This is a genomic window from Burkholderia sp. GW821-FHT14F03, assembly GCF_058803765.1.
Genome location: NZ_JBXAPG010000050.1, coordinates 1 through 52199, shown reverse-complemented (window position 1 = coordinate 52199; position 52199 = coordinate 1). Strand labels below are relative to the sequence as shown.

Genomic DNA, 52199 nt, shown 5'->3' with positions numbered 1-52199 from the left:
CCCCTGCGCGACGCGCCGCCCGCGCGCCAGGCAGGCGCGCCGCCGCGCCTGCCGACGCCGCCCGCGCCTGCGCGCGCCGACCGCTGGTTCGAGGGCATTCCGCACGTCGAGGCGAACGCGGTCGCGCCGCCGCCGCCCCCGCAGCCGGTCGCGTTCCAGGTGCCGGCCGCGCCGCGTCAGCCCGGGCAGGCGTTCGAACGCGGCGAACCGGGATTCACGCCGCTGGAACTGAACGGCATCCGTCCCGAGGGCCCGCTGTTGAACGCCGTCGCCACGGCGCAACACGGCGCGATGGCCACCCACCTCGGCATCGGCGCGCTCGCGGCGGGGCTCGCGCACGAAGGCGCGGGCGCGAGCCTGAACAGCCATGCGCTGTTCGCCTCCTGGCGCAAGCACAAGCGCTATGACAAGCAGTTGAACGCGATGCTCGACGCCGACGTCCGCGCCTTCCGGGCGGCCGCGCGAGGCCCTGGGCCCGGGCCGCGCCTCGACACGCTGATCCTGACCCGCGACGGCGACGGCGCGTTCCGCTACGACCCGGACAAGCTCGCGAAACTCGCGGCCGGCGCTGATCCGGAGCGGGCCGCCGAGCGCGCGCATGCGAAAGACGTGCTGCTGACGCTCTACATCCGCGATGAAGTCGCCGGCAAGCGGATGAGCCGCGCCGGCTACGAACTCAGCCGCAACGTGATCGGGATCGCCTCGGGCGCGGCGCTGATCGCCGGCACGCACGGGCTCGCCGCCGCGCCGGCCGGGGCCGCGGCGCTCGGCGCGAAGCAGGCGGGCTTCGCGCTCGGGCTCGTGAACGCGCTCGATGTCGGCAAGGGCATGCGCGGCGTGAAGCAGCAATGGCGCAACGACAAGGCGCGCGAGATCGAGCGCGGCGCGCTGTCGCGACGCCTCGCGCTCGATCCGGCGACGGTGCCCGTCGACACGCCGGCCGCCGCGCGCGACGCGATGCACGCGATGTTCAAGGAGCACAGCCGGCTCGATGCGGATCGCCAGTTGTTCGGACGGATTTTCCCGGGGCGGCTGATCGACGAGCGCAAGGCGACGGCGCGCAAGGAAGAACGCGCGGACCTCGTGGCCGCGCATGCGCTCACGCTGATCGATCGCGACCTCGACCGTTATGCGGGAGACGGCGCGGCGACGCTGCATGCGTTTCATCGCGCGGTGCATGCGCCGGGACAGTCCATCACGCAGCAGCGGCGCGTGCTGTGCGAGCGGATCGAACAGGACCCGCATCTCGGCAATGCGTACCGGCTGATGCGCGATCTCGGCATGCGCGGGCGCGAGGCGCGCTATGCGATCGAAAGCCTGATCGTGCGGCGCATCGAGATCGGGCTTGCGAACGATCCGGCGAGCGCGCACGCGCGCGCGACCGAAGCGGGCCGCGCGCAGGCCGAACGCGCGGCGAACGGCGAACGCACGGAAGGCGAGATCGTGGCGATGCGGGACGTATTGCGGCGACGGTGAATCGTGTCGACCGTGCGGGGCCGGGCGACCCCGCGCCGGCCCCGCCCGGGCTTATCGTGCGAACCGCGTGCCCGGGTCCGCATCCCGTTTCGGCATCGTCGGCGCGACGCAGCCGCCGATCGCCTGCTGCAGCGACACGTGGCCGCGCAGTGCGCCGACCGTCTTCCGGAGCACCCCGGCCATGAGCGCATGCGCGCTCGCGTCGTCCACGCTCTGATTGTGCCCGGCTCGCGCCTCCCGGTGCGCCGCCATCGCATCGACGAGCGTCTTCTCGCCACCGCCCTGCACGTAGGCCTGCAGCATGCCGCGCTTGCCCCCCTCGCTTGCATCGGCCAGGCCCAGCAGCATCCCGGCCGCCGCGCGATACGCGTGGGGGTGGGCGTTCGGGACGTCCACGCCCCGCTCCCGCTCGATCAAACGCGTCACCGCTTCCGCCAGCGCTTCATCGAGGTCCGCGTCGTTGTTTTCCCTCTCGATCTCCGTCCGCCCCTCGTGCGCCGACAGCAGGCGCAGCACCTCGCGACGCGCGAAGTGGCTGCCGTCGGCTCCGGCCAGCACGTGGATCGGCGCGCCGTCCAGATGCCGCGCGGCGAATCCCGACGCGAGGCTCGTGTCGATGTATGCACGCGCAGCGGCCAGACCTTGACCGTGCGCCGCCGCCTGATCGCCTGCCTCCATGTCCCGCGCGACGTGTTCGATCAGTTCGTCACGACCGACGATCCGGAGCGTCCCTTGTTCATGCAGGAACGTCGTGCATGCCTCGACGAGGTTGCCAAGCTCGGCGATCCGCTGCTGCAACGGCGGCATCGAGAACGCGATGCCGCGGACCTGCGCGCGGAAGGCGTCGATAGGCGAAGGCGACGACGTGTGCGTGGTCGCCGCCTCCGGCTCGTTCCGCACCTCGGTTGTCGTGACCACGGCGGCGGCCGTGACGGACGCGGCCGGCGTGGCATGCGCGACCGCGGCCTCGGTCTGGGTGCGCGTGCTCTGGTTCGCGGAAAACGATTGAAACCGGTTGAGCGGCCCGCCCGAACGGCTGCGCGGCGGCGCGGGCGGTCGCGGCGGCGCCGGGCTCGCGGAGACATTGGTCGAGCCTGGCGCGGGCGTGACGTGCGGCTGGAGCGATGCGCGCCCGATGGCCGAAATCGACGAGGAACTCATGACAGTGGTCTTTCCGCTTGGATTCAAGGACGCGCCGTGCGCGCCTGAACGCACGGCGCGCACGACGGGGCATGCGCGTCGCGCACCTGCGGCAGAGATATAGCGCAATCGCGGGCGTCGAGCGGCGCGGCGGACGAAGCGGCGTCGAAGCGGGCGAAGCGGCGAAGCGGCGAAGCCGACGCCGACGCCGATGGATCAACCGGTTTCGAAGGCGCGCCTGCGCGCGGGCAAGCAGGTGCTTCGCCGCGCAGGCTCATCGACCGTCCGCGCCGCGTCGGCCGTCCCGCCGCCCCCGCCGGCCTTCCGCCGTCGCTGCGCCAGGTCTCCCCTTCCACCTCTCAACGATGAAGGCATGCAACATGAATCTCTATCAAGGCGTAGCACAATGGCCGTCGCACCGCGTGGGCGAGAGTCTCGTGATGATGTTTCCGGACGGGATCGAAGTCGGGAAACCTGTGATCACCCAATGGCACGGACACGCAGACAGCACCGAGCCCGCCTCCGCCCGGAAACTGGCCGGCAGGATCATCTCGACGGAAATCGCCGCGGCCGGCCCCTGGTTCCGTATCGAGCACGACGACAATTGCTCGTTCGACGTCGCCATCGGCGAACACGGCGCGCTGCTGAGCGTGGCGGTCAACGACCCTGAGCATCCGGCGACGCCCGCCTTCACGCTTCGCATCCACTATCCCGACCTGCCCGCCGCGAGGGGATTCATCTCGACCACCACCACGGTCTACAACGACGTCACGGGCAACGGCGGCACGGCGGCGGTCTACAACTGCATGCTGTCCGATTCGAGCGACAACGTCGAACTCCGGGATACGTTTCTTTCCGCCCTCGGGGAAATCTACGGCGTGGTGGGCCTCATCGTCTCCAAGACCGGCATCGTCCAGGAAGCGGGGATCGCGCTGGCCGCGGCCTCGATCGTGCAATCGAAGGTGCTCTCCTGGATCTACGGCGACACGACCCAGGGACGGGTGCAGGACATACTCGGCTATGGCGGCAGCATCACGCGCACGTCGAGAACGGGCTTCTTCCCCACCAACACGCTGACCATCACGGCCGTGACGATCGTGCGGAACGGGCGCGGAGAGCCTGAGCAACTGGTGATTCGGCAGGCCGTGAAGGACAAGCTCGGCGACGGCATCACCAGGCTGAGCACCCTCAAAGACCTCGTCGACAACGGCGAGCCGATCCTGCAGCTCACGCTCGACGACGGAAGCTGGGCCTTCGAGAGCAAGGCGCTGCTCTACTTCAAGGGCTGGAGGATCCGCGAGCCGGGGCGGCTCACGGCATTCGAATCCGGCGTGAACATGGTGCGCTGGCCGACCGGCCGATTGATCAACATCGTCCCCGGCGCGACCCCGCCCAATGGGCATTGGGATCACGCGCTGTCCTCGATCAAGGGCCTGGATCGCGATGAAGCGGCCACTTTCGGCTACATCTACTCACTGGACGCCGGCCGCGACGCGCGCTTCGGCATACTCGACGTGTTTACCGAGCCCACCCGGCATTTCGGGAAATTCGGGGGATTCGGCGCGACGGGCAAGATCGACGACACGGTCATCCTCGGCACCGCCGGCAACGAGGACGATGTCCGGGCCCAGATCAAGCGCTACCTCGAATCCTATCCGGACAAGACGTTTCCAGGCTTTACGTGGCGTCAGGCCAGCGGCGGGCCCGTCCATCCGTATCAATCGATCAGCAGCGTGACACCCGTGCGCGATCCGCAGCAGTTTGTCTTCCTGCCGGCCGGTTCGCTGTTTCCTTATCAACGGCTGGTGCGGAAATAATGCTCGCGGGCGGTGGGACGCGGCGTCACGGCTTCGCCTCCGGTGTATCGTCGTCGCGCCCGTTCGGCGGCGGCGTCGAACCGGCCGCGCGGCCCGATTCGGCGACGCGCTGCGCAACGGCGGCACAACGCGGCTGCGCCTCCATGCGCGACGCGCCGTCCCGCACGGATGCGCCGGCCGCGCCCGCGCCCGGCCGGGTCTCCTCATCCGTCCGGCCTGCCTCGGGCTCCCGCGCGCCGCGTGTCGACGGCGGGCGCGTCGCGCGTTCGCCGTCTTCCTCCTCGTCGTCGCGCAGCCAGCGCGCCACCAGCCAGTCGCCCACGACGATCACCACGACCCAAGCAAGCCCGACCAGCGTATACGCGTCCATCAAGCGCACTCGCTCACCCGCCGCCGCCCTTCGCGACACGCCGCTCCACGACGCCGTTCACACATCAATACCCCTGGGCCCAGCGGCCATGCACCCAGCCCCAATGGTTGCCTTCCCAACGGTAGTGACCCTTGACCCAGTGATAGGCCGGCCCCGGCGCGACAGGCATCACCTCCACGATCGGCTCGGGCTGCGGCGGCCGCGCCGGCTCCACCACGCACGCCGACAACACGACAGCCACCCCCGCCGCCCACACCAGACTCCGCACCGGCACATTCCTCTTCATCGACACACCTGTTCGCCTTGTTTTAAAACACACGTTGACTGCAAAAAACCCTTCCCCGCTCGTCCGACCGCATCGCGTTCAGGTTCGCACCAGGCCGCTCATCGGACGCGGCGACGCACCCGCCTGCGAGAACAGCGTCGCGGCCGTGCGCTGCGGATCGAGCCCGAGGCTCTCGGCCGCCGCGCCCGCGATCAGCGCATCGAGCGCCGCCGTGGGGCGAAGGTCGCGGGCCTCGTACAGATCGCCCGGGCGCAATCCCGGCCAGTCCGCGATCACGCGGCCGCCCGTCACCGCGCCGCCGACCAGCAGCGCCGCCGACGCGGTGCCGTGATCGGTGCCGCCCGTGCCGTTCACGGCCGCCGTGCGGCCGAACTCGGTCGCCACCAGCACCGTGGTGCGGTCCCACACCGGCCCGAGCCCGTCGCGCAACGCCGCGAGCAGCGTGTCGAGCCCCTTCAGCTGCGTGGCGAGGCGCGGGTTCTGCGCGCTGTGCGTATCCCAGCCGCCCGTCTCGATCATCGCGAGCCGCGGCCCGTCGTCGCGCGCGAGGAACGTCGCCGCGAACTTGCCGAGCCCCGCCGGGTCCTGCCGCGCCTTGGCATCGCCCGCGAGCCCGCGCGCGGCCATCGCTTCGTCCCACAACGGGCGCAGCTGCGCGTCGCGGCCATACAGGTCGGTCACGCGCGCGAGCAGATCGTCCGGCGCGGGCGGCAGGCCCGACGGCGCGTACGACGCCACCTCGACGCGCCCGCGCAGCGCGGCCGGCACGGTCGGCGCGAACGCGATCGCCGGCGTGCGCGCGGGCGGCAAGAGGCCCGCGAGCCGGTTGAGCCAGCCGTCCTTCACCTGGTACGGCGCGCGGCCGCCCGTTTCCAGCACGTTCTGGCCGTCGAAATGGGAACGGTCGCGGTACGGAGAGGCGATCGCATGCACGAACAACGCCTGCCGCGCCGCGTACAGCTTCGCGGTCTCGACCAGCGACGGATGCAGGGCGAAAGTGCCGTCGAGCTTGGTCGCGGCGGCCGGGTCCACGGCGAGCGGACCGCGCAAGGTCGCATAGGCGGGCTCGGCGTACGGCACGACGATGTTGAGCCCGTCGGCGGCGCCGCGCTGGATCACGAACACGAAACGCTGCTCGGTGCCGGCGCGCGCGAACGCGATGCGCGGCGCGACGAGCAGCGCGCCCGCGCCGGCGGCGGCGACGCGGATGAAATGGCGGCGGGACATCATCGTGCTATCTCCTCAGGAAATCCGGCGACACCATCAACAGCGCGAGCGCGGTCGAGGTGCTTTCGGCGCGCGCGATCGCCTGCGCGGTCGGCGCGCCCAGCGTGCCCGGCAACAGCTGCGCGCCGAGCGCGCGCGGATCGAACGCATCGCCCGCGCGCGCCGCGAAGCGCTGCGCGACCTCGACGCGCCGCACCAGCGCGTCGGGCGCGGCCCAACTCGCGGCCAGATCGTCATAGCCCGCCGGCGAGCCGGGCCGCCAGACGGGCTGGCCGAGCTGGGTCAGCAGCGGCGCGGCGCGCAGGTTGCCCACCTCGCGCCAGCCGAGGCCGCGCATCGCGGACAGGGTCCAGTCCCACGGCGTCTTGAACTTCGCGGGCGCGGGCGACCAGGCCTCCGGGGCGTCGATCAGCGTGCGGTATAGCGTCGGGAGATCGCCGCCGCTTTCGGTGAAGCGCGCGGCGAGGCGTTCGACCAGCGCGGGCGGCGGCTGGTCGCCGACGACATGCCGGGCCAGTTGGGTGGCGACGTGCTTCGCGGTGGCGGGTGCGACGGCGAGGTCGTGCAGCACCGCGCGGGCCTGGCCTTCGCCGTTGTCGTCATAGCGCCGGCCGAGCACCGTGCGCGAGCCCGGCTCGTGCAGCGCCGGCCGGAACACGAAGGTGCCCGGGGTCGCGCCCAGGCGCGTCGCGTCCTGGAGATTCGCGACGCTCCAGCCGGTCAAGGCGCGCGCGAATTCCGTCACGTCCTGCTGGGTGTAGCCGCTGCGCACGCCGAGCGTGTGCAGTTCCATGATTTCGCGCGCGAGGTTCTCGTTGAGGCCGCGGGGGCGAGCCGGATTGCGCTGCGCGGCGCGCATCGCGGCCGGGCTGTCGGGGCCGACCGAGACACTCTGGTCGAGGAAAAACTGCATTGCCGGATGTTGCTCGACGGCGACCAGCATGTCCTCGAAGCGGCCGAGCACGTGCGGACGGATCGCTTCGCGTTCGAATGCGCCCGCGAGCATCGCGACCTGGGGTTTCTCGGTGGAGACCGCGAAGTGGTTCGCCCAGAAATGCACGAGACGTTCGACGAAGGGCGTCGGCGTGACGAGCGCGCTGTTGACGCGAGCGTCGACCGCCGAGCGGTAACGGTCGCCGACCTCGGCGCGCAGCATCTTGCGCGTGGCTTGCTGGGCGGGGTCCGTGCCGGAGGCCGCGCCGGATGTCGATGCCGTAGGGGTGTCCGAGGGGGCTTTGGCGGCGCGGGCGCGGTTTTCCTGCTGGCGGGTTTGCGCGTATGCGCCGAACAGGGTCGCGGAATCGGGTTCCGACGCCCACGCGGCGGATGCCGGGTCGTAATGGTCGAGCTGCGCGCGCAGCCACGCAGCGGGATCGGCGGGCGGCGCTTCGTCCGGACGCGCGCCGAGCCCGAAGCGGTTCATCGCGATCGCCGCTGAGGCCGGATCGGGAGAGGGGGACATGCTCGTTCCTTCGCGCGGGAGAGATGAACGTTAAACGGAGGGGGCGTGGGAATCCGTCGCGGTTGCGGCGAATTTTTTTGCTTTCCGGGCGTTCCGGTCGAATGCGGGGTGGCGAGTCGGCGTTCGGTCAATGATATGCGCCGGGATTTCGTGTTGGATGGCGATGGGTTGGAGGCTTGCGTATTCCCGGCGGCCCGGTTGATGTCGGCAATTTTTGCGCATCGTAGAATCGATTTCCCTCGCATTCGGTTCGTACAGCCTGCCTATGCCTGCTCCGCGATTCATCCCTGTCCAAATTTCTTGCTCGATCGTGTTGGGCGTCGCTGCCTTGACGGCCGGTGCGGTACGGGCGGATAGCGGAGCGGCGCGCCCGGTTACGGGACAAAGCATGAGCAGCCCCGGTGATATTCCCTCCTCTTCCAATGGGCTGACGGACTGTCGTCCGTTCCTGATCGAAGGGACCGCCCGTTCCAAGGGGCTCGTCGGGAAGTTCTTCGCGGCGGTCGATCCGCGCAGACACATAGCGACGCTCCAGGTTACCGATACGGGCCCCGCGGATTTCTCTTTCGGCGTATCGGGTGCTCGGGCATGGGTCAAGGATGCCGGCGGCATCGTCAGCGACGCGGATTTCGCCGGCTATCGGGAAGGCATCGTGAGCGATGCCTATTGGCTGAGCGGCGGAATAGCGAATAAGTGCTGGCCGGCAAGCATCCGGTCGTCGGGCACCGAGCCGCTCAACGGAACGCCCGCCGACACGCTGCGCGTATCGCCGCAAGGCGGCAAGGCGACAACCGCCTGGATTTCCCGCGTGACGCATCTGCCGCTGCGCTGGTCCCGGAGAGACGAACCGGATGTCGCCTCGACGACCTACTCGGACTATCGTCGCGTTGGCAATCGCGTCATTCCTTTCAGGCAACGCATCGTGGATCGCGACGGGAATCAGTGGGATCTGCGCGCCGTTCGGGTGCGGACGGGCGCTGCCTCGGATCAGGTCGATGAACGCGCCCAAAAACCGGCATCCACGTCGAGCGATCATTGGATCGACGGCGGCGACACCACGACGATTCCGATGGATGGAAGCGGGAAACCACGCGTCAACGTCTTCATCAACGGGAAAGGACCGTTCAGCTTCCTGTTCGACAGCGGCGGCGCGCTGATGATGTCGCGGGCCGCCGCCGATGCCGCGGGACTCAAGCTGTTCGGGAAAGGACAGGAGACGGGGATAACCGGTGCGGCGACCACGATCCGCTTCGCGAAGATCGGGGATCTGCGCATCGGGTCGGCCCATCTGCGAGATCAGTTTGTTTCCATCAGGGACGGCGCTTCGAATGGCGTCGCCCCGCAGGATGCCGGGTTGATCGGCTATGAAGTGCTTGCGCGGTTTACAACCACTTTCGATTTTCCCAACCGGACGATCAGCCTCTCGCTTCAACCTGGAGAGGCGACGGCCGGCGGTTCGGCGGCTTCTGTCATCGCGCTCGATCACACCGTGCCCGTGGTGGAAGGCGCGATGAATGGCGTGGCCGACTATTTCTGGCTCGATACCGGATTCAATGGAGCGCTTCTCGTCAATCGGACGTTCGGTATCGCGCATCCCACGGCAATGCCCGAGCGGCTGTATGACATCGGGGGATCGCTGTCCGCCGTGGGCGGAGGCAGCACGATCCAGGCCGGGCGAATCTCGTCGGTCACGATCGGAACCGTGACCTTTGCCGATGTCATCGGCATGTTTTCCAGCGTCGACAGCGGGCTGAACACCGATTCGGAATTCGCCGCCGATGTGGGCGACGCATTGCTGGGGTCGTGCGCCGTGACGTTCGATTACAAGGCGCGGCGGCTGTGGATCGCGCAATCCGATGTGTCTCGCCGCCCTCTTCCCTCGGCTTATAACAGAGCGGGTTTCGGGATCGAGTATGCGAACAGCGGTGTGGCAAACGTCAGCTATGTCAGGGAAAGTTCGCCGGCGGCCGAGGTCGGGCTGCGGGAAGGCGATCGCGTTATCGGGATCAATGGGCGGGAGGTATCGGGGGCCGTGGTGTTGGCGATCAAGTCCAGGCTTAGGACGCGCGATGACGCGCCTATCAGGCTCACGGTTTTACGGGCGGGTTCGGTTCTCGAGTTGGCGGTGCAGCCAAGGGATTATGTGCAGTAAGGAAACCGTCAGTGCTGCATCGCCGAATGGTTGCTTGGCGGCGGATGTCGGGCATGTTCCTCGGAACATGGATGCCTTGAAATTTCGCTTACCCCTTCATAGGATTATGGTCAATCGACCGCATCAATCGATGAGAGTATTTCGAGGGGCGAACATGGCAACGGGGCAAAAAGCTGCGTCTGATGCAGCGAAGATTCTGCGTGATCCGACGTCCACGAAATCAGAAAAATAGACCGGCCGTCGTGTGACCTACGGGAGTACGCATTCATGAATGCAAACGCTGCGGCCGGTAACGGTTTGGACCAGATCATCCAGCACGTATTCGTGCTGATGCTGGAAAACCGGTCCTTCGACCATCTGTTCGCGCTGTCCGGTATTCCTGGAATCGTCGCTGCTACCAATGGAAACGCCAATACCTACAACGGTGCTACCTATGCGTTCGGCGACGGCGCGCCCGACCCGATGCCCACTGATCCCGGGCATGAATTCACGGATGTGCTTGAGCAGCTGTGCGGCGCGAATGCGAAGTTTCAACAAGGGCAGCCCTATCCCTCCGTCGACAACTCCGGTTTCGTCTCGAACTATGCGACCACCCGGACTCAAGGCACGCCGCCGCAAAGCGGCGACGTGGGGGACGTCATGAAAGGCGTCGACGCCCGTACGCAGTGTCCCGCGCTGTTCCAGCTTGCGACGGAGTTCGTTCTTTGTGACGGGTGGCATTCGTCGTTGCCCGGTCCGACCTGGCCGAATCGTTATTTCCTGCATGGCGCGTCGTCGGCCGGGCTCGATCATTCGCCGACCTCGGCGGAAATGGCCATATGGGAGAACCTGGATGGCTTCGGCTATCCGAAAGGATCGATTTTCGATGCGCTCGGTAAAGGCTACTACCGTCTTTATCAGGATCATCTAGGGGACCTACTCGGCCGCATACCGCAGGTCGCGTCGATCAAGGGCATCAGTTTTACGGATGTCGACGATCTGTCGCACTTCGAAGCGGATCTCGCCTCGGGGTATACGGCTCGCTATACGTTCATCGAACCGGGTTACGGCGATGTTGTGAGCGATACGTATGAGAACGGGAGTTCGCAGCATCCGATGGACACTCTTGCCGCGGGTGACCAACTCGTTGCCCGTGTGTATGGCGCGATCCGTAACTCGCCGTTGTGGGATCGGAGCCTTTTGCTGATTCTTTATGACGAGCATGGTGGCTTCTACGATTCAGTTAAGCCCGGTCACGCTGTTCCTCCGAACGACGGCGCGGCCGCGACGCTGAACGCCAGTGGATTCGGATTCGATGTCTATGGCGTGCGCGTTCCCGCGATCGTTGTGTCGCCTTGGGTTGCTCAAGGGCAGGTCGATAACACACCGTACGATCACAGCTCGGTGCTCGCGACTGTTGAACGCCTGTTTGGCCTGCAACCGCTGACGGATCGTGACGAGAATGCTAGGGACGTGCTGTCGCTGATCACTCAAACGTGTCGCCAGGACTGCCCGACGAGTATAGGAACATGAACAAGACGACATCCGCGCATAAGCGCGACCATGAACGCGTGCCCGAGTCCAGCACGTTGATGGGGCTGCTGTACGTGCTGCGCAAGGCCCACGTGGATCTGGTCGGCAAGGACGCCGCGCACCAGCGCTTCGCGCGAGTGTCAACGCGGGGCGATGCGAGAGAGTACATCAAGGAACTGATGCCGCGGCTCTTGAAGGAGCGTGAGATACGGCGGCAGAGGGAGCACGGCCCTAACAAGTAAAAGAGACATCGTGGAACACCGGGGGAACGCAAGACTGACTGTCGGTATTCGGGCAACCTCTCTCGCTTATCAAATCCATGGAATCCGCCATTCATGCGACTGCTTCACTTCAATCACTGCCTCAGGAGGAACATCAAATATATAACGAAACACGCCGACTTTTCGACCCAACAGGTTGGTACACGAATGTACCAACCACTGTTCGGAGTTGCGCATATAGAGGACTGGCAGAACGCACAGCATCTTAATTTTTAATTAAAATCAGTAACTACTCCAGAGACACGCCAATCATACCGAACGTTCAAACATGAAAAATAAATATCAAATATAAAATAATAATATCTCCGAAATAGAAACTGGGATTTAATTAAATCAATAACGAATTATCTACCCAAGCATATTTCCGTCCGATCTTTACGTCGCAAATTTCATTCGCTTAGCAAAAATTCGCCAACACCTTGTCTCTTTCGACTCCGCGGAGGGGAACCATGAAGATTCTTGCGCGATTATTCAATATCTTGAATTTTTCCTCTACAATTTGGGCTACACTACTTACAGGCTGTGGCAGTGCCGTAACGGCAATTGATCTCAGTCGTGTGCAAGACGTGCAAACCGACATTAAACGACAAGTGGGTGTCTATCTAGTCCAGAAAACCCGACAACCCTCACAGAAATTCGCAAGCCCCAAGGGTGGTGGATTCTGGTGCGGTGACGGTTCGATCGACTTCAATATCACAAGCATCAAGGTGACTTTGTTGACAAAACTCGATACGACTATTTCCGGAAATGCCAGCGGCAAGATCACCCCGGTGCTGACTATCAAACCATCCCTCTCAACCGAGAACGTAGCTACCAGCACGTTGGTGTTTAACGAGTGGCTCGAGCCGTCTGGTTACTATGCCGATATCTATAAGGATACAAAGCTTCAGAATACAAGTCTCGACGACGCCCCCATTGCTAAAGCGCTCCTGCTTCTACGGGCTGGTCTGATAGAAGCGGCACAGAAAAATAGTGCGAACGGTGACCCGCTACCTTGCTTCTCTGCTTTGAACCCGCTGGCGCCTCAAGCAGATCTAGGAAATACATTTCAACTCGATATCACTTACCTAACCGACGCGAATGGTCAAGTACAGGTAGGTGTTGGTCCGTTTACGGTCGGAGGTGGAGTAGAGTCAAAGTTGACAGACGAGAACACCATTACTGTCAGCTTTGTGCCGAGCGCCGATGTCATTCTTCCGGTTGGTAAACACGTAGTCGCAGCAAGCGAGAAAGCGGCAATTCACATATCGGTCGGCCCGAATCCATTCTTGCGAAGCACGGCCTGGGCTGTCGACGACGATGGCACCGCGGCACTCATTAAAGTCTCTGACACGGCGGCAGTCGCACCGGTTTTGGCACCTGCTGCAGCGCCAGCGGCACCAGGCATGGCAACCTCAAACGGACCTTACACGCTATGCGGTGATCCTGATCATCCGGGCCTCGTGGTGTACTGCGACATCCATGGCAATGTAGTCCCACCCAAGATAATCAGGCACCGTACAATGGACATTCCCCTTCAACTTCAGTGACGGTGGCCACGACGCAAGAAATGCCGAACGGAGCACGGCGATTCGCCGACGGTATCGGGCACCAGCGTGGCGTCACCGATAAATCGGGCAATTTCCCGCGGTGGATTGAATGACATGAATGCGAGACGTGAAATCCATAGAACGGAACCCGATGCGCCCGCAACGAAGCTGCACACCTGACCGTCGGCATCCTCTCACGAAGAAAAGAAGCGTCCATTAAGACTTCACAAATACAACCAAACCTCCCCCCTCACTGCCCAGCCGCCCCCGGCTTCCTCGGCGCCGGCAACCGCCACTGCCCATTCTCGCGCAGCCCTTCCGCGAACTTCGCCCGTTCCTGCTGCGTCAGCGTCCCCGCAAAATCCGCCACCCCTTGCTCGACCCGCGCACGCAACGCACTATCCGCTTCCCTGGTCCGAGCAAGCGCCGCATCGAGCGCGGCACGATCCAACTGCGGCGCGGCCAACAACCCCAACACATCCTGCCGCCCGTCATGCCCGGCGCGCGCAAACGCCTTCCCGTCATGCCGCGCATCCTTCAACGCATCGGCGAACGCCTCCTGGCGCGCATCAGACAACCCATTCGCAGCAAACCTCAACGGATGCGCCTGCGCCGGCGCCCCCACCTTCCCATGCCCCCCCGCATACCACGCATAAGCCGCCCCCGCGATCCCGCCCAGCAGGAACGCATTGACGATCACCGACCCGAGCAGGGTGAATTTCAACGAGCGGTCGTTCATTCGCCGCTCCATTCCGAGGCATGTCCGAACCCGGTCGCCAGATACGACGATTCCGGCGCGTCATACCCGCCACGCGTTGCCCCGGTCACGAGCATGAACGACACCATGAACGCGCAAGCCACCCCGCCCACAATCCCGATCCCCGCCAGCGCGACGCCAGGCCACCCAAACCCAACCCACCTCACCCGCCCGGCCCGCACCGGCGCCCCCGCCACGATCCGACGATAGAGCGCCTCATCCGGCCGCACCGCCACATCACACGCGAGCCAATCATCGAGCGACGCAGCGGCCTCAAGCATCCCCTCCGCCTCGCGACGATGCGCACTGGCCCACGCCTGCGCATCATCGCGCTCGGAAAGCGGCCAGCGGGCCGCGTCAGCGCCGTAGGCGTCGACGATTGCACGGAATCTCTCGGGTGTCATCGCAAGTCCTCTTCGGGGCCGCTGCCGGCCAGTTGTGCGCGCAAGCCGCGCCGCGCGCGGGCGAGCAGGCTTTCCAACGCGTCGACGCTGATCCCCATCAGCGCCGCGGCCTCCAGGTTCGACAGCTCCTGGTAGTAATTCAGCACCAGCGCCTCCCGTTGCCGCGCCGGCAGCGCCGCCAGCGCGGCGCGCACCCGCGCATCGCGCGCGCGGGATTCGAGCCGCGCATCGGGCGTCGGGCCGGGGTCGGGCGTCTCGGGCATGACCTCGACCGGCTCCTCGCGGTGCCCGCGCAGCCGGTCATAACACAGGTTCAGCGCGACGCGATGCAGCCACGTATCGAACTTCGCTTCGCCGGTGCGCCAGCCCGGCGCCTGCTTCCAGACGCGCACGAAGGCCTCCTGCGCGACGTCCTCGGCCTCCATCCGGTCGCCGAGCAGGCGCGTCGCGAGCGCGAGCAGGCGCGGCAGCTTGCGCGCGACGAGCGTGCGCACGGCGGCCGGATCGCGCTCGCCGACCCGCGCCACCAGTTCCGCGTCGGGATCGTGCTCGTTCAACGGCGCACGCTCCGCGCACGGCCGCCGCGCATCCGAACCACGGCGATGCGGTGATTGCTCACCTGGAAACTCCCGGAACGAAAGGACAAGGGCCGGCATAGGGTTGGGCGCGACGCGACCGCGCGCGCCTCGTCAATATACGACGGCCGCGCGGCAACAAGCCGGCGCGGCAAAGGGCGCAACACGGGTGACAAGGCGCGACATGCGGGTTTCTCCACGCGGGGGCCGACGCGGCCCCGTTGCGGATTAAACGCCGCAGGCGGCAAAATCCGTCGCGGTCCGCCAAGATTTTTTTCGACGCCCAGCCCGCCCCGCCCCCACGCGCTCAAATCGCGTTGCGCGGCCGCTCGCCGACGTCCCCGAGGCAGCACGCAACCACCTCCGCATCCTCGTCCCCGAGATTCAGGTACACATGCCCGACGCCGCTGTCGAAATACAAGCTATCGCCGGCCACAAGCCGGAACGCGGCGCCCGTCTCGAAGCGCAATTCCAGTTCGCCGCTCAACACGAACACGAACTCCTCCCCCGCATGCCGGATGTACTCGGGGAAATCGCTCAGCGCGCGCGCGTGGATCCGCGCGCGCACCGGCACCATGCGCTTGCCGATCAGGTCGTTCGCGAGCATCCCGTAGGCATAGTTCGGCGTGTCGTAAACCATCTGCCGCCCCGCCGCCGTGAACGACGGCGCGAGCGCGCCGCCCGGCGGCGTCTCCGCGCGGCGGAACACCGCGTCGAAGTCGAGCCCGAGCGCCTGGGTCAGCGCCGCGAACTTGTCGTAGGTCAGCGCGATATCGCCCCGCTCGGCCTTCGAGATCGTCGAGACCGCAATGCCCGAGCGCTCGGACAGCGCCGCGAGCGTCAGGCCGCGCGCCTTGCGCGCGTCGCGCAGGCGCGCGCCGACGGTCTGGTGGTCGAGCTGCGTCGGCTCGGCGGGCGAAGGCGGAAAGACATCGGTCGATCGGGGCATGCGGATACTCGGCGGACTGCGCGTGAATACAGATTTTGTCATATACGAGAATTACTTTTCTCGTATATGATAATTTTCATCGAAATCGCCACGGAAGGGACGGGATGATCACTCTAGCATCGGGCGGCCCGCCGCCAGCGCCCGCTTCCTCCGAACGCCCGGCTGCCCGCGCCTCGCGGCGAGCCGGCCGCCCCGCGCCGTCCGGCGCGGTCGCCCGCTTTTTTCCACCCCCGCCCGCCGCCGCGGCCGGCGTCTCGAAGGTCGCCATCATGTCCCGTGAAATCCAGCGTCTCCAGACCGGCGCCCGCATGAGCCAGGTCGTCATCGCGAACGGCATCGTGCCTCTCGCGGGCCAGGTGCCCGACAGCGCGGGCGCGCCGCTCGCGGTGCAAGCCGCCGAGGTGCTCGCGCGCATTGACGCGCTGCTCGCGGCGGCGGGCGTCGACAAGCCCCGCCTCGTCACCGCCAACGTGTGGCTCAGCGACGCCGCGCACTTCGACGCGTTCAACGCGGTCCGGGACGCCTGGGTGCCCGCCGGCCACGCGCCGACCCGCGCCTGCGTTCAGTCGCGGCCGATGAAGCCCGGTCTCGACGTGGAGATCGCCGTCACCGCGCTCGCCTGAGCCGCGCGCCCACCAGGAACCTCCAATGAAATTCGATACGCTCGTCCTCGGCGGCGGCATGATCGGCGTGTCCGTCGCCGTGCATCTGCAACAGCGCGGGCTGTCCGTCGCGCTCGTCGAGCGCGGCGCGCCCGGCGGCGAGACGTCGTTCGGCAACGCCGGGCTGATCCAGCGCGAAGGGGTCTATCCGTATGCGTTCCCGCGCGGCCTCGGCGCGCTGCTGCGATACGCGCTGAACGGTTCGCCCGACGTGCGCTACCACGCCGCCGCGCTGCCGGCGCTCGCGCCGTTCCTGTATCGCTACTGGCGTCATTCACGGCCGGACCGGCACGCGGCGATCGCGCGCGCCTATGCCCCGCTGATCGCGCATTGCGTGAGCGAGCACCGCGCGCTGATCGGCGCGGCGAACGCCGGCGAACTGCTGCGCGACGGCGGCTGGCTCAAGGTATTCCGCAGCGCCCGCGCGCGCGATGCCGAGACCCGCGACGCCGAACGCTGGCGCACCGAATACGGCGTGCGCTTCGACACGCTCGACGCGGCCGCGCTGCGCGCCGCCGAACCCTCGCTCAATCCCGCGCTGATCGGCGCGCTGCGCTACGCCGATTCGTGCTCGATCAGCGATCCGCAGGCGCTCGTCGCCGCCTACGCCCGTTATTTCGAGCGACTCGGCGGGCGCGTCGTGCGCGGCGACGCGCTGACGCTCGAAGCCGGCTGGCGCGTGCACACCGACGCGGGGCCGCTCGACGCGCACAGCGCCGTGATCGCGCTCGGGCCCTGGTCCGACCTGCTGTGCGCGCGGCTCGGCTACGCACTGCCGCTCGCGGTCAAGCGCGGCTATCACATGCACTACGCGCCGCAACCGGGCGCGCGCCTGAACCGCCCGGTCCTCGATGTCGAGCACGGCTATCTGATCACGCCCATGACGCGCGGCATCCGCCTGACCACCGCCATCGAGCTGGCAAGCCGCGACGCACCGCCCACGCCCGTCCAGCTGAACGCCGTCGAGCCGGTCGCGCGCGACCTGTTCCCGCTCGGCGCGCGCGTCGACGACACGCCCTGGCTCGGCTGTCGTCCCTGCACGCCGGACATGCTGCCGGTGATCGGCGCGGCCCCGCGCCACCGCGATCTCTGGTTCGCGTTCGGCCACGCCCACCATGGTTTCACGCTCGGCCCGGCCACGGGCCGGCTGCTCGCGGACCTGATGACGGGCGCGCCGCCCTTCGTCGATCCGCGTCCGTTCGCCGTCGAACGGTTCCTGCGCGGCCGCTGATCCGGCGCCGCGCCCCCAACGGGACGCCGCCGCCATCGCGACCGGCGTCCCGTGCAACGGACCGCCCGGTCGCCGGCCGTGAAGTCGATAAAACACGCATGCGGCGCTGGCGCGCAACGGCTGAAGGCGCGCGCGCCGCATGCATGCCGTGCACGGTCCGCTGAGCGAATTTCAGCGCAGGGCCGGCGCGCGGCGCGTACCATGCAAGACCCGCGTTTCCCGCAGTCCGGGGCTGCTTTTTCGTCGAGTCGAATCGTATGTCCGATCCTTGCTTCCGCATCGTTTCCCCGCACGATCTCGCGTCGTGCCATGCCATCGAGGCGTCCGCCTACGAAGGCGACGAAGCCGCCACCCGCGAGAAGATCGCCACGCGGATCCGCCGGTATCCGGCCGGCTTCCTCGTGATGGAGCAGGACGGCGAGGTCATCGGCTTCATCAACAGCGGCTGCGCGCATGAGGTCGTGATGTCGGACGAAGCGTTCAAGGAGCTGGTCGGGCACGATCCGGACGGGCCGCGCGTCGTGATCATGTCGGTGGCGATCGATCCGCGTCACCAGGGGCGCGGCCATGCCACGCGCATGATGCGCGCGTTCGTCGAGCGCATGAAGGCGCTCGGCAAGCGCACGCTGCATCTGATGTGCAAGGACCGCCATGTCGCGCTGTATGAGCGGCTCGGCTTCCGTTACGAACGGCCCTCCGCGTCGACGCACGGCGGCATGGCGTGGCATGAAATGAGCATGACGCTCTGAGGGTTCGAAAGGGGATGCGGCCGGCTCGACTGCCGGTCGCCGGCCCTGCGTACGCGATGTCCGGTGGCGATCCGGGCGCATTCACGCTCGATGAAATCGACCGGAGCCTTCGGCGACGGGAATCGCCGACGCCCGATGTCCGGCGCCCGATGTCCGTGGATCGAACCCGGTCTGCCGAGACGGCGCGGTGACGTCGGCCGGGCGACACCACCGCGCGTTGCCGACGGCCGCCTTCGGCGACCGTCACCACCGCCGCGAAACGCAAGCCGCCCTCATCCGCGCCCGACCATCGCCCTCAGCACCCCATCCCGCCGGATCAGCCCGTGATAGAGCGCGGCGGCGAAATGCGCGAGGAAGGTCGCGAAGAACAGATAGGCCAACAGCCGATGCGCGACCCTGAGCCACGCAAACGCCGCCGGATCGGCCGGCACCAGCGCCGGCAGCTGCACGCCGCCGCCCAGCGTCACCGGATAGCCGCCGGCCGAGAGCATCGCCCACCCGATCAACGGCATCGCGACCATCAGCGCATACAGCACGAGATGCGACCCGTGAGCGGCGAACTTCTGCCACCCGGGCAGATCCTCGGGCAATGCCGGCGGCGTCGACGCGAGCCGCACCACGATCCGCACGCACGCCAGCGCCAGCACGGCGATCCCCAGGGGCTTGTGGATCGCCACCAGCACCGCATGCCGCCCGGAGACCGACGACACCATCCCCACGCCGATAAACAGCATCGCGACGATCATCGCGGCCATCACCCAATGCAGCACCCTCGCCGGCCAGGCAAATGTCGTAGAAGCCTTCATCACCGTCCCTCCGCACTCAATCGCGCCACGCCCGCCACGCCGGCCTCTTCGCTGGTCCGCCGCAGATACGAATCCGCATAGGCCGCCGACCTCGCCGCCAGCAACGGATCCTCCGATACCTGAATCCCCTGCGGCAGCACCGTCGGGTCGTAGTTCACATCCCGGCACGGCCCGCTGTCCTGCGCCTCCACGCGGTCGAGCACGAGCGTCCCCGCATCGATCGTCGTCCGCTGCGCGGGCCAGACCTTCGTCGCGTCGTCCACCGGGTCGCCGGGTTCCGCCAGCGTGACCAGCAGCTTCCATTTCTGCGCGCCCATCGCCATGCGCTGCGTCACGTCCTGCTGCAACACGTTCGGATCCGCGGCCGTCGCGACGTCCCCGGCGCCCGCCGCCTGCTCCGGCACGACCCGCCACCGCACCGCCTGCCGCCGGCCGTCCGCGTCGACGAAGTAGAACGCATTCAATCCGTAATAACTTTCCGTGACGTAACTCGCGCTCGGCTTCGCCCCCTTCACCCACTGCAGGAACGCGCCCGTCTCCGGATGCCCGCCGAAAAACGCCTTGGCCTTCGCCGGATCGGGCTTGCCCGTCGCCGGATCGGGGTGGGTCGCCACCGTCAGCGCGTAAAACGCCTGCGGCGTCGCCACGGGAAACACGGGCATCGCGTTCATTCCGGTCCGCCATTGCTCGCCGTCGGGCGCGGTCAGCTTCAGCGCGAGGCTGCGGATCGGCACGCTGCTGTCGGCCGCGTAAGGATTCCCGCCCGGCAACGCGAAGCGCCCGACCACCGGCGTGCGCACCGCCTTGAAGAACGGCGCGACCGAATACGCGCTCGCGGCCCCGTTGCCTTCGAAATAGCCGGTCACGCACACGCCCTTCGCGTGATTGCGCCGGTAACCCGGATGAACGCCGCCGTTGGCCTGCAGCGCATCGACGAGCCGCTGCGGGGTCAGACGCGCGGGCGCGAGCCACCCGCCCGCATACCCGAACGCGACGGCCACGCCGGCCACCGCGCCGCCGATCGCGGCCCAGCGCCACCACCCGCGCCCGGGCTCGCGCTGCGGCGAAGAAGAGGAAGAAGATCGCTCCATGAATGTGCTCCCGATCGTCAGATCATTGTCGAACCCGCGTAGGACGCCACCCGCACCGCTTTATTCCACGAAAATTTTTTCCTCTGCTTGATGGAATAATAGACACCGACCGGCGTCTTACGCGGCATCTCGACCCTTTCGGCAACCGGCCCGGCCATGCCCTCCACCGCCCTCGACGACGACGCCTTGCGCGAACTCATCCCCAGGCTGCGACGCTTCGCGCTCTGGCTCGCGCGCGACGTCCACGCGGCCGACGATCTCGTCCAGTCGACGCTCGAGCGCGCGCTGTCGCGCTGGACGAGCCGCCGCGACGACGCCTCGCTGCGCAGCTGGCTGTTCACGATCCTGTATCGGCAGTTTCTCGACGGCAAGCGCAGCGCGAAGCGCTACGCGTGGCTGCTCGGCCGTCTCGGCGACGACGATGAGGCGCACTGGCCGTCCGCCGAGCGCGAGTTCGCGGCGCGCGCGACGCTCGAAGCGTTCGGCCGGCTCTCGGACGAACAGCGCAGCCTGCTGCTGCTCGTCGCGGTCGAGGGCTTCAGCTACCAGGAAGTCGCCGACCTGCTCGACGTGCCGATCGGCACCGTGATGTCGCGGCTCTCCCGCGCGCGCCAGGCGCTGCGCCAGCTCAGCGACGGCGAGCTTCCCGCTCCTTCTCTCCGCCTGATGAAGAAATGAACATCCCTCCGAACGAACACGACCTCCAGGCCTATGTCGACGGCCAGCTCGACGATGACGCGCGCGCCGCGGTCGAGCGCTTTCTCGCGCTGCATCCGGCGCGCGCGGAACAGGTTCAGCGCTGGCAGCAGGACGCGCAGCGGTTGAGGGCGGCGCTGGAGAGCGTGCGCATGCCGGCCGACAACCCGGCGCTCGATCCCGCGGCGCTCCGCGCGCGGCGGACGGAACGCGCGCGGATGCGCCTGGCGATGGCGGCTTCGTTGATTTTCTGCATCGGACTGGGGACGTTCGGCGGATGGCAGGCGCGCGGGTGGAACGCGCCGACGCCCGTCGCGCCGATGAGCGATGCGGTCGAGGCCTACAAGATGATGGTGGTCGATCAAACCGCGCAGGTGGATTACCGGCCGGCGAGCGCGGAGGATTTGCAGGCATGGCTCGCCAAGCGCGTGGGGGCGTCGGCGAGGCTGCCGGACCTGGCCGCGGCCGGGTTCAGGCCGGTCGGCGGGCGCTTGTTCGCCACCGAGCGCGGCGCGGCTGCGATGGTGCTCTATGAGGACGACGCGGGCCGCAAGCTGAGCTTCTACCTCCGGCCGCCGGAATCGGCGCACCGGCTGATGGCGGCCGGGGAGCGGGTGGACGGCGCGTTGCTGGCGCGGTATGGATCGGTGAACGGGCTCAATTTCGCGGTGGTCGGGCCGGCCGGAAGCCTCGGCGAAAAGGCACTCGCGCAGGCGCTCGACCAGCAGACTTGAGCGGCGCGATGCGCGCCGCGCCGTCCGTGCCTGGCAACCGCCGCCGACAAGAACGACGGTTCAGCCTGTCCGGACGGCCGGAACGCAGCATGACCCACTGACTTGCATGGGGACGATGCGCGTCGCGTCGTCCCGGTTGCGCGCGACGCGCGTCGAACACGGGCAGGGACAGCCGGCGCGCGTCGCCCGGCCTTCTCCCGCCGCCCCTCGGCCGGCATCCCGCCCGCCCCGCTAACGCGATCGGCGCGCGCCGGCGAAACGATCGGGACTGCACGGCGCGAGCGCGCGCGGCGTGCCGCCGAGCCGCAGCGCATCGGCGACGAGCCGCCCCACGGCCGCCGCCAGCGTCACCCCTGAATGCATGACCGCGACGTACAGGCCCGGCGCATCGGCGCACGTGCCGATCACGGGTGCGGCGTCGGCCGGCATCGGACGCCGGCCGACCGCGACCTCGCCGAGCGTGGCTCCCTCCGCGCCGCGCAAGGTGCGCCGGACCGCGTCGAGCGCGCGCCCGGCAATGGCCTCGGAGCCATCCGGGCCATCGTCGTCGAGATAGTCCTCGGCCAGCACGAGCGAACCGTCCGCCGCCTCGCGCGCTTCGAAGTCCCGGTTCGACACGATGGTCCGCAGCCGCCCCGGCGGCGCGGCCACCCGGATCCGGATCGCCGGCGACGTGTCCACCGGCAGCACGACGCCCGCCGATGCGGCGAGCGCGGCCGTCCGCACGCCGGCCGCGAGCACCACCGTGTCCGCGTACAACACGCCGCCGTCGACCTGCACGCCGGTGACGCGCGCGCCGTCCCGACACAGCGCGTGCACGCGGGTCTCGCCCAGATAAGCGGCGCGATGCGCACAGGCGCGCTCGACCAGCAGGCGCGCGACCGCTTCCGGTTCGAGCGCGCCCTCGTCCTGCGCATAGCGCGCCCGCTCGGGCGGATCGACCAGGTTCGGCTCCAGCCGGCCGACCTGTTCGCGATCGAGCCACGCGACCCGCGCGATCGGCTCCGCGCCGCCGGCATCGGCGCCGTAGGTCAACGCGCCGCTCCAGTTGACGAGCGGCACGCCCAGCTCGCGTTCGAGCCGCCGATACTCGGTCACCGCGAGCGCGCGCAGCACGGCGGCGGCGGGCGGCCCGTCCGCGCCCGGATTGATCCAGCCGAAGGCGCGCCCGGTCGCGCCCGCGCCCGGCGCGTCCTGCTCGACGAGCGTCACGCGCACGCCCCGGCTCGCCAGGTGATAGGCGATCGACGCGCCGACGATGCCCGCCCCCACCACCACGATCCCGTCCGTCATCCCGTTTCTCCGTGTTGTCGCGCGGCTTGCCCCGTGCCGCGTCTGTCGTGCTGCCGCCGTGTGGTTCTCGGTGTTCTCCCGCGCATGCGGCGAAACACGCGCGGGAATGCCACCGCTTCAAGTCGCCGGATCGTTCAAGCGGCGCATTCTCGCCGCGCGCGCAGGCTCGCCTGCCCCGCACGCCCGGGGCCAGCGGCAGCGCACCCCCGCGCCGCGCCGCCGTCCCGCCCGACGCCCGCCGCACTGGCCGACGAACCGGTTGCGCGCGCATCCATGCGTGTCGCCGCATGACCCAGGCTCGCGACGCTCCCGACGATCAGGATCAGCAACGAGAACATCGCCGTGCTGCACCGGACGCGCACCAGCACGCGCCCGACGGTACGCCAGCGTACTCCGAAAATTCGCTTCATGACGGTGTCCTGTGAAATCGCCGGTATACCTCCGTTCAATGCGCGCGCAACCAACGTTCGATGAGCTTGCGCAGCACCGGCGCATGCGTGCGCACCTTGAACCCCGGCGCGAGCACGATGCGCCCGATCGCGCCTTCCGCGAGGGCGATCAGCCAGGTCGCGGCCAACTCCGGCTTCAGGCTCGCATCGATCGCGCCCTGCGCGATGCCGCGCCGGATCAGCGCCGCCATGCCGTCGGTCACGCGCGCCTCGTTCGCGGCGAACAGCGCGGCGATCTCGGGATTGCGCGACGCCTCGGCCGCGATCTCGATGCTGATGCGCGCATAGGTCGGCTCGCTCCCGAGCTTCATCATCTCGACCGCGATGTCCGCGATCGCCTGCAATGCATCGGCGGCGTCGGCGTGGCGCGCGAACAGGGCGGCCATCTCGCGCTGGTCTTCCTGCGCGATCGCCTCGATGATCGCGGCCTTGCTCGGGAAATAATGAAACAGGTTGCCCGGGCTCATGTCCGCCGCCGCGCAGATTTCCGCCGTCGAGGTGCCGTGGAATCCCCCGCGCGCGAAGCATTCGATCGCCGCGTCGAGAATCCGTCGGCGTTTCGCTTCCACTTTTTCCGGATCGACTTTTCTCATTGCCCACTCCCTGACTGGACGAACATCGCATTCTTTAATAGACTGACTGCTCGATCTATTATTTATCGATGCGCATCGGGGCGTCAAGCGCGCCGTGACAGCCAGGCCGTCCCCGCCGCCATCGAGCATGAACGCCTTTGACCCATTCCTGGAGCCCGTCCTTGAAGAAGACCCTCACCCGCGTCATCCTGCCGGCGCTGCTCGTCGCGTTCGCGTTCGGCGCATGGGCCTGGCGCGGGTTGTCCGATTTCGAGTTGCAGGATGCCGACAGCACCCCGCTGCGCTTTCGCGCCGGCCACGCCGAGCTGGCCGGCACGCTGGTGCTGCCGCGCCACCGGCGAGCAGCGCCGATCGCGCTGCTCGTGCACGGCGACGGTCCGCGCACGCGCTTCGATCAAGACCACTACCTGCCGCTCGTCAACAGCCTGCTCGCGGCGGGCATCGGCGTGTTCTCGTGGGACAAGGCGGGCGTCGGCGACAGCGGCGGGGACTGGCTCGATCAATCGATGGCGGACCGCGCGGCCGAGACGCGCGCCGCATGGCTGCGCGTCCGGGAGGCCACCGCGGGCGCGCATCCGATCGGCCTGCTCGGCTTCTCCCAGGGCGGCTGGGTGGTGCCCCGGGTCGCGAGCGCGTTCCGGCCGGCCTTCTCGGCGATCGTCGGCGGCGCGGTCAGCTGGCGCGCCCAGGGGATGTACTACACGCGGCAGCGGATGGAAGCGCAGGGCGCCGACCGCGCCGCGATCGAGCGCCGCCTGCGCGCCGAATACGCGGACAACGACCGCCTGTTCGGCGCCGCGCACGCGCCGGCCGATCCGCGCGCGCGGCCCGACATCGCACCGCGCCGGTTCCGCTTCATCACGCTCAACTACGCGGAGGATGCGACGTCCGCGCTCGCGACGATGCAAGGCCCGGTGCTCGCGCTGTGGGGTGCGTGGGACCGCAACGTCGATCCGATCGACGAAGCGAACGCCTATCGCCGCGCCTTCGCCGGCCACCCCGACCATCTGGCGGAGATCGCGCCCGGGGCGACCCATGCGCTGCTGCGCGCGCGCTGGTTCGACTACCAGCTCGAATCGGACTGGCCGCTGTGGAAGCAGGCCCTGTTCGCGTGCCTGGGCAGGCGCGCCTACGAACCCGGCGCGCTCGCGCGGCTCACCGGCTGGATCAACGCGCAAGCCGCGCCCGGCGCGGATTGAATCATCTTGTCTCCCGTCTTCGTCCTTTCTTCTTTTCTTGATACCCCAATGAAATCGCTACGCTCGATTTGCTTCGCGTTCCTCAGCGTGTGCCTGTTCGAAGGTTGCGCCACCGGCGTCATGTCGAATCACCCGGAATACACGAACGATCCGGAACGCCGCTCCGGCAACATCCGCCCCGCCCGTCTCGGCGGCCGGCCGGGCTGGCTGTAACGTCCCCCTCACGCGAAACCCACCGGACGCGCCCGCGCGCGTCCCCCGCTCCGCCGGCGGCGCCCCTTCCCCTGCCGCCTCGCCTGCCATCCGTCCCATGACGCCTGCTCCATAGGAACGTCGGCGACGCGCACCCAGAATGGATTCACCGCGCCCTCCCGCGCGGCGCGGACCGTGCATGCCGACGATCCGCGCCACGCACGGCGCGTCCGTCCCGACCGAATCCATCGACATGCGCACACTCTTTCGCCACCTGAAGCGCCCGCCGCTGCTGCCCGCCTTCATCGTGCTGCTGCTCCTCGCCGGCGCGGCCGCGCACGTGCTGCCGTCGCACCACCTGCGCATCGCGGCCGGCCCGGTCGACGGCAGCTATTACCAGACCGCGCGCCAGTACCAGCAGTTGCTCGAGGCGCACGGCTATCAGGTCGACATCGTGCCGATCGCCAACACCGACGAGATCGGCGCGCGCGTGGCCGATCCGCGCGCGCGCCTCGACCTCGGTTTCGTCGCCGACGGCCATGCGGCGGCGGGCAACAGCGCGCTGATCCCGCTCGGCGACATCCAGCTGCAGCCGATCTTCGTGTTCGCGCAGCGCGACGTGGCGACGGCGCGGCCCGACGCGTCGTTCGCGGACCTGCGCGGCCTGTCGCTCGTGCTGCCGCCCGAGCACAGCCTGACGAGCCGCACCCTGCTGCGCATCTTCGCGCTCAGCGGCATCGATGCGGGCAACACCCGCATTGCATTCCTGCCGCTGCACGACGCGATCGAGCGCCTCAAGACCCATGAATTCGACGCCGGCCTGTTCATGCTCGGCGCGGACAGCGCGCTGATGGCGGACCTCGCGAAACGGCCGGACCTGACGCTGATGCCGCTTGCGCAGCGCGAGGCGATCACGAAGAAGCTGCCGTTCCTGAAGGAGGTCCACGTGCCGGCCGGCATCTACGACCTGCAACGCGACGTGCCCGAGCGCGACGTGCCGCTGCTCGCCGCGACGATCTCGGTGGTCGCGCGCAGCGACCTGCCGCCCGCGACCGCCTACGCGGTGCTCGCCGCGATGCGCGACGCGCACCGCGCGGGCAGCTACGTGAACGGCCCGGGCGAATTCCCGCGCGACTCGGGCGGCGCGGGCCAGACCAACGGCTTCGTCGACACCTTCTACGCGAGCGGCGTGCCGTGGATCTACGCGCACCTGCCGCCCGCCCTCGCGAGCGTGATCGACGCCTATCTCGCGCCGCTCCTCGCGCTCTGGCTCGCGACCAGCGTGTTCAAGGTCATCGGCGAACTCGAGAAGATCCGCCGCATCGGCGTGCATGCGCTCGCTCACGGCGCGCTGTGGTGGCTGCGCCGCCGCGACGCGGCAAGCCGGCCGCTGTCCGCGCGCGCCCGGGCGCTGCTGCAACGCATCGAGACCGGCATCGAGAACGAGCGGCAGGACATCGGCGACCTGCTCGCCGAGCTGCGCGCCGCCCGCGTCCTGCACGAGACCGCGCTGCCCGCGCGCGGCTGATCCCCTCGCCATCGGAGCCCTGCATGCTCAGTCGATACATCGCCGACCAGATGCGGCACACCTACGACCGCTATTTCAGCGGCCAAGGCTATCGCCGCCGCTACCCGCGCCCCAACGAAGCGACGCTCGACTATCTGCTCGCGAACGGCGCGCGCGAGGCGGCGCGGATCCTCGACTTCGGCTGCGGCAACGGCCGCTATGCGCTCGCGCTGCTGGCGCTCACGCCTGCGCGCGTGACCGCCTACGACATCTCCGGTGCGTCGCTGCGCGAATTCGAGCACGCGCTCGCCCGCACGCCCCACGCGGATCGCGTGTGTTTCGTGCACGACGATCTCGCCGCGCTCACGCGCACCGGCCCGCATGATCTCGCGCTGCTGCTGTTCGGCGTGCTGTCCCATCTCGGCGACCGCGCGGCGCGCATCGACGCGTTGCGCCGGCTGCGGATGCTGCTGCACGACGACGGACGGCTGATCCTGTCGGTGCCGTCGCGCCGCCGCCGCCGGCCGTTCGATCTCGCGCGCTGCGGGCTCATGCGCGCGCTCGCGCGGGCCCGGCCGCCGCTCGACGAACCCGGCAGCGTCGCGTTCACGCGCCGCGTGGCGGGCGAAGCGCTGACCTTCTTCTACCACCTGTACACGGTCCAGGAACTGCGCGACGAACTGGAGATCGCCGGCTTCGCGCTCCGCCATTGCGAGGCCGAGAGCCTGCTGCCCGAGTGGTGCGTGACGCGTTCGCCCCGCCTCGCGCGCCTTGACCGCGCGCTCGCGCGCCGGCTGCCGCCCGCGCTCGGCTACGGCATCCGCGTGCTGGCCGTCGCCGTATGAAGCGCCCGCCGCGCGCCGGCTGCCTGTGGCTCGCGGCCTGCCTGCTGCTCGGGGCGGGCGACGCGCGGGCGGCCGACCGGCTCGCCGCGATCCGCGAACGCGGCGTGCTGGTGGTCGGCGTGAAGACCGACTATCCGCCCTTCGGCATGCTGGCGGCCGATGCGAGCCAGCAGGGCTTCGAGCACGATCTCGCGGCCGACCTCGCGCACCGGCTCGGCGTGCGGCTGCGCACGCTCGGCGTAACCAGCGTGAATCGCCTGCAGGTGCTGAACGACGGCCGCGCCGACGTGACGATCGCCACGCTCGCGGACACCACCGCGCGCCGCCGGATCGCGACGCTGGTGGAGCCCGACTACTACGCGTCGGGCGTGACGCTGATGGTGCCGCCCGCGAGCGAGATACGGACCTGGGCCGACCTGCGCGGCGCGACGGTCTGCGCGACGCAGGGCAGCTACTTCAACCGGGCCGTGGCGCTGCGCTACCAGTTGAACCTGCAGGTCTACGGCAACGGGCGCGACGCGAAGCTCGCGGTGCGCGACGGCCGCTGCGCGGGCTGGCTGTTCGACGACGCCGCGATCGCGGGCGACCTGCGCGATCCCGCGTGGCGCGGCTACCGGATCGCCTTGCCGTCCGCGCTGACGACACCCTGGGCCCTCGCGATCGCGCGCGACGCGGCCGGCGATCCGCTCGCGCGCTTCCTCGGCGACGCGGTGGCCGACTGGCACCGGCAGGGCACGCTGCTCGCGCTCGAACGCAAGTGGCGCCTGCCGGCCTCGCCGTTTCTCGCGGCCATGCATGCGCTGTGGACCCACCGCACGCCGGACGGCGGCTATCTGTGCGCCCGCCTGCCCGACGGCGGCTGGCCGGTCGCATGCCGCAATCCGGCCTTCGTCACGGCCGAGAACGTGACGGGCCTGCGCCGCTGGGGCCTGAGTGTCTACGAGCGCACCGGCGTCAACCTGACCTACGTCTACGACGACTACGAGCGCGCGGCCTTCCTGCATGCGCTCGGCCTCACGCTCGCGCTCACGCTGTGCTGCATCGCGGGCAGCGTACTCGGCGGCGCGGGGCTCGCGCTCGCGGCCGCGTGCGAGCTGCCGCTGCTGCCCGCGATGCTGCGCGGGCTCGCGCTCGTGGCGCGGATGACGCCGCCACTGCTGCAAACCTATGTGCTGATGTTCGGCGTCGGCGGTCTCGCGGCCGCGCGCTGGCACTGGCGCTTCGATGCGTTCTGGGTGGTCGTGCTCGCGCTGAGCGCGTGCACCGGCGCGGGCGTGATGCGCGCGCTCGACGACGCGGCGGCGCGCGAGCGCGTGCGCACGCCCGGCTTCCGGCTGCGGCCGGCCACGCTCGGCATCGCGCTGCGGCGCGCCGCGGCGCCGCTCACGGCGCTGCTCGTCAACGTGACCAAGGCGACCATGATGGCGAGCGCGATCGCCGTCCCCGAGCTGCTGTCGGTGTCGACCTCGATCATCGTCGAGCACGACAACGCGGCGACCATGATGAACACCCTGACCGTGTGCTTCGTGCTGGTGGTCTGCGCGGTCGTCTGGGCGCTGAACCGGATCGAACGGCGGCTCGGCGATGAACGCGGCTGACCCCATCGCCGCGCGCCTGATCGCCTGGACGCCGTTCCTCGCGGGCGGCTTCCTGTGGAACGTCGCGATCGCGCTGGCCGCGCTCGCGATCGGCACGTCGTGCGGCGCGCTGCTCGCGCGCCTGCGCGCCTCGCCGCGCCGCGCGCGGGCGCGCGCGGGTCGCGCCGCGACCGCGTTGCTGCGCGGCATCCCGACCTTCGTGTTCCAGTTCTATCTCGCGTTCGTGCTGCCCGACACGCTGACGCTCCCCGCGCTCGGCCTGCAGGTGCCGCTGCCCGCCTGGCTCAAGGCCGCGCTGGCGCTCTCGCTCGCGGTCGCGGCCTTCGTGTCGGACAGCCTCGCGCGCGCGCGGCGCGCAGCGCCGGCCGCGCGCCGTCAGGCGCTGCCCGCGCTGGTGTCGGACTGGGGCAGCTTCAGCGTGACGATCGTGATGGCGTCGTCGACGGCCTCGGTCATCGGCGTGCCGGAACTGGTGAGCCGCTGCAACACGCTCGTCGCGCTGCCCGGCGGAAACAGCGTGATGCTGTGGGTGTACCTGTATGCGATGGCGGGCTTCTTCCTGTTCTGCTGGTCGGCGACGGCGGCGATCGGCGCGCTCTCACGCGCGCTCGGCCGGCGCGTCCTCAGTTGATTCGGGATTCGCCTCGCCGGCCTGATTTCGATTAAACGATCGCCTTCGCGCAAATGCGACCATTCGGTCCGGCACGTCGTCGAAGCACCTATTTTCCCGCTGTAGACATCACCAACCAGGAGCGCACCATGAAAATGAAACGCATCATGTTGATCGGTATTCTGACGGCTTTCGGCGTGGTTCGATCGGTCGCGATGGCCCAGGTCACGACCGAGGTGCAGCAAGCGCCGCCGGCGCAGGGCAGCGATTATCCGGCCGGCCAGTACAAGATCGCCTTCAGCAACGACCGGCCTTCCCAGCCTTATGCGAACCTGGACAACTACAACACCGCGCTCACGAAATCGGGCAGCGGACTCGATTATCCGATCGGCGTATCGCGGCATCACATCATCCCGTACAACACGATCCGGGATTTCTTCAATCTCCTCTGGCAAAGCCAGTCGCGAACGGCGCTCGCCGGCAAATACTTCACCATGCTCGGCAACCACATTCCCGACTACGCGAAGATCGGCGGCGGCAACGCGGCGGCGGCGGAGCAGGCGTCGACCTTCGCGAAGCGGCTCGGCAGCGGCTACGTGAAACCCGGCGGCGCCACGACCGCGCCGGGCACCGACGATTTCCTCGAATACGTCGCCTGGATGCCCGGCAACCTGTTCATCGGGCCGTCGGGCCAGTTCCGCACCGATGATCCCGGCGAGAACTTCGAGACCAACGCGAAATACATCATCGGACAGAAGCGCTTCGATACGCTGGTCGCGATCCGGGATGCGATGGTGGCCTACCAGGCCAATCCGACCGACGCCCGCGTGACCGAGATCGCGAAGAACCTCGAAAGCGTCGCGCAGATCACCCGCGTGCAGCCGCTCGTGAGCACCGACTGGGTCAAGACCGGCACGAACAAGTACGCGATCGATACCAGGAAGACCATTCCGCCCCGCTGAGCGGGCCCGCCGCGCCGCGGGCCACGCCCGCGGCGCGCGGCGCTCACTGCCGCGCGACCTGATCCTTCCACCAGTCGGACTGCGCGCACTTGCGATAGTCGATGAACCACTTCATGTAGGTCTCGTAGTGGCGGTCCTGGTACGGATTCGTCACCACCCGCATGTGATAGTGGAAGCCCGTCAGCAGCGGCACGTAGTCGAGCCGGTCCTGCTGGTCGTGGCGCTTCGCGTACACAGCCTGCTCGAACGGGATCGGCGCGGCCGCGCCCTCCTTGTGCGCGATCGATGCATTGAGCGTGCCGTCGACGATCGAGCCGTCGAGCAGCGTGATCCAGCAATGCGCGTTCGCCGGCTCGTTCGCGATATAGCCGTCGTCGAGATCCGCATGCAGCGACGCGAGCGTCGTCGTGAAATAAGGCGCGCCGTCGAGCAGCACGTTGCCGATCGTGATCGCGTGCGGGATCTTCATGTTCATCAGGATGTAGGACAGATCGCGCGCGACCAGATAGCAGCGCCCGGGCAGCGCCGACGTGTCCTCGAGCCAGCCGTCCGAGAAATCCTCGACGACTTTCTCGCGCACCGCCGCGAGATCGACGGCCAGCGCGGGATCGAACGCCAGCCGGGTCTCGTATTCGGACAGGCCGATCGCGCGCGAGCGGGTCATCGCCGCGTCGAGCGAGGCAAGATAAGTGTTCTGGGTAGCGTGGGCAACCGCTGTCGTCATGCGCTCCTCCTTTCCGGATCAAGGTGCTGCTTCGTTCTCGCGGCCCGGGCCGCGCCGCAGCGCCGCCCGAGCCGCCTCGCATGCGCGCCGTCCGGCCTGCTCGGCCGGCCCGACGCGCGCTGTCACGTCCGCGCCGCGCGCCCGCTTGCGGGCCGCGCGATGCGGGTCATTGCGTTGCGCGCACAACCTGGCGCGCGATTCGGCATCCGACGCCGCCCCCGGTTCGCGCGTCTCATGCGAGCCAGTCGTGCAGGATCGCGGCGACCTCGGCCGCCTGCGGCTCCGCCAGCATCGTGATGTGGTCTCCCGGCGCGGTGGCCGCGATCACCGGGCCCGAGGTCAGCGCCGGCCAATCGAGCAACGGGTCCGCGAACGCGCGCGCCTCGTCCGCGTCGCGCGCCGCGCTCGCGTGGTCGGCCGCGCGGATCAGATGAATCGCGCCGTCGTAGCGTGCGGGCCGGTAGTCGCGGATCGCCTGCTGGCTCGCCCGCTGCACCGCGAGCACCCGGTCCACCAGCGCCGCCCCCGCATCGGCCGGCAGCAGACCCGCCTCGCGCATCAGCGCGAGAAAGCGGTCGCGCTGCGCCTCCGCCGACAGCGCCAGGAACGCGTCGGCCGACAGTTCCAGATCGATGTCGCCGAAGCGTTCGAGCACGCGCACCCGCCGCAACAGCCATTCGCCGTCGTCGACGACGGGCGCGGGGCGGTTCGCCTCGATCGGCGCGGGCGTGTCCATCACGATCAGGCGCGCCACCGGCAGGCCGCGCGCGCGCAGCTGCGACGCCATCTCGAACGCCACGAGGCCGCCGAACGAATGCCCGGCCAGCAGGAACGGCGGCGCCGGCTGGACCGCCAGCAAGGCGTCGAGATGGCGCGCGGCCAGTTCGGCCAGGCTCGCGCAGGGCTGCGTATCCGCGTCGATGCCGGGCGCCTGCAGGCCGTAGACCGCGAACCGGCCGGGCAGATGCCGCACGAGCGGCAGATAGCCGAGCAGGTTGCCGCCGAGCGGATGCACGCAGAACAATGGCGCGCCCGGCCCCGGCGCGCGCAGCGCGACGAGCGGCGACCAGCGCGCGGCGGCCGGCGCATCGCGCAGCAGCCGGGCCAGCGCCTCAATGGTCGGCGCGGTCACCAGCGCCGAGACCGGCAGACGCCGGCCGAACAGCGGTTCGAGCGCCGCCAGCAAGCGCACCGCGAGCAGCGAATGGCCGCCGAGCGCGAAGAAATCGTCGGTCACGCCGAACGCGCCCGCCGCCGGCAGCATGCCGCGCCATAGCGCGAACAGACGCGCCTCCGTATCGTCGCGCGGCGCGACCGCGGCGCGCGCGGCTGCCCGCGTGAGGTCCGGCGCGGGCAGCGCGCGATGCTCGACCTTGCCGTTCGGCCCGAGCGGCAGCGCGGCGAGCGCCACGATCGCGCCCGGCACCAGATGCGGCGGCAGGCGCTCGCGCAGCCAGCGCCTGAGCGCCGTCTCGTCGAGCGGCGCACCCGCGTCGGCGCGCGGCGTGACGTAGGCGGCCAGATAGCGCTCGCCGCTCTCGTCCGCACGCGCGACCACCACCGCGGCCGCCACCGCCGGATGCGACACGAGCGCCGCCTCGATCTCGGCGGGCTCGACCCGCATCCCGCGCAGCTTGACCTGCCGATCGCGCCGGCCCAGGAAATCGAGCCGGCCGTCCTCGCGCCAGCGCGCGCGATCGCCGCTCGCGTAGCAGCGCGCCCCCGCCTCGTGCGCGTGCCGATCCGGCGCGAAGCGTTCGGCCGTCAGCGCCGGCGCGCCGCTGTAGCCGTGCGACACGCCGACGCCGCCGATATACAGATCGCCCGCGACGCCGATCGGCGCGCGCGCGCCCTGCGCGTCGAGGATGCGCACCGCCATCCCCGCCATCGGCCGCCCGATCGTCAGGCTGTCCTGCGCCGGCGTGAACGCGCCGATCGTCGCGCATACGCTCGCTTCGGTCGGCCCGTACGCGTTCAGGAAACGCCGCCCGCGCGCCCAGTGCCGCGCCAGATCGAGCGGGCACGCATCGCCCGCGACGACGAGCGTCGCCAGCGCCGGCAAGGGCTGGGGGTCGAGCAGGCGCAGCACGGCGGGCGGCAGCGTCGCGACGCTGATCCGCTCGTCGCGCAGCACGCCGCCGAGATCGTCGAGCAGCCGCCCCGCTTCGGCGAGGCACAGCGTCGCGCCGCTCAGCAGCGCGCTGAACAGCTCGCTCGTGGACGCATCGAAGTTCAGCGATGCGAACTGCAGCACGCGGCTGTCCGCATGGATGCCGAACGCGTCGATCTGCGCGAGCGCGAGATTGCACAGGCCCAGGTGGCCGATTCGCACTCCCTTCGGTTGCGCGGTCGAACCCGAGGTGTAGAGCACGCACGCGAGCGGGTCGGCGCCGCCGGAGGCGGCGGACACATTGGACGCATTGGACACATTCGGCGCCGCAGACGCGGCCACGGCCGCTGCCACGGCCGAGGATGCCGAAGACACGGATACCGCCGCCGTCGCCGCAAGCACCGCCTCGCGCGGCGGCACCGTGATGCACGGCGCGTCGCCGAGCGCGTCGCGCAGCCCGACCGGCAGCGCCGCATCCGCGCGCGTGAGCAGCGCGGCGAGCCGGGTCTGCGTCGTCATCGCGCGCAGGCGCTCCGGCGGATATGTGGGATCGAGCGGCAGATAGGCCGCGCCGGTGCGCAGCACCGCCAGCACCGCGACCACCATCTCGAACGAGCGCTCGACGCACAGCCCCACGATCGCGCCCGCGCCGATGCCGCGCGCCGTCCATTGCGCGGCCACCTGCTCGACCCAGCGTTCGAGCGCGCGATAGTCGAGCGTCGCGCCCGCCATCGACAACGCGATGCGGTCCGGCGTGCGGCGCGCCTGCGCGGCGAACAGCGCATCGAGCCGGCACGGCGCGCGCGCCGGCGCGGGCGGCCCCGCCTCGAACGCCGCGAGCCGCGCCGTCTCGTCGTCCGCGAGCAGCGGCAGCCGCGCGCAGCGCGTGTCGGGCGCGGCCAGCGCCGCATCGAGCAGCGTCGTCAGCTGGCCGAGCAGGCGCTGCATCGCGTCCTCGCTGAACAGCGCGACCGTGTAGTCGAGCATCGCATACAGCCCGTCGGGCCGCGCGGCGATCACCAAGGTCAGGTCGAATTTCGCGGCGACCGGATCGGTGTCGATCGATTCGAGATCGACGCCCGGCAGCGCGAGCGCGCCGGCCGGCGCGTTCTCGAGCACGATCGCCGCCTGGCACAGCGGCGGCCGCGCCGGATCGCGCTCGGGCGCGAGCGCCTCGACCACCCGCTCGAACGGCGTGGCGCCATGCGCGTACGCGGCCTGCGCGACGCCGCGCACCCGCTCCAGCAATGCACCGAACGTCGGATCGCCGGACAGGTCGCAGCGCAGCGCGAGCGTGTTCACGAAACAGCCGACCAGCGTGTCGAGGCCGGGTTGGTCCCGTCCCGCGACCACCGTGCCGAGCACGATCTCGTCCTGTTCCGCCTGCCGCGCGAGCACCACCAGGAACGCGCTCGCATACACCATGAACGGCGTCGCCCCGTGCCGGCGCGCGAGCGCGTCGATCGCGCCCGCGAGCCGCGCCGGCAGCTTGCGCCGCACTCGCGCGCCCGCGATCTGCTGGCGCGCGGGACGCGGCCCCCGGGTCGGCAGGTCGAGCACCGGCAGCGGCGCCGCGAGCGTGCGACGCCAGTGGTCGAGGTCGGCTTCGCGCTGCGCGTCGCCGGCCGCGCGCGCGACCTGCAGCAACGCCTCGGCCGAGGTCGGCGGCGGCAGCGCGCGCGCATCGCCGTCCGCATAGAGCGCGGACAGCTCGCGCATCAGGATGCCGATCGACCATTCGTCGGCGATCAGGTGGTGGATCGCGAACGCGAGCCACCAGTCGTCCGGTGCGCGGTGCACGGCGACCGCGCGCAGCAGCGGCGCGCGCGCGAGATCGAAAGGCTGCGTGACGGCGTGTTCCAGCGCCTGCCGCGCGCGCGCGCCGGCCTCGTCGGGCGCGAGGCCCGCGACGTCGACCCGGTCGAACGGCACGTCAACGGCCGCCGCGATCGTGAGCACCGGCTGGCCGGCCTGTTCGAGCACCGCCGCGCGGCAGAACGGATGGCGGGCCGCCAACCCGCGCAGCGCCCGTGCGAAGCGCGCGGCGTCGAACGCCCCGCGCAGCCGGAAGCGGCCCGTCATCAGATAGGCCGGATGGCCCGGCGCGAGCCGGTCGAGATACCACAGGCTGCGCTGCGCGAACGACAGGGGCAGCCGGCCCGCGAGCGCGCGGCCCGCGCCGCCGCCGAGCGCGGCCAGCACCGCGTCGCGCCGCGCGCGCACCGCATCGCGCAACGCGGGCGTGAACTCGCCGGACGCCGCCGCGAAATGCAGCCGCTCGCCATCGGCGACGAGCGCGATGCCCGCCTCGCCGAGCTGCGCCAACAGCTGCGCGACGCTCACAGCTCGCCGATCTCGAGCGCGTCCGCGCCGGGCGTCGCGCCCAGCGTGTCGATCTGGCGCGCGAACGCAGCCAGCGTCGGGCCCGCGAAGAAATGCCGCAACACCAGCGCATCGCCGAACTCGCGCCGCACGCGCGACATCATCGACATCACGAGCAGCGAATGACCGCCGATGCGGAAGAAGTTGTCGTCCACGCCGATCCGGTCGCGGCCGAGCACCGCGGACCAGATCGCGGCCAGGCGGCGCTCGGTGTCGGTGCGCGGCGCGGCCGTGTCGGCCTGCGCCGCGTCGGCCGCCGCGACCGGTTCGAGCGCCGGCAGCGCGGCCCGGTCGAGCTTGCCGCTCGCCGTGCGCGGCAGCGCCGCGACCACGACGAACGCGCCCGGCACCAGCGCATCCGGCAGGCGCGCCGCGAGCCACGCGCGCAGCGCGGCTTCGTCCACGCCGTCGGGCGCGGTCACCCAGGCCCGCAGCGTCAATGACCCGTCGCCGTCGGGCAGCGCCGCGACGCCGGCATCGCGGATCGCCGGATGCGCGCGCAGCGCCTCCTCGATCTCGGCCGGCTCGACCCGCACGCCGCGGATCTTCAGCTGCGCATCCTTGCGGCCGAGGAACTCGTACACGCCGTCCGGCCCCAGCCGCCCGAAATCGCCGGTGCGGTACAGCAGGTCGTCCGGATCGCCGTCGCCGTGCGGGTTCGGAATGAAGGCGGCCTCCGTCAGATCGGGACGGTTCAGATAGCCGAGGCTGCGATACGCGGTGCGGATATGGATCTCGCCCACCACGCCCGGCGCGCACAGCGCGAGCGCCTCGTCGAGCAGCAGCGCCTCGGTGCCGTCGATCGGCCGGCCGATCGGAATCGACGCGCGCCGCCGGTCCTCGTCGCGGATCCGGTGCGCGAACTTCACCATCGTCGTCTCGCTCGGGCCGTACAGATTGACGAGCGCGATCCGCTCACCGAACACCGACAGCCAGCGGTCGGCCGCGCCCGGCGGCACCACCTCGCCCGCGAGCAGGACGTGGCGCAGCGCCGGCAGGTTGGCCGCGCGCAAGGGTTCGCCGAGCAGGCCGAAGAACAGCGACGGCACGCCGTGCAGCAGCGTGATCCGCTCGTCCTCGAGCCAGCGCAGCAGCGCGGCCGCGTCGAACAGCGCATCGCGGCGCGGCGGCGCGACCAGCGTGCCGCCCGCGCACAGCGGCACGAACAGCTCGCGCAGCACCGCGTCGAAGCCGGTGGCCGTCAGCTGCGACACGCGCGCGTCCGGGCCGATCCCGAGCGCGCCGATCTCCCAGCGGATGAAATGATCGATCGCCTTCAGACGGCCGACGATGCCCTTGGGCCGCCCGGTGCTGCCCGAGCTGAAGAACACGTAGCACGGCGCGTCCGGGTCGAGCGCGAGGCCCGGCCGGCCCGCCGGCCCCGTGACCGCCTCGTCGATCGTCAGCAGCGGCGCGCCGCGCGCCAGCTCGCGCGCGGCCACGGCCAGCTCGGCGTCCGCGAGCAGCAGGCGCGGCGCGACCTCGTCGACGATCGCCTGGCGCCGGGCGGCGGGCAGGCGCGGATCGAGCGGCACGAACACCCCGCCCGCCTTCAGCACGCCGAGCACGGCGCTCACGAAGCGCACCGGATCGGCGGCCAGGATCGCGATCGTCTGCCCGACGGCCACGCCGTCCGCGCGCAGGCGGTTGGCGAGCCGGTCCGATTCGTCGTCGAGCGTCGCGTAGGCGACCTGTCGCGCGCCGTGCGCGATCGCGATCGCGTCGGGCGTGCGCGCGGCGACGTCGCTGAACCAGTCGTGGATGAACGGCTGCGGTGTGCGCATGATGGCTAGACCTCGGAATCGGTGACGGCGGCGGCCAGCGGCCGCGCACCGGGGATGTCGAACGGGCAGGCGGAAACCGGCTGGTCGAACGCGGCCGGCAGCGCGTGCAGCAGGTCGCGCCAGCGCGCGAACACCGCCAGCAGGTCGGCGCGCGCGAAGCGCGCCGGGTCGTAGTTCACGTCGACGCTGAACGCCTCGCCCGGCTCGATGGTGATGCTGAGCGGGAACGCGCTGTGATACGACGAATGCACCTCGGCGATGCGCAGCGGCCGCGCCGCCGCGCGCAGGTCGTCGTCGACCGGGTAGTTCTCGAAGCTCAGGTGGCTGTCGAACAGCGGCTGGCCCGGCTCCACGCCGGCCCATTGGCGGATCTCGGCGAGCGACGCGTACTGGTGGTCGAGCAGCGCGGTCTGGCGGTCGTGCACGTCGCGCACCCAGTCGGCCAGGATGCGCTCCGGCTCGACCCTCACGCGCAGCGGCAGCACGTTGATCATCAGGCCGACGATCGATTCGATCGCGGGCAGCTCGGCGGGCCGCGCCGCCACGGTCACGCCGAACACCACGTCGCGCGAGCCGCCGATCCGCCACAGCACCAGCGCCCAGGCCGCGTGCAGCAGCGCGCCGACGGTCAGCCCCGCGCGCCGCGCGAGCGCCTGCAGCGCGCGGGTCGCCTCGGCGTCGATCCGGAATCCGAAGTTGTCGGGCGCGCCCCCGGGCGCGGGGTCGCGCGCCGCCTCGCCGGCCGCGCGCGCGAACGCGAGCGGCGCATGCGCGAGCGCGGGCAGGCCGTCGAGCGCCGCGCGCCAGTACGCGGCGTCGATGCCGGCGGGCCGGCGCGCGAGCCACGCGACATAGTCGCGATAGCGGCCCGGCAAGGGCGGATAGTGCGCACGGCCGGTCTGCAACGCGAGCACGTGTTCGAACAGCTCGCGGAACAGCACCGAATTGCACCAGCCGTCGAGGATCAGGTGATGGTGGGTCCACACCAGCAGGTGCCGGTCGGGCGCGATGCGCGCGAGCGCGAGCCGCATCAGCGGCGGCGTGTCGAACGCGAGCGGCTGCGCCCATTCGTGCGCGCAGCACGCCGCGAGCGCCGCGTCGCGCTCGGCCGCGGGCAGCGCCGACCAGTCGAGCGCGCGCCACGGCACGTCGACATGGCTCAGCACCATCTGCACCGGCGCGTCGAGCCCATCCCACACGAACACCGTGCGCAGGCTCGGATGGCGCGCCACGACCTTGGCCCAGGCGGCCTGCAGGGTGGCGGGATCGAGCGGGCCGTCGAGCGCGAACACTTTCTGCACCTTGTACAGCGACGGATCGTCGGCGTACAGGATGTCGAACATCAACCCCTGCTGCAGCGGCGACAGCCGGAAGATGTCCTCGATCGCGAGCCGCCGCAGCATCTGCTGGTATTGCTCCTCGCGGTAGTCCTCCAGCAGGTAGTGCAGCTTCACGAGCTGCTGCAGATTCGACAGCCGGCCCGGCTCGACGCGCGCATAGCGCGCGGCCAGCGCGTCGAGCTGCGCCTGCGTCAGCGTGGCGAGCGGGAAATCGGACGGCGTGTACGCGCCGTGCAGCTCCGCCGCGCAATGCGCGACGATCTCGCGCAGCGCCTCCAGGCAGCGCGCCGCGAGCCGCTCGATCGTGGCGCGCCGGAACAGCGCGCCCGCATAGGTCCAGCGCATCCGCAACACGCCGCGCGTCACCATCGCGTCGATCGAGATCAGCTGCCGCCGCACGCCTTCGGGCGCGCGCTCCGCCCCGGTCGCGCCGGTCGCGAGACGCCAGCCGCCCGCCGCGAACATCTGGTCGACCTGCCCGAGATAATTGAAGCCGACCTCGGGCTCGGGCCACGCGGCGAATTCGGCCGCGAGCGCCGGCGGCGCGAGGTAGCGCAGCACGCCGTAGCCGATGCCGCCGTCCGGCACGCGCCGCAGCTGATCCTTCACCACGCGCAGCGCCGCGCCGATGTCGTCGCCGCGCGCGACGCGCAGCCATTGCGGCCAGCGCGCGGTGAACCAGCCGAGCGTGCGCGAGCAGTCGACATCCGGCAACCACGGCTCGCGCCCGTGCCCCTCCAGCTCGACGCACACCGTCTCGCCGCCCGTGAAGCCGCACAGCGCGCGCGCCAACGCGGTCAGCAGCGCATCGTTGATGCGGGTCTGGTAGGCGATCGGCACGTCGCGCAGCAGCGCGCGGGTCGTGTCGGCGTCGAGCGCAACCTCGACCGTCGCGGCCGCGCCGACCGTGTTCGCGCCGCCCGGCAGGTCGACGGGCAGCGGCGCGGGCGCATCGCCCGCGAGCGCGCGCCACTGCGCCGCGCCATGCCGCGCGTCGTCCGAGGCCGCGTAGGCGGCCAGCGCATGCGCCCAGTGCCGGTACGACGAGGTCTTGGCCGGCAGCGCGACCGGCGCGCCGGCCGCGAGCGCCGCGTAGGCCTCGCGCAGCGTCTCCGTCAGCAGCCGCCATGACACCGCGTCCATCACCAGGTGATGCGCGACGAACAGGATCCGCACGCCCTGCGCCGCGCCGAGCCGGTAAACCGCGATCTTCAGCAGCGGCGCGCGCGCGAGGTCGAGGCTCGTCTGCACGCGGCTCGCGTGCGCGTCGAGCGCGGCGGCGCGTGCGCCTTCGGGCAATGCCGTCAGGTCGACGACGTCGATCGCGCCTGGCGCGACCTCGGCCTCGTTGACCTGGCGCCAGCGGCCGTCCGCTTCGGCAAACGCGATGCGCAGCGCGTCGTGATGGCGGATCGTGTGCGCGAGCGCCTGTTCGAGCCGCGCGACGTCGAGATCGGCTTCCGCCTCGACCAGCAGCGACATGGTCCAGTGCGACGGCGTCGGCGGCAGGCGCTCGAAGAACCAGTGCTGGACCGGCGTGAGCGGCAGCGGGCCGGCCACCGCGCCCTGCTCCGCGACGATCGGCTGGGCCGGCAGCGCGACGGCGGCCAGCGCCGCGATGGTGCGCTGCTCGAACAGGTGCTGCACGCTGACGCGCAAGCCGGCGTCGTTCGCGCGCGCGACGATCTGGATGCCCAGGATCGAATCGCCGCCGAGATGGAAGAAGTCGTCGTGCACGCCGACCTGCGCGACGCCGATCACCTCCGCCCAGATCGCCGCGAGCCGCGCTTCGGTCGCATCGCGCGGCGCGACGTGGCCGGCCGCGTCCGCCGCCGGGAGCGGCGCTTCGGCGAGCGCGCGCGCGTCGATCTTGCCGCTGCGCGCGAGCGGCAGCGCGTCCAGCCGCACGAGCCGCGACGGCTGCATGTGCGCGGGCAGCCGTTCGCGCAGATGACGGCGCACGTCGTCGGCGTCGCAGCGGCCGCGCGCGCTGAAGAACAGCACGAGGCCCGCGTGGCCCGACGTCACGTCGCGCACGAGCGCCGCGGCCTCCGCGACGCGCGGATGCGTGCGCGCCGCCGCCTCGATCTCGCCCAGCTCGATCCGGAAGCCGTGCAGCTTGACCTGTCGATCGGCGCGGCCGACGAACTCGATGCTGCCGTCGGGCAGCCGGCGCACGCGGTCGCCCGTCCGGTAGAAGCGCGCCGCGGGGCCGTCGGGCCCGAGCGGCGCGAGCGTCGCGAAGCGCGCCGCGGTCTGCTCCGGCGCGTGCTGGTAGCCGCGCGCGACGCCGCCGCCGCCGATGCACAGCTCGCCGACGCAACCGTCCGCGACCGGGCGCAGCGCCGCGTCGGCCACATAGGCGATCACGCCGGGCAGCGGCGCGCCGAGCGGCACGGTCGCCGACGCGCATGCCGCGAGATCCGCCGGCAGCTCGCCCGCGAGCGCGCCGACCGTGGTTTCGGTCGGGCCGTAGTGATTGAACAGCCGGCAGTCGGGCGCGAGCGCGCGCAGCCGCGCGGCCAGCGCGAATTCGAAGGCCTCGCCGCCGAGGATCAGCCGCGCGCGCGGCAGCAGCGCGGCCGGCGCGGGGCTCGCGTCGAGCAGCGCAACCAGGTGGCTCGGCGCGATCTTCAGGCAGTCGATGCCGCCCGCCTCCTCGAAACGGCGCGCGAGCGCGCCCGCGTCGAGCCGGTCGCGGCGGCCCGCGATCACGAGCCGGCCGCCGAGCAGCAGCGCCGGATACAGCATCGTGTAGCCGAGATCGGCCGCCACGCTCGACACGAGCGCGAAGCTCGCGCAGCCCGCGAGCGCGAGGCGGGCGATCGCGCCGTCCGCGTAGTGCGCGAGCTGCCGATGCTCGATCGCGACGCCCTTCGGCTGCCCGGTCGACCCCGAGGTCATCACGACGTAGGCGAGCGCGCCCGCCGTCGCGCGGCTCAGCGGCGCCGCATCGAACGCGGCGACCGCCGCGCGCGCGTCGCCCGCCGCGATGCGGCGCAGCGTGTCCGGCGCGGTGGCGACGTCGGTCAGCAGCCAGACCGCCGCCGTCGCGGCCGCGACCTGCTCGACGCGGCCGGCCGGCGTGTCGGCGTCGAGCGGCAGATACGCCGCGCCCGCCTTGATGATCGCGAGCAGGTAGACCGGCAGCCACACCGAGCGCTCGACCATCAGGAGCACGATCTGTCCCGGCTCGACGCCCTGCGCGATCAGGCGGCGCGCCCACTGGTTCGCCAGCGCGTCGAGCTCGCGATAGGTCAGCGCCTCGCCGTCGCACATCACCGCGGTCCGCTCGGGCGCGTCGTGCGCGGCGGCCGCGATCCGCACGTCGACGCCCGGCCCGTCCGCCGGCGGCGCGCGATACGCGCGCAGCGCATCGCGCAGCGGCGCGAGCGCGTCGTCGGGCGGACCCGCGAGCGTGTCCAGCGCGGCGTCGGGCTGCTGCAGGGCCGCGCCGAGCAGGCGCGTGAACACGTCGCCGTACACCGCGACGTCGTCCTCGCCGAAGCAGCCGGCGTCGTATTGCAACACGGCCTCGCATACGCCGCCGGCCGCCTCCATCACGCACGACAGCTGTATCTGGAAACGCTCGATCGCGCCGCGCACGCGCGTCACGCGCACGCTCACGTCGCCGTGCGCCGCCGGCTCGGGCGCGAGGAAATCGAAGCCCGCCGGCATGCAGGACGGCGCGTCGTCCGCCGGGTCCCAGGCGAAGCAGTCGCCCTGCCCGGCCGCGTCCCGCAGCGCCGTCTCGACGCGCTCGGCCAACGCCCTGAAGCCTGCGTCCGCGTCGACCTCCAGCACGACCGGCAGCACCTTCGACAACGGCCCGATCGCTTCCGCCAATTCATCGAAGCGCCGCAGGTTGGTCAGCACGCCCATCGCCACGGCGTCGGCGCCGCCGAGCCGGGCGAGCGTCGCGAGCCACGCGGCCAGCACGCAGGCGCGCGCGGACACGCCCCACGCCGCCGCCGCAGCGCGCAGCGCGTCGACCGTCCCGGCCGGCACGCTCAGCGCCCGTTCGGCGGGCGCGAAGCCGGCCTCCGCCGCCGCGCGATGCGCGAGCGGCAGCGCGCGCGGCGCGGCGGCCGCGCGACGCAGCGTGTCGCGCCAGAACGCGCGCCCCGCCGCCCAATCGTCGGAAGCGAGCAACTCGCTCTGCCACTGCGCGTAATCCGCCTGCTGGACCACCTCGGGCCCGGCCTCACCGCTCAGCGCGCGGCCGAGCGCGCGGGCCAGCGCCGCGATGCTGTCGGGATCGGCGCACAGCGCCGAGGCCGCGAGCATCAGCCGATGTTCGCCGGGCGATACGGTCACGATCCGCGCCTGGACCGGCGCGCTCGCGCCCACCTCGAAGCGCGCATCGCGCAAGGCCTGCCACGCGCGCGCGGGCGCCGTGTCGTCAGGGCCGCACGACGCGGCCGGGCCGGTTTCGCCGATGACCTGCAAGGGCACGGTCAGGCCCGGTGGGCAGTGAAAGACGGTGCGCAGGATTTCCTGATGCGCGACGATCGCGCGCCACGCGGACTGCAGCGCGTCGGCATCGAGCGGGCCGCGCACCGCGAGCGTCGCGCACACCCGATACGGCGACGCCGGCGCGCCCGCGCCCAGTTGCCATGCCCGGCGCTGCTGGGGGGACAGGCCGAATCCGTCGGCCATCACGAACCGGCCCCGGCTCGCCTGCGATCGCCGCGCTGGAATAATTGAATGGGTTTATTCGAAATAAAGCAATTACGCATTACGCCGGTCAAAATCATTACCAGGCTCCGGTCAAGGAAAATAGACGGAAAATCCATTACCCGCACCACCCCGCCCTCTGCTTTTTTTTGCGCGCTCCCCGCGCGCAGCCAGCGTATCAGCATAAATCCCGTCCGACAACCGGCGCGCGCCACCCAAGGCGCGCCTATAATCCCAGTTCATTAAAACCAGGGCAACCGGTTATTACCCCATTTAAAAATCAATCAAATAAATGATCGCCTCGATTGTTCTGATTTCATAACAATGAATAATCAAATGGGTTGTTCGCAATGAATGAAAATGAAGGATTGAAGAGACGCCCGGAAATCGGGCGTGATGCACCTCTGCCGGATGACCAGGCCATGACCGGACCCGACACGCTCCGCCAGCTCGCCGCGCGCGCCCGCTCGCTGCCCGAACGTCTCGCCTTCGCCGCGGCGAGCGGCTTCAGCTGTCCGGCGGCGGACCAGCCGGTCGCGGCCGCGCGGCTCGCGCGCTGGCGTCGGGCGGTGGCGGGCGACGATGCCGCGCTGTTCACGCGCCGGCTCGCCTGGAGCGGCATCGCGCCGGCCACGGCGCTCGCCGCGCTCGCGCCCGGCCTGCCCGCGCCGTCGACCTTGCCGGCGTGGCTCGCGACGTTCGGCGCGCTGCAGCGCGCGGCGCGCGCGTTCGTCCAGGACGCGCCGGGCGTCGCGCCTTCCCCGCTCGCGAGCGCGCCCACCCCGCTCGGATTCGCGCTCGATCCCGACGACCCGCTGCCGTTCGAGGCGCTGTGGCTGCCGGCGCTCGCGCTGGCGCGCGAACAGCTGCGCGACGCGCTGGCGCCCTTGCGCGCCGCATCGGGCGGCGATCTGTCGGACTGGTTCGCGCCCTCCGCGTATCTCGATGCGGAGCGCGCGCTGCTGCGCCGCGTGACCGACCTCGCGGGCCGCACGCTGGGCCTCGAATTCGCGACCGACCGGCCCGCGCACCTGAACCTGCCCCTGCCGTTCCTGGACGAGGATCCCCCCGACCACTGGCATCGCCGCTTCGTCGCGCTGCACTGCGCGCAAGGCTATGCCGCGCTGTTCGACACCTATCCGGTACTCGCCCGCCTGATCGTCACGGCGCTCGAGGACTGGCGCGACGAACTCGTGGAATTCCTGCACCGGCTCGCGGCCGACCTGGACACGCTGCGCCGCGCGGCGGGCGGCGCGCCCGGCCCGGTGACCGCGCTGCGCCAGGATCTGTCCGACGCGCATCACGGCGGCCGCGCGGTGAAGATCGTGCGCTTCGCGCAGGGCGGCGCGGTGGTCTACAAGCCGCGCAGCGTCGCGCCGGAAATCGCGTTCAACGCGCTGCTCGCGCGCTGCAACGCGCTCGGCGCGACGCCCGCGCACGCCACCCTCGACCACCTCGATCGCGGCGCGTACGGCTGGGCGCTGACCTGCGCGAGCGCGCGGCCCTGCGCGGACCGCGCCGCGCTCGATCGCTTCTACCGGCGCGCCGGCATGCTGCTGTGCCTCGCCTATGCGCTCGACGCGAACGACCTGCACAGCGAAAACCTGATCGCCGCGGGCGAGCATCCGGTGCTGGTCGACACCGAGACCCTCATGCATCCGCGCCCCGCGGCCGCCGCGCAGCGCGCGGCCGATCCGCTCGACGAGGATGCGCGCGCGTTCGCGGACTCGGTGCTGCGCAGCGGCCTGCTGCCGCGCTGGTCGTTCGACGCCGAGGCGCGCATCGCCTACGACATCAGCGGCCTCGGGCGCGGCGCGAGCCAGCCCGCGCCCTGGCAGGCGCTGGGCTGGAGCGGCGTCAACACCGACCGCATCGCGCTGCTGCCGCGCGACGCGAGCCTGCCCGCCCACGACAACCTGCCGTCCCTCGCCGGCCGGCCGGCGACGCCGGCCGACCATGTCGATGCCCTGTGCGCGGGCTTCGCCGCGCAATACCGGCTGCTCGCGCGCCATCGCGCGACGCTGCTCGACGACGCCGGCTGGCTCGCGACGCTGCACGACCTGCCGGTGCGCTTCCTGCTGCGCCCGACCGAGGTGTACGGCGCGGCGCTCGAACAGGCCGGCCTGCCGCAACACCTGCGCGACGGCGTCGAGCGCAGCATCGAGCTCGACCGGCTGAGCGCGCCGCTCGTCGCGGCCGCCGAACCGGGGCCGCTGTGGCCCGCGCTCGACGCCGAAACCCGCGCGCTCGAACGGCTCGACATTCCCTACTTCGGCACCACGGGCGGCTCGCAGGCGCTCGAAGCCGGCGTCGACGCGCCGCTCCCGGACGCCTTCGACGGTACCGGCGTCGCGCGCGTGATCGAGCGGCTGCGCGGGCTCGACGAAACCGACCTCGCGTTGCAGCTCGCGCTGATACGCGGCAGTTTCCTCGCCAGCTCCGCGCGTCACGACCACGGCGCGTCCGCGCGCTCCGCCGATGCCGACGCCCGCGGCAGCCTCAACCGCCCCGCGCAGGCTCCCGCTCCCGCCTCGACCGGCCCCGCCGCCGCGCAACTGATCGCCCAGGCCGGCGCGCTCGCCGACGAACTGGCCGGCCACGCGCTGCGCGATCCGCGCGGTCGCGTGACCTGGCTCGGCCTGCGCTACGCGGCGAAGGCGCGGCGCTTCCAGTTCGAACCGGTCGGCGTCAATCTCTACGACGGCCGCTGCGGCATCGCGCTGTTCCTCGCCGCGCTCGCCCACGCGCGCGGCGACGGCGGCGATCCGCACGCCGCGCTGCTCGCCGATACGCTCGCGCCGGTGCGCCGCCTGTTCAACGACGCCGCGCCGGCCCACGGCCGCGCGCTCGCGCGTCGGCTCGGCCTCGGCGGCGCGAGCGGGCTCGGCTCGATCGTCTACGCGCTGACCCGGATCGCGCGCTGGCGCGACGACGCCGCGCTGCTCGACAGCGCCCGCGCGGCCGCGCGCGGCATCGACGCGAGCCTGATCGCCGCCGACGACCGGCTCGACGTGATCGACGGCGCGGCCGGCGCGCTGCTCGGCCTGCTCGCGCTGCACGAGGCGACCGGCGACGCCGCCGTGCTGCGCGCCGCGATCGCCTGCGGCGACCATCTGCTCGCGCGCCGCCACGCGCGCCCCGGCTTCCCGCCCGCGTGGCGCACGCTCGGCCCGATCCCGCTGACCGGCTTCTCGCACGGCGCGGCCGGCATCGCCTACGCGCTGCAGCGGCTGCACGCGGCGACCGCGCGGCCCGACTACCGCGCGGCGGCGCGCGACGGCATCGCCTACGAGCGCGCGTGCTATGACGTGCGCGCGCGCAACTGGCCCGACTACCGCATGCCCGACGATCCGCCCGGCTTCGCGCTCAGCTGGTGCCACGGCGCGCCCGGAATCGGGCTCGCGCGCGCCGCCGGCCTCGCGCTCGACGCGGGGGCCGACGCCGCCGGCGGCGAGGCCCGCGCCGAACTCGACGCCGCGCTCGCCACCACGCGCGCGGCCGGCCTGCCCGCGCTCGACCATCTGTGCTGCGGCGGCTTCGGCCTCGTCGACACGCTGCTGTCGGCCGGCCTGCATCCCGGGCGCGACGCCGCGCGCGACGAGGCCGGCCGCCTCGCCGCGCAGATCCTCGCGCGCGCCGACACGGCCGGCGGCTTCCGGCTGTTCGGCAACCTGCCCGCGAGCGCGCGCAACCCGGGCCTGTTCCAGGGCACGGCCGGGATCGGCTACCAGATGCTGCGGCTCGCCGCGCCCACGCGCGTGCCGAGCGTGCTGCTGTTCGAATGACGCGAGGACCCGCATGAAGCGCCTTCCCACCCCTCTTCCGGAGATCGACACGATGCCCCTGACACTCGACGAATTCGCTCTGCTGCCCCGCCTGACCGGTGTCTGGCACGGCGATTTCCAGTGCCTCGACACGGAAGGCCGTGAAATCAAGCGCTATGCCTGCGTCGTCACGCAACGGATCGAGGCGGGACGCTGGGTGCAGTCCAACGAGAACACCTACGAAGACGGCCGCGCCGACCTCTGGCGCTTCCTCGGCCATGCGTTCGCGCCCGGCGTGATGCGGCTGACGAGCCCCGATGCGCCCTACGACACGTTCCGCATGACCGCGACGGAAGCCGCGCCGCACGTGCTGCTGCTCGACGTGCGGCTCGCGCGGACGGGCGCGGTGCTCGCCACCGAGACCTTCACGCTGATCGATCCGGCGCGGCGCGTGCGCACGATCCAGCAGTTCGACGCCGAGACCGGCAACCTGCGCGGCTACATGCTGGTGCGCGAGCGGCGCGTCGCGGCGTGAGCCGGCCCGACGCCGCCCGGCCCGGCGGCGTCAGGAGAAGAAAGTGTCCAGCAGCACGTTGAACGACAGCACGACGAGCAGCATGTCGTCGTCATGGCGCGGGTCGAGCGTGGTGTCGCGCGCGCGGCAGCGCGCCTTCAGCGCCTCGACCGTGTCGACGCGGAAATAGCCGTCGCGCCGGATCCGCTCGGGCGACAGCAGCGCGTCGACCCAGGCCGCGCCCGAGCGCAGCAGCGCCGGGCTCGCGGCCGCGTGGAAGCCGAACTTCTCGCGCCGCGCGATCGCGTCGGGCACCCAGCGCGCGGCCATCCGCTTCAGCACGTACTTCTCCTCGAAGTCGCGCAGCTTGAGGTCGGCCGGCATGCGGCGCGCGCACTCGATCAGCTCGCGATCGAGGAACGGATAGCGGCCCTCGACGGAATGCGCCATCAGCATGTGGTCGCCGTGATCGCCGAGCAGGTGATCCGCGAGGCGCAGCTTCATGTCGAGATACGAGCGCTGGTGCACGGGATGCCGTCCGCGCAGCCGCGCGGGGTCGGCCAGCTGCGTCGACAACGCATCGCCGTCGGTCTCGAAGCGATCGAGCAGCGCGTCGGAGTACAGCGCGGCGCGGCGCGCGGCGAATTCCGCATAGCGCCGCTCGTAGCCGACCGTCGCGTCGCCCCACAGCCGCTCGCGGCAGCGCAGCTCCGCGTCGGGCGCGCGCGCGCCGCCCTCGGACAGCGCGGCGAACGCATCGAACCGGTAGCCCGGATAGCCCGCGAACAACTCGTCCGCGCCCTCGCCGCCGAGCACCACCTTGATCCCGGCCGCGCGCGTCGTCTCCGCGAGCGCGAGCACGCAGGTGTTGTAGGTCTCCTTCACCGGGCATTCGGCGTGATAGATCATCTGCGTGAAGCGGCGCTGGATCTCGTCGTCGTCGAAGCGGATCTCGTGATGCTCGGTGCGCAGCGTGCCGGCCATCAGGCGCTGGTAGCGCTGCTCGCTGACCGCCGGATCGTCGAACGCCACCGCGAACGAACTCAGTGGGGCGTCCGGTTGCAGGCGTCGCATCATCGCCGCGACCAGCGAGGAATCGAGCCCGCCGCTCAGGTACACGCCGACCGGCACGTCGGCGCGCAGCCGGCGGCGCACCGCGCCCTCGAAGCACGCGGCCAGCTCGTCGACGTAGGCGTCGACATCGCGCGCCGGCTCGACCGCGCCGTCCGGATAGTCGAGATCCCAGTAGCGCTTGAGGACGGGCGCGCCCGCCGCGCACACGAGCGCGCAGCCGGGCGGCAGCGCGTGAATGCCGGAGAACATCGTGCGCGGGCTCACCAGCCCCGGAAAGCACAGCACCTGGTCGAGGCCGACCGGATCGAGTTCGGCGCGCACCTTCGGATGCCTGAGGATCGCCTTGATCTCCGACCCGAAGATCAGGTAGCCGTCGACCACCGTGTAGAACAGCGGCGCGATCCCCACCGGATCGCGCGCGAGCAGCAGGCGGCGCGCCTCGCGGTCGTACAGCGCGAACGCGAACTGGCCGTTCAGGTGATCGAGCAGCCGGTCGCCCAGCTCCTCGTACAGATGCAGGATCACCTCGCAATCGCTGCGGGTCCTGAGCCGATGGCGGCCGCCGAGCCACCGCTCCGCCAGCTCGCGATCGTTGAAGATCTCGCCGTTGCAGACCAGCACGAGCGAACCGTCCTCGTTCAGGAGCGGCTGGTCGCCGCCCGCGATGTCGACGATCGCGAGGCGACGGAAGCCGACGCCGAACCCCGCGTCGATCAGCACGCCCTCCGCATCCGGGCCGCGATGCGTGAGCGCGGCCGTCATCGAGCGGATCGCCGGTTCGTCGACCGGTCGCCGCTGGTACAGATCCAGGCAGCCCACGAAGCCGCACATCGTCAGGCCCCCCGCGCTTGCGCGCCGCGCGCCGTCATGGGCGCGGGTCCGCCATCGCGACCACCACCTCGCGCGGCCCCTCGAACGGCTGCCGCCCATGCGCGGCGAGCACGTTGTCCAGCAGCAGCACGTCGCCGCGCCGCCACGCGAACATCGCCCGCTCGCGCGCATAGGCCGCGCGGATCGCCGCGAGATCGTCCGCCGTCAGCGGCGCGCCGTCGCCGTAGCACGCGTTGCGCGGCAGGCCCTGCTCGCCGTAGCGGGCCAGCAGCGCGTCGCGCACGGGGGGCGCGAGCGCCGACACATGGAACAGGTGCGCCTGGTTGAACCATACCGGCGCGCCCGTGCGCGGATGGGCGAGCGTCGCCTGGCACACCTGCCAGGTCGCCAGCGTCCCGTCGTCGCGCCACGCGTGCTCGATGCCCTGCGCGTAGCAGTAGGCGGCCAGCTCGTCGCGGCGCTCGGTGCCGAACACCTGCTGCCACGGCAGGTCGACGCCGGGCCGGTAGTGCCGCACGTACATCACGCCGTGCGCCTCGAAACGCGCGCGCGTCGCGGCGGGAATCGCGGCGAGCACCGCGCGGCTGTCGCAGATCGGCGTCTCGCCGCCGCGCGCGGCCGGCACCCGGCAGCAGAACGCGATGCGCGCCGGCCACTCGCGCGCGTAGGCCATCTCGTTGTGCAGCGGGATCGTCTCGGCGGCCGGATACTCGGTCGACGTGTAGATGCCCGGCTCCACCTCGCGACGCGGCGTCGAGCCGTAGCGATACGCCATCGGCGCGCTCGACACGGCCGCCATGAACGCGCGGAACGCCTCGGCCGACGGCGCGACGAAGCCGCGGAACAGGATCGCGCCGGTTTCGTCGAGCGCGCGCTCGATCAGGTCGCGATGATCGGCCGCCCACGCGGGCAGGCTCAGGTCGGCCAGCTGCGCCTCGACCACGAGCGGCAGGCGCGCGGGCGCGACCGGGCGCGTGATCGCCACGAAGCGGTTCGCCGCGAGCGACGTCGCCTGGCGGCGCGCGAGCCCCGGGCCGCCCATCGGCCCCGTCGGCAGCGCCCCGCTCATGCCGGCCCCCCGGCGCGCCGCCGCGCCGTGCGCAGGCGCGCACCGTCGCGTTGCGCGAGCGCTTGCGCGCGCCGCGCCGCGCGCTCGGACGCCAGCGCCGCGATGCTCAGGTCCGGCTGCGCCGCCATCCGCGCAAGCAGCCATGCATAGTCGTCCATCCACCCCTCCACCGTCGCTGCGTCGAACAGGTCCGCGTCGTAGTCGACGATCAGCGCGAGCTGCCCGTCGACCTCGACCGGATTCCAGGTCAGGTCGCGACGCGCGGCGCCCGCGTGATTCGTCTCGAACGCCACCGCGAGCGGCCCGTAGCCGACGCCCCCCTCGACCTTGTCATAGTTGAAATGCACGTCGATCAACGGACGTCCCGCGTCGCGCGGCAGGTCCAGGTCCGCCGCGATCTCCGCGAGCGACACCCATTGATGATCGCAGGCGTCCAGCACCTCGCCGCGCACCGCCGCGAGCAGGGCGTCGACGCGCTGTTCCGGCGCATCGGCGAGCCGCAGCGGCAGCACGTTGACGCAGCAGCCGACCAGCGCCGCCTCGCCGTCCGCGCTCTGGCCCGCCGCCGAGATGCCGACGAGCGCCTCGCCGGGACCGGCGAGGCCGTGCAGCAGCACGCGAAAGCCCGCGAGCAGCACCATGAACAGCGTGCAGCCGTGCGCCGTCGCGAGCGCCGTGAGCGTGTCGCCGAGCCCCGCCGGCATCGCGCCGCGCAGCCGCGCGCCGAGGTGCGGGCCTGTCTCTTCTCCACACCTGACGCTGCCGACGATCGGCGG

Annotated in this window: 43 protein-coding genes; 22 read left to right on the top strand and 21 right to left on the bottom strand. The window is 70.8% G+C overall.

The genetic code is table 11. From position 1 onward, the window contains the following. Positions 1–1476, top strand: a 1476-nt coding sequence (locus AC1RQF_RS27475; RefSeq protein WP_492873386.1) for a hypothetical protein, incomplete at its 5' end; no start/stop codon positions are given. Between the two features lie 51 nt (positions 1477–1527). On the opposite strand, the gene AC1RQF_RS27470 is transcribed toward AC1RQF_RS27475, so the two are convergent. Beyond that, a complete protein-coding gene (locus AC1RQF_RS27470; protein ID WP_492873385.1) occupies positions 1528–2274 on the bottom strand; it encodes a hypothetical protein in 747 nt (248 codons plus the stop codon). Positions 2275–2293: 19 nt separating this feature from the next. Between AC1RQF_RS27470 and AC1RQF_RS27465 the strand changes: the two genes are divergently transcribed. The 3 genes from AC1RQF_RS27465 (at position 2294) to AC1RQF_RS27455 (ending at position 4433) form a co-directional block, all read left to right on the top strand. Beyond that, positions 2294–2485 (top strand): hypothetical protein, encoded by a 192-nt coding sequence (locus tag AC1RQF_RS27465; protein ID WP_492873384.1) that lies wholly within the window; start codon positions 2294–2296, stop codon positions 2483–2485. 6 nt (positions 2486–2491) lie between these two features. Continuing rightward, positions 2492–2740, top strand: a complete 249-nt coding sequence (locus AC1RQF_RS27460) for a hypothetical protein (RefSeq protein ID WP_492873383.1) — start codon at positions 2492–2494, stop codon at positions 2738–2740. A 256-nt stretch (positions 2741–2996) separates the two neighbouring features. Next, positions 2997–4433: a hypothetical protein gene (locus AC1RQF_RS27455; protein ID WP_492873382.1), complete on the top strand. Its 1437-nt coding sequence runs from the start codon at positions 2997–2999 to the stop codon at positions 4431–4433. Positions 4434–4458: 25 nt separating this feature from the next. Here AC1RQF_RS27455 and AC1RQF_RS27450 read toward each other — a convergent pair whose 3' ends face one another. The 4 genes from AC1RQF_RS27450 to AC1RQF_RS27435 all read right to left on the bottom strand — a co-directional run bounded on the left by AC1RQF_RS27450 (position 4459) and on the right by AC1RQF_RS27435 (position 7778). Then, positions 4459–4803 (bottom strand): hypothetical protein, encoded by a 345-nt coding sequence (locus AC1RQF_RS27450; RefSeq protein ID WP_492873381.1) that lies wholly within the window; start codon positions 4801–4803, stop codon positions 4459–4461. 64 nt (positions 4804–4867) lie between these two features. Further along, positions 4868–5089: a hypothetical protein gene (locus tag AC1RQF_RS27445; RefSeq protein ID WP_273996363.1), complete on the bottom strand. Its 222-nt coding sequence runs from the start codon at positions 5087–5089 to the stop codon at positions 4868–4870. Positions 5090–5167: 78 nt separating this feature from the next. Next, positions 5168–6319, bottom strand: coding sequence for a DUF1501 domain-containing protein (locus AC1RQF_RS27440; protein WP_273996364.1), 1152 nt, complete (start codon positions 6317–6319; stop codon positions 5168–5170). 4 nt (positions 6320–6323) lie between these two features. Then, positions 6324–7778, bottom strand: a complete 1455-nt coding sequence (locus tag AC1RQF_RS27435; RefSeq protein WP_492873380.1) for a DUF1800 domain-containing protein — start codon at positions 7776–7778, stop codon at positions 6324–6326. 388 nt (positions 7779–8166) lie between these two features. Between AC1RQF_RS27435 and AC1RQF_RS27430 the strand changes: the two genes are divergently transcribed. The 4 genes from AC1RQF_RS27430 (at position 8167) to AC1RQF_RS27415 (ending at position 13252) form a co-directional block, all read left to right on the top strand. Continuing rightward, complete coding sequence (locus AC1RQF_RS27430) at positions 8167–9930, top strand: retropepsin-like aspartic protease (RefSeq protein WP_492873379.1); 1764 nt, start codon at positions 8167–8169, stop codon at positions 9928–9930. Between the two features lie 267 nt (positions 9931–10197). Continuing rightward, entirely contained in the window at positions 10198–11442 is a 1245-nt protein-coding gene (locus AC1RQF_RS27425; RefSeq protein ID WP_492873378.1) for an alkaline phosphatase family protein, read from the top strand. Beyond that, the gene (locus tag AC1RQF_RS27420) at positions 11439–11684 is read left to right on the top strand and encodes a hypothetical protein (RefSeq protein WP_273996367.1); all 246 of its coding nucleotides are present in this window, start codon (positions 11439–11441) and stop codon (positions 11682–11684) included. The genes AC1RQF_RS27425 and AC1RQF_RS27420 overlap by 4 nt, the downstream gene beginning before the upstream one ends. A 488-nt stretch (positions 11685–12172) precedes the next feature. Beyond that, a complete protein-coding gene (locus AC1RQF_RS27415; RefSeq protein ID WP_492873377.1) occupies positions 12173–13252 on the top strand; it encodes a hypothetical protein in 1080 nt (359 codons plus the stop codon). Positions 13253–13502: 250 nt separating this feature from the next. Here the strand turns inward: AC1RQF_RS27415 and AC1RQF_RS27410 are convergent, their stop codons facing one another. From AC1RQF_RS27410 to AC1RQF_RS27395, 4 genes are all read right to left on the bottom strand, one after another. Further along, positions 13503–13991 (bottom strand): periplasmic heavy metal sensor, encoded by a 489-nt coding sequence (locus tag AC1RQF_RS27410; protein ID WP_492873376.1) that lies wholly within the window; start codon positions 13989–13991, stop codon positions 13503–13505. After that, positions 13988–14413 (bottom strand): hypothetical protein, encoded by a 426-nt coding sequence (locus AC1RQF_RS27405; protein WP_492873375.1) that lies wholly within the window; start codon positions 14411–14413, stop codon positions 13988–13990. The genes AC1RQF_RS27410 and AC1RQF_RS27405 overlap by 4 nt, the downstream gene beginning before the upstream one ends. Further along, complete coding sequence (locus AC1RQF_RS27400) at positions 14410–15069, bottom strand: RNA polymerase sigma factor (RefSeq protein ID WP_273996369.1); 660 nt, start codon at positions 15067–15069, stop codon at positions 14410–14412. Before AC1RQF_RS27400 ends, AC1RQF_RS27405 begins: the two co-directional genes overlap by 4 nt. Before the next feature lie 226 nt (positions 15070–15295). Continuing rightward, complete coding sequence (locus AC1RQF_RS27395; RefSeq protein WP_492873374.1) at positions 15296–15937, bottom strand: helix-turn-helix domain-containing protein; 642 nt, start codon at positions 15935–15937, stop codon at positions 15296–15298. 269 nt (positions 15938–16206) lie between these two features. Between AC1RQF_RS27395 and AC1RQF_RS27390 the strand changes: the two genes are divergently transcribed. The 3 genes from AC1RQF_RS27390 to AC1RQF_RS27380 all read left to right on the top strand — a co-directional run bounded on the left by AC1RQF_RS27390 (position 16207) and on the right by AC1RQF_RS27380 (position 18579). Next, positions 16207–16560 carry a RidA family protein gene (locus AC1RQF_RS27390; RefSeq protein WP_492873373.1) on the top strand — a complete coding sequence of 118 codons (354 nt, stop codon included), beginning with the start codon at positions 16207–16209 and terminating at the stop codon, positions 16558–16560. A gap of 25 nt (positions 16561–16585) precedes the next feature. Beyond that, complete coding sequence (locus tag AC1RQF_RS27385) at positions 16586–17830, top strand: NAD(P)/FAD-dependent oxidoreductase (protein WP_492873372.1); 1245 nt, start codon at positions 16586–16588, stop codon at positions 17828–17830. A 257-nt stretch (positions 17831–18087) separates the two neighbouring features. Continuing rightward, complete coding sequence (locus tag AC1RQF_RS27380) at positions 18088–18579, top strand: GNAT family N-acetyltransferase (RefSeq protein ID WP_273996372.1); 492 nt, start codon at positions 18088–18090, stop codon at positions 18577–18579. A gap of 272 nt (positions 18580–18851) precedes the next feature. Here AC1RQF_RS27380 and AC1RQF_RS27375 read toward each other — a convergent pair whose 3' ends face one another. Together AC1RQF_RS27375 and AC1RQF_RS27370 are read right to left on the bottom strand one after the other, a co-directional pair. Then, entirely contained in the window at positions 18852–19385 is a 534-nt protein-coding gene (locus AC1RQF_RS27375; RefSeq protein ID WP_492873371.1) for a cytochrome b, read from the bottom strand. Beyond that, the gene (locus AC1RQF_RS27370; protein ID WP_273996374.1) at positions 19385–20476 is read right to left on the bottom strand and encodes a catalase family peroxidase; all 1092 of its coding nucleotides are present in this window, start codon (positions 20474–20476) and stop codon (positions 19385–19387) included. The genes AC1RQF_RS27375 and AC1RQF_RS27370 overlap by 1 nt, the downstream gene beginning before the upstream one ends. A gap of 156 nt (positions 20477–20632) precedes the next feature. Here AC1RQF_RS27370 and AC1RQF_RS27365 point away from each other — a divergent pair, with 156 nt between their 5' ends. Beyond that, positions 20633–21154: a sigma-70 family RNA polymerase sigma factor gene (locus tag AC1RQF_RS27365; RefSeq protein WP_252987964.1), complete on the top strand. Its 522-nt coding sequence runs from the start codon at positions 20633–20635 to the stop codon at positions 21152–21154. Continuing rightward, positions 21151–21906, top strand: coding sequence for an anti-sigma factor family protein (locus AC1RQF_RS27360; protein WP_492873370.1), 756 nt, complete (start codon positions 21151–21153; stop codon positions 21904–21906). Before AC1RQF_RS27365 ends, AC1RQF_RS27360 begins: the two co-directional genes overlap by 4 nt. A gap of 231 nt (positions 21907–22137) precedes the next feature. Here the strand turns inward: AC1RQF_RS27360 and AC1RQF_RS27355 are convergent, their stop codons facing one another. Next, entirely contained in the window at positions 22138–23199 is a 1062-nt protein-coding gene (locus AC1RQF_RS27355) for an NAD(P)/FAD-dependent oxidoreductase (RefSeq protein ID WP_492873369.1), read from the bottom strand. 445 nt (positions 23200–23644) lie between these two features. Then, on the bottom strand, positions 23645–24241 hold the full coding sequence (locus AC1RQF_RS27350) for a TetR/AcrR family transcriptional regulator (protein ID WP_492873368.1): 597 nt from the start codon (positions 24239–24241) through the stop codon (positions 23645–23647). A gap of 161 nt (positions 24242–24402) precedes the next feature. On the opposite strand from AC1RQF_RS27350, the gene AC1RQF_RS27345 reads away from it, so the two are divergent. The 7 genes from AC1RQF_RS27345 (at position 24403) to AC1RQF_RS27315 (ending at position 31154) form a co-directional block, all read left to right on the top strand. Beyond that, positions 24403–25440, top strand: a complete 1038-nt coding sequence (locus AC1RQF_RS27345) for an alpha/beta hydrolase family protein (RefSeq protein WP_492873367.1) — start codon at positions 24403–24405, stop codon at positions 25438–25440. A 48-nt stretch (positions 25441–25488) separates the two neighbouring features. Next, complete coding sequence (locus tag AC1RQF_RS27340) at positions 25489–25653, top strand: hypothetical protein (RefSeq protein ID WP_273996380.1); 165 nt, start codon at positions 25489–25491, stop codon at positions 25651–25653. Positions 25654–25885: 232 nt separating this feature from the next. After that, entirely contained in the window at positions 25886–27160 is a 1275-nt protein-coding gene (locus tag AC1RQF_RS27335; protein ID WP_492873366.1) for a TAXI family TRAP transporter solute-binding subunit, read from the top strand. A 23-nt stretch (positions 27161–27183) separates the two neighbouring features. Further along, complete coding sequence (locus tag AC1RQF_RS27330) at positions 27184–27984, top strand: class I SAM-dependent methyltransferase (RefSeq protein ID WP_492873365.1); 801 nt, start codon at positions 27184–27186, stop codon at positions 27982–27984. Beyond that, positions 27981–29582: a transporter substrate-binding domain-containing protein gene (locus AC1RQF_RS27325; RefSeq protein WP_492873364.1), complete on the top strand. Its 1602-nt coding sequence runs from the start codon at positions 27981–27983 to the stop codon at positions 29580–29582. Before AC1RQF_RS27330 ends, AC1RQF_RS27325 begins: the two co-directional genes overlap by 4 nt. Then, positions 29569–30213 (top strand): ABC transporter permease subunit, encoded by a 645-nt coding sequence (locus AC1RQF_RS27320; protein ID WP_273996384.1) that lies wholly within the window; start codon positions 29569–29571, stop codon positions 30211–30213. The genes AC1RQF_RS27325 and AC1RQF_RS27320 overlap by 14 nt, the downstream gene beginning before the upstream one ends. 128 nt (positions 30214–30341) lie before the next feature. Then, positions 30342–31154, top strand: a complete 813-nt coding sequence (locus AC1RQF_RS27315) for a hypothetical protein (RefSeq protein WP_273996385.1) — start codon at positions 30342–30344, stop codon at positions 31152–31154. Between the two features lie 43 nt (positions 31155–31197). Here AC1RQF_RS27315 and AC1RQF_RS27310 read toward each other — a convergent pair whose 3' ends face one another. The 5 genes from AC1RQF_RS27310 to AC1RQF_RS27290 form a co-directional block, all read right to left on the bottom strand. Next, positions 31198–31878, bottom strand: a complete 681-nt coding sequence (locus AC1RQF_RS27310; RefSeq protein WP_273996386.1) for a hypothetical protein — start codon at positions 31876–31878, stop codon at positions 31198–31200. A gap of 232 nt (positions 31879–32110) precedes the next feature. Further along, a complete protein-coding gene (locus tag AC1RQF_RS27305) occupies positions 32111–36331 on the bottom strand; it encodes a non-ribosomal peptide synthetase (RefSeq protein ID WP_492873363.1) in 4221 nt (1406 codons plus the stop codon). Further along, the gene (locus tag AC1RQF_RS27300; RefSeq protein ID WP_492873362.1) at positions 36328–38154 is read right to left on the bottom strand and encodes a non-ribosomal peptide synthetase; all 1827 of its coding nucleotides are present in this window, start codon (positions 38152–38154) and stop codon (positions 36328–36330) included. Before AC1RQF_RS27300 ends, AC1RQF_RS27305 begins: the two co-directional genes overlap by 4 nt. 5 nt (positions 38155–38159) lie before the next feature. Further along, on the bottom strand, positions 38160–44153 hold the full coding sequence (locus tag AC1RQF_RS27295; protein ID WP_492873361.1) for an amino acid adenylation domain-containing protein: 5994 nt from the start codon (positions 44151–44153) through the stop codon (positions 38160–38162). Further along, a complete protein-coding gene (locus AC1RQF_RS27290; RefSeq protein ID WP_273996390.1) occupies positions 44153–44356 on the bottom strand; it encodes a hypothetical protein in 204 nt (67 codons plus the stop codon). Before AC1RQF_RS27290 ends, AC1RQF_RS27295 begins: the two co-directional genes overlap by 1 nt. 237 nt (positions 44357–44593) lie before the next feature. On the opposite strand from AC1RQF_RS27290, the gene AC1RQF_RS27285 reads away from it, so the two are divergent. Both AC1RQF_RS27285 and AC1RQF_RS27280 read left to right on the top strand, forming a co-directional pair. Beyond that, positions 44594–47956 (top strand): type 2 lanthipeptide synthetase LanM family protein, encoded by a 3363-nt coding sequence (locus tag AC1RQF_RS27285; protein ID WP_273996391.1) that lies wholly within the window; start codon positions 44594–44596, stop codon positions 47954–47956. 13 nt (positions 47957–47969) lie between these two features. Beyond that, positions 47970–48470, top strand: coding sequence for a hypothetical protein (locus tag AC1RQF_RS27280; RefSeq protein WP_492873360.1), 501 nt, complete (start codon positions 47970–47972; stop codon positions 48468–48470). A 30-nt stretch (positions 48471–48500) separates the two neighbouring features. On the opposite strand, the gene asnB is transcribed toward AC1RQF_RS27280, so the two are convergent. From asnB to AC1RQF_RS27265, 3 genes are all read right to left on the bottom strand, one after another. Further along, complete coding sequence (gene asnB, locus AC1RQF_RS27275) at positions 48501–50342, bottom strand: asparagine synthase (glutamine-hydrolyzing) (protein WP_492873359.1); 1842 nt, start codon at positions 50340–50342, stop codon at positions 48501–48503. A 46-nt stretch (positions 50343–50388) separates the two neighbouring features. After that, positions 50389–51423 (bottom strand): TauD/TfdA family dioxygenase, encoded by a 1035-nt coding sequence (locus AC1RQF_RS27270; protein WP_273996394.1) that lies wholly within the window; start codon positions 51421–51423, stop codon positions 50389–50391. Further along, on the bottom strand, positions 51420–52199 hold a 780-nt coding region (locus AC1RQF_RS27265; protein WP_492873358.1), incomplete at its 5' end, for a condensation domain-containing protein. The genes AC1RQF_RS27270 and AC1RQF_RS27265, both read right to left, overlap by 4 nt.

Excerpts from the sequence above, each read along its gene's own strand:
- AC1RQF_RS27280 (WP_492873360.1), top strand. The coding sequence starts at position 47,970 with ATGAAGCGCCTTCCCACCCCTCTTCCGGAGATCGACACGATGCCCCTG.
- AC1RQF_RS27405 (WP_492873375.1), bottom strand. The coding sequence starts at position 14,413 with ATGACACCCGAGAGATTCCGTGCAATCGTCGACGCCTACGGCGCTGAC.
- AC1RQF_RS27270 (WP_273996394.1), bottom strand. The coding sequence starts at position 51,423 with ATGAGCGGGGCGCTGCCGACGGGGCCGATGGGCGGCCCGGGGCTCGCG.
- AC1RQF_RS27285 (WP_273996391.1), top strand. The coding sequence starts at position 44,594 with ATGACCGGACCCGACACGCTCCGCCAGCTCGCCGCGCGCGCCCGCTCG.
- AC1RQF_RS27340 (WP_273996380.1), top strand. The coding sequence starts at position 25,489 with ATGAAATCGCTACGCTCGATTTGCTTCGCGTTCCTCAGCGTGTGCCTG.
- AC1RQF_RS27445 (WP_273996363.1), bottom strand. The coding sequence starts at position 5,089 with ATGAAGAGGAATGTGCCGGTGCGGAGTCTGGTGTGGGCGGCGGGGGTG.
- AC1RQF_RS27380 (WP_273996372.1), top strand. The coding sequence starts at position 18,088 with ATGTCCGATCCTTGCTTCCGCATCGTTTCCCCGCACGATCTCGCGTCG.
- AC1RQF_RS27400 (WP_273996369.1), bottom strand. The coding sequence starts at position 15,069 with ATGCCGGCCCTTGTCCTTTCGTTCCGGGAGTTTCCAGGTGAGCAATCA.
- AC1RQF_RS27330 (WP_492873365.1), top strand. The coding sequence starts at position 27,184 with ATGCTCAGTCGATACATCGCCGACCAGATGCGGCACACCTACGACCGC.
- AC1RQF_RS27465 (WP_492873384.1), top strand. The coding sequence starts at position 2,294 with ATGCCGCGGACCTGCGCGCGGAAGGCGTCGATAGGCGAAGGCGACGAC.
- AC1RQF_RS27455 (WP_492873382.1), top strand. The coding sequence starts at position 2,997 with ATGAATCTCTATCAAGGCGTAGCACAATGGCCGTCGCACCGCGTGGGC.
- AC1RQF_RS27310 (WP_273996386.1), bottom strand. The coding sequence starts at position 31,878 with ATGACGACAGCGGTTGCCCACGCTACCCAGAACACTTATCTTGCCTCG.
- AC1RQF_RS27395 (WP_492873374.1), bottom strand. The coding sequence starts at position 15,937 with ATGCCCCGATCGACCGATGTCTTTCCGCCTTCGCCCGCCGAGCCGACG.
- AC1RQF_RS27365 (WP_252987964.1), top strand. The coding sequence starts at position 20,633 with ATGCCCTCCACCGCCCTCGACGACGACGCCTTGCGCGAACTCATCCCC.
- AC1RQF_RS27290 (WP_273996390.1), bottom strand. The coding sequence starts at position 44,356 with ATGCTGATACGCTGGCTGCGCGCGGGGAGCGCGCAAAAAAAAGCAGAG.
- AC1RQF_RS27335 (WP_492873366.1), top strand. The coding sequence starts at position 25,886 with ATGCGCACACTCTTTCGCCACCTGAAGCGCCCGCCGCTGCTGCCCGCC.
- AC1RQF_RS27435 (WP_492873380.1), bottom strand. The coding sequence starts at position 7,778 with ATGTCCCCCTCTCCCGATCCGGCCTCAGCGGCGATCGCGATGAACCGC.
- AC1RQF_RS27350 (WP_492873368.1), bottom strand. The coding sequence starts at position 24,241 with ATGAGAAAAGTCGATCCGGAAAAAGTGGAAGCGAAACGCCGACGGATT.
- AC1RQF_RS27300 (WP_492873362.1), bottom strand. The coding sequence starts at position 38,154 with ATGCGCACACCGCAGCCGTTCATCCACGACTGGTTCAGCGACGTCGCC.
- AC1RQF_RS27450 (WP_492873381.1), bottom strand. The coding sequence starts at position 4,803 with ATGGACGCGTATACGCTGGTCGGGCTTGCTTGGGTCGTGGTGATCGTC.
- AC1RQF_RS27390 (WP_492873373.1), top strand. The coding sequence starts at position 16,207 with ATGTCCCGTGAAATCCAGCGTCTCCAGACCGGCGCCCGCATGAGCCAG.
- AC1RQF_RS27385 (WP_492873372.1), top strand. The coding sequence starts at position 16,586 with ATGAAATTCGATACGCTCGTCCTCGGCGGCGGCATGATCGGCGTGTCC.
- AC1RQF_RS27355 (WP_492873369.1), bottom strand. The coding sequence starts at position 23,199 with ATGACGGACGGGATCGTGGTGGTGGGGGCGGGCATCGTCGGCGCGTCG.
- AC1RQF_RS27440 (WP_273996364.1), bottom strand. The coding sequence starts at position 6,319 with ATGATGTCCCGCCGCCATTTCATCCGCGTCGCCGCCGCCGGCGCGGGC.
- AC1RQF_RS27375 (WP_492873371.1), bottom strand. The coding sequence starts at position 19,385 with ATGAAGGCTTCTACGACATTTGCCTGGCCGGCGAGGGTGCTGCATTGG.
- AC1RQF_RS27415 (WP_492873377.1), top strand. The coding sequence starts at position 12,173 with ATGAAGATTCTTGCGCGATTATTCAATATCTTGAATTTTTCCTCTACA.
- AC1RQF_RS27420 (WP_273996367.1), top strand. The coding sequence starts at position 11,439 with ATGAACAAGACGACATCCGCGCATAAGCGCGACCATGAACGCGTGCCC.
- AC1RQF_RS27410 (WP_492873376.1), bottom strand. The coding sequence starts at position 13,991 with ATGAACGACCGCTCGTTGAAATTCACCCTGCTCGGGTCGGTGATCGTC.
- AC1RQF_RS27315 (WP_273996385.1), top strand. The coding sequence starts at position 30,342 with ATGAAAATGAAACGCATCATGTTGATCGGTATTCTGACGGCTTTCGGC.
- AC1RQF_RS27370 (WP_273996374.1), bottom strand. The coding sequence starts at position 20,476 with ATGGAGCGATCTTCTTCCTCTTCTTCGCCGCAGCGCGAGCCCGGGCGC.
- AC1RQF_RS27360 (WP_492873370.1), top strand. The coding sequence starts at position 21,151 with ATGAACATCCCTCCGAACGAACACGACCTCCAGGCCTATGTCGACGGC.
- AC1RQF_RS27295 (WP_492873361.1), bottom strand. The coding sequence starts at position 44,153 with ATGGCCGACGGATTCGGCCTGTCCCCCCAGCAGCGCCGGGCATGGCAA.
- AC1RQF_RS27425 (WP_492873378.1), top strand. The coding sequence starts at position 10,198 with ATGAATGCAAACGCTGCGGCCGGTAACGGTTTGGACCAGATCATCCAG.
- AC1RQF_RS27325 (WP_492873364.1), top strand. The coding sequence starts at position 27,981 with ATGAAGCGCCCGCCGCGCGCCGGCTGCCTGTGGCTCGCGGCCTGCCTG.
- AC1RQF_RS27320 (WP_273996384.1), top strand. The coding sequence starts at position 29,569 with ATGAACGCGGCTGACCCCATCGCCGCGCGCCTGATCGCCTGGACGCCG.
- AC1RQF_RS27430 (WP_492873379.1), top strand. The coding sequence starts at position 8,167 with ATGAGCAGCCCCGGTGATATTCCCTCCTCTTCCAATGGGCTGACGGAC.